A 56,159-nucleotide genomic window follows, 5' to 3' on the forward strand; every position below is an offset into this window, starting at 1 on the left:
TGTCGAGGCCTACACGCGCAAGGTCGAGGACGGCTATCGCCAGTTCTGGCGCGACTATTGTGCCGCTGGCTGACGGTCCTGCGTTCGCGTTCACTGTCCTCTCCCTGTTCACGCGTCCCATTGTTCGAGTGAGTGCTAATGCGTCACCCCCTGGAGGCCACTCGTGGCAAGCAATGTCGGTTCGCGCGCCTTTCAGACCGCGCGGCTGCTGAAGAAGCATCGCAAGCAGGTCGATGATCTCCTGCCGCGCGCGGTCGCGGCCTATCGCGCCGGCCGGCGGGCCGAAGCGCAGACAATCTGCGGCCAGATCCTGGCGCTGCTGCCCGACCATTTCGACGCGCTGCATCTGCTCGGCGTCGTCGCGCTCGACAGCGGCGAGATTGATCTAGCCGAGCAGGCGCTCACGAAGGCGGTCGAGATCGAGCCGCGTCATGCCGAAGCGCTGTCCAATCTCGGGCTGGCGCTGTTCAACCGCAAGCGCTTCGAGGACGCCCGCAAATGCCAGGAGCGGGCGATCGCGCTGAAGCCGAATCTGCTGGTCGCGCTGACCGGGCTCGGCAACACGCTGATGCGTCTTGGACGTCCTGACGAGGCCATCGCCGCGCATGACCGCGCCATCGCGCTGAAGCCGGACTATGCCGACGCCTATTGCAATCGCGGCATGGCGCTGCTGCCGCTCAACCGCAACGCCGAGGCGATCCAGAGCTTCGACCGTGCGCTGTCGCTGAATCCGCGTCACATGGAGGCGCTGTTCGGCAAGGGGCTGCTCAGCCTCGAGCAGCGCCATCTGGCGGAGGCGCTCGCTTGCTTCGATGCCGCGCTCGCGATCAGGCCGGGTGCGCCGCTGGTGCTCGCGCAGCGTGGCCGCCTGCATCAGATGGCTGGGCGCTTCGACCTCGCCAAGGCGGACTACGTGGCGGCGCTGGCGCGCGATCCGATGCTGGAGATTGCGCTGCTCGGCAAGGCGCAGCTCGACCACTTCACCGACATCGCCCAGGCCGTCGATGGCTGCCGCAAGGTGCTGGAGCAGAATCCGCGCTCCGAAGATGCCTGGCTGTGGCTCGGCATCTGTTTCGGCAAGCAGGGTGAGCTGGACGCCGCCATTGCGCATTTCGATCGCGCGCTGGAGATCAGGCCCGACTTTCCGGAGGCCATGACTGCGAAGATCTTCACGCTCGAATTCCTGCCCGATGCGGATTTCGAGCTGCATCAGGCGGTCAGGCGCGAATGGTGGCAGCGCATCGGCAGCCACATCGCGCGCCGAGCGCCGCCGCCGCGCGACCGCGATCCGGAGCGGCGGCTGACGATCGGCTACGTCTCGTCGGACTTCCGCAATCACTCCGCGGCGCTGACCTATCTGCCGGTTCTGAAGCATGCCGACCGGCAGGCGTTCCGCATCTGCTGCTACGCCTGCTCTCCCGTGAATGACGCCGTGACTTCGCAGTTCCGCGCCTGTGCCGACGTCTGGATCGATGCCTCGCAATTTTCCGACGATGAGCTCGCCGATCAGATCGAGGCTGACGGCGTCGATATCCTGGTCGATTGCTCCGGTCACTCGGCCGGCAACCGGCTGCCGTTGTTCGCCCGCAAGCCCGCGCCGGTTCAGGTGACGGCCTGGGGCAGCGGCACCGGCACGGGGATGCCGACCATCGACTACTTCTTCGCCGATCCCGTGACGGTGCCGGAGGCCGTGCGCCCTCTGTTCGCCGAGCAGGTCTACGATCTGCCCGCCGTGATCACCACCGAAGCCTTGCCCGGCCTCGTGCCGACGCCGCTGCCGATGCTGCGCAACGGCCATGTGAGTTTCGGCGTGTTCAATCGCCTCGACAAGGTCTCCGATCCCGCGCTCAGTGTCTGGACGCGGATCATGCAGGCGCTGCCGGACTCGCGGATCGTGATGAAGAGCAGCTCGCTGGACGATCCCTTGTTGCGCGACCGCCTGCTGGCGCGCTTCGCGGCCCATGGTGTGGCGCCCGAGCGCGTGGTCTGCCTCGGCCGGTCGACGCGCGAGCAGCAGATCGCGCAGTTTGCCCTGGTCGACATCTCGCTCGATCCGTTCCCGCAGAATGGCGGCGTCAGCACCTGGGAATCGCTGCAGGCCGGCGTGCCCGTGATCGCCAAGCTCGGTCGAAGCGCGGCGTCGCGCGCCGCGGCCGGGATCGTCTCGGCGGTCGGGCTCGGCGCATTCGTCGCCAGGGATGACGATGCCTATGTTGCGCTCGCCGTGAGCTGGGCCTCCAGGGCGGAGGAGCTGGCCAAGCTGCGCGCCGAGCTGCCGGCGATGGTGGCGAACTCGGCTGCCGGCAATGTCGCGACCTACACGCACAAGGTCGAGGAGGGCTACCGCCTGTTCTGGCGTCGCTATTGCGCAGGCGCCGGAGAGTGAAACAAGCGGTGGCCTCGGACGAGGCCACGCAAATGTTCGTCGCGTTCTCAGGATCTGCATACTGCCTCGGGGGGCAAGTCTTTGGCTAGCAATGTCGGGTCTCGCGCCTTTCAGAACGCGCGGCTCCAGAAGAAGCACCGCAAGCAGGCCGACGAGCTGATGCCGCGCGCCGTCGCCGCCTATCGGTCCGGCCGTCACGCCGAGGCGCAGGCGATCTGCGGTGAGATCCTGGCGCTGCTGCCGGATCATGTCGATGCGCTGCATCTGCGTGGCGTCACAGCGCTCGACGGCGGCCAGTTCGAGCTGGCCGAGCAGGCGCTGACCAGGGTGGTCGAGATCGAGCCGCGCCATGCCGAGGCACTGTCCAATCTCGGCCTCGCGCTGTTCAACCGCAAGCGGTTCGAGGAGGCGCGCAAATGCCAGGAGCGTGCGATCGCGCTGAAGCCCAATTTGCTCGTCGCGCTCACCGGCCTCGGCAACACCCTGATGCGGCTGGGGCGGCCGGAAGAGGCGATAGCAGCGCATGACCGCGCGATCGTGCTGAAGCCCGACTACGCCGATGCCTATTGTAATCGCGGCATGGCGCTGTTGCCGCTGGCCCGCAATGCGGAGGCCAATCAGAGCTTCGAGCGGGCGCTGTCGCTCAATCCGCGCCACATGGAGGCGATGTTCGGCAAGGGGCTCGCGAGCATTGCGCTCCGCCATTCCGACGAAGCGCTGGCGGCCTTCGATGCCGCGCTCGCAATCAAGCCGAACGCCGCGCAGGTGCTGGCGCAGCGCGGCCGGCTGCATCAGCAGGCCGGACGCTTCGACAAGGCGATGCCCGATTTCGAGGCCGCGCTCGCGCTCGATCCGCGCCACGAGGTGGCGCTGCTCGGCTTCGCGCAGCTCAGCGTCGTCAGGGACAACATCGCCCCCGCAATGGATGCCTGCCGCAAGGTGCTCGAGCTCAATCCGACTTCCGAGGTCGCCTGGACCTGGCTCGGCGAATGCTTCTGCAAGCAGGGCGATCTCGCGACCGGGCTTGCGCATTTCGATCGCGCGCTCGATCTCAATCCGGCCTTTGGCGATGCCATCACTGCGAAGATCTTCCTGCTCGATTTCATGCCGGACACCGGCTTCGCCCAGCATCAGGCGATCAGGCGCGAATGGTGGACCCGGATCGGCGCCGCGATCGAACGCCGTCCGCCGCCCGTGCGTGATCGCGATCCGGAGCGGCGGCTGACCATCGGCTATGTCTCGTCCGATTTCCGCAGCCATTCGGCGGCGCTGACTTTCCTGCCGGTGCTGCGCCATCACGACCACGCCGCGTTCAAGGTCGTCTGCTACTCCTGCTCGCCGCTGCGCGACGCGATGACCGAGCGGTGCCGCGCGGCGGCCGACCTCTGGGTCGACGCCTGGCAGATGTCGGACGAGGAACTCGCCGATCGGATCGACGCCGATCAGGTCGACATCCTCGTCGATCTCTCCGGCCATTCCGCCGGCAACCGGCTGCCGGTGTTCGCCCGCAAGCCGGCGCCGATCCAGGTCACCGCCTGGGGCAGCGGCACCGGCACGGGACTGCCGACCATCGACTATTTCTTCGCCGACCCGGTCACCATCCCGGAGCCGGTGCGTCCGCTGTTCGCCGAGCAGGTCTACGACCTGCCGGCCGTGATCACCACCGACCCGCTGCAGGGCTGGCAGCCGACGCCGCTTCCGATGCTGCGCAACGGCTTCGTCACCTTCGGCGTCTTCAACCGCATCGACAAGATCTCCGATCCCGCGCTGGCGCTGTGGGCGCGGATTATGGGCGCGCTGCCGGAGGCGAGGATCGTCATCAAGAACGGCGCGCTCGACGATGCGCTGGTGCGCAACGCGCTGATCGCCCGCTTCGTCAACAATGGCATCGCGCAGGAGCGCGTCACCTGCCTCGGCCTGTCGACGCGCGACCAGCACATCGCCCAGTTCGCGAACATCGACATGTCGCTCGATCCGTTCCCGCAGAATGGCGGCGTCAGCACCTGGGAGTCGCTGCAGGCCGGCGTGCCGGTCATCGCCAAGCTCGGGCAGGGCGCCGCCGCGCGCGCGGCCGCGGCGATCAACGTCGCGGTTGGTCTCGATGACTTCGTGGCGAGCGATGACGACAGCTATCTCGCCATCGCCCTCAAACATGCCGCGGCGCCCGGGGAACTCGCGAAGCTGCGCGCGGCGCTGCCGGCGATGGCGGCCAATTCCGCGGCCGGCAACGTCGAGACCTACACCCGCGAGGTCGAGGAGGGCTATCGTCAGTTCTGGCGCAGTTTCTGCTCCTCCTCCTGACCTCGGGCTACAACCGCGCAGCGCCGACGATGCGTCCGTCCGGCGCTTCGAGCAGGACGGCGGCATCCTCGCCCTCCGGCATCGACTCGGTGAGGCGCAGCGCCGCTCCGCTCCACTCGCCGAGCGAGCGCACCGACCGCACGACGTTCAGCTCCTCCAGCGTGCGGCCGCCATTCTCGCCGCGGCGGATCGGCGTTTCGTGGCGGCGGTCGAAGCCGACCAGCAGCACGCGGCCGCGTCCTTCACCGCCACCGACATCGACCGTGAGCTTGTCACCGTTGCGCGCGAGCCTGACGCTCGCCGCCGTCGTGCTCGCGCCCTTGGCGCGGTCGATCGCTGGCCCGATCTCGGCCCTGTTGGAGCCGATATGGCTGGTCACCCCGTCGATCACGATCTCCGGCGTGTAGGAGCCGTCGCCGAAGCGGCTGCCATAGCGGGCCTGGCGATCGGTCGCCGCCTGCAGTGAGAACGGGTCCTTCCAGCCCAGGCGATCCCAGTAGGTAACGTGGAAGGCCAGCGGTAGCACGTCGCGTCGCTGCCGCACCATCTCGTTGAGATACGCATTGGCCGGCGGACAGGAGGAGCAGCCCTGCGAGGTGAACAGCTCGATCACCACCGGCCGCTCCGCCGCGGCAGCGGCCGACGGTGCCCAGGGCGCGAACGACGCCAGCAGCAGGGCGAGGTGCCAAGCGTGGCGAAACGAGGCGAGGCGGATGGTCATGGGCTTTCTCCCGCGATGTGACATGGCTCTGTCTTCGCCGGGGCGATCCATCGCGTTACCTCGGTACGCGGCCTACACGCAGGCGTGAACGCGTTCATCCCATGTCTGCGCGGCCTGTCGCGATCGTTGAGCAAGACCACTGCCACACGCGAAGGGCCCGCTGCAGGCCCTTCAAACTGCTCCGCTTTTCGTTCTCCTCCGATGTAACTTTCTGAATCAAATCGTGTCCTGAAAAGGCTTTCGGCATTCGCCTCGCCGGAAGCGCCATGCTAGGAGAGCTTCGTCCGGCTGATTTGCAGTTCATTAACTGTTATGGCCATTCCGTGACATCGATGGGGTCGAGAGACATGAGTTCCAAGGGGGCGGGCCACAAGGCCGATCTGAGACAGGCGCTGCGCGTTGGCGTCATCGGAGCCGGCGTGATGGGCAGCAACCATGCCCGCGTGCTCGCAGGTCTCCCCGATGTCCATCTCGTCGGCGTGGTCGATCCGCTGCCGGCGCATCGCGATCGCGTCACCCAGCTTGCGAACTGTCCGACCTTCGAGAGCCTCGATCAGCTCGCCGCCGAGGGCGTCGACGCGGTCACCATCGCCGCCCCAACTCACCTGCACCATGAGCTCGCGCTCGCCTGCATCGCCCGTAAGGTTCATCTGCTCGTCGAGAAGCCGATCGCCTCGACGGTCGAAGAGGGCAAGGAGATCGTCTCGGCCGCGCATCGCGCCGGCGTCACCCTGATGATCGGCCATGTCGAGCGCTTCAACCCGGCGGTGGCCGCGATCAAGAAGGCGATCGCCGGCGAGGACATCCTGTCGATCGCCATCACCCGCGTCGGCCCGTTCCCGCCTCGCATGTCCAATGTCGGCGTCGTCATCGACCTCGCCGTGCACGACATCGACCTGATCCGCTGGTTCACCGAGTCTGATATCGTCGAGGTGCAGCCGCAGCTGTCGAGCGCGGTGGCCGAGCGCGAGGACATCGCGCTGCTGCAGTTCCGCACCGCCTCCGGCGTGCTCGCCCACATCAACACCAACTGGCTGACGCCGTTCAAGGCGCGCAACGTCACGGTCGCGACGCGCGGCAAGTACATCATGGGCGACCTGCTGACCCGCCAGGTCACCGAATGCTTCGGCTTCAAGCCGGACGGCAGCTACTCGATGCGGCATCTGCCGGTCGGCCATGACGAGCCGCTGCGCGCCGAGCTGATCGCCTTCCTGCACGCGGTGCGCTCCGGCACCTCGCCGGCCGTCACCGGCGACGAGGGCGTCGCCAGCCTCGCGATCGCCACGCAGTGCCTGGAGACCTCCAGCCATCGTCCGGCCGAGGCCGCCAAGCTCCGCGCGGCCGGCTAGGCGCGCGTCCGCTCCACCCCTTTCCAATTTCGCAACGTTGTAGAGCTCATGAACCAGCATTTGCGTCATCAGCCCATTCCGTTCATCGACACCGCCGCGCAGCGCCAGCGGCTCGGCCAATCGCTCGATGACGCGGTCGCCCGCGTGCTCGCGCATTGCCAGTTTCTCGGCGGCCCCGAGGTCATCCAGCTCGAGAAGGAGCTCGCTGAGTTCTGCGGCGCCAAATATGCCGTGAGCTGCTCCAGCGGCACCGACGCGCTCTTGATGGTGCTGATGGCCCAGGGCATCGGCCCGGGCGATGCCGTGCTGTGCCCGTCCTTCACCTTCTGCGCCACCGGCGAGTCGGTGGCGCTGACCGGCGCCACGCCGGTGTTCGTCGACGTGCTGGAAGACACCTTCAACATCGATCCGGCCTCGCTCCGCCGCGGCATCGCCACCGCGAAGCGGCTCGGCCTGAAGCCGAAGGCGGTCATCCCGGTCGATCTGTTCGGCCAAGCCGCCGATCATGACTCCGTCGCCGCGATCGCCGCGGACGAAGGCATGTTCGTGCTCGACGACGCTGCCCAAGGCTTTGGCGCCAGCTACAAGGGCCGCCGCATCGGCACCTTCGGTCTCGCCACCGCCACCAGCTTCTATCCGGCCAAGCCGCTCGGCTGCTTCGGCGACGGCGGCGCCATCCTCACCGACGATGCCGGCCTGCTGGAGCGCCTGCGCAGCGTGCGCGCCCATGGCGGCGGCAGCGACAAATACGACAACGTCCGCCTCGGCCTCACCGCGCGGCTCGACACCATCCAGGCCGCAATCCTGATCGAGAAGCTCAGGATCTTCGAGGACGAGATCACGGCCCGCAACAAGGTGGCCGAGCGCTACAAGGTGGCGCTGGCCGATGTCGTCAAGGTGCCGCGCCTCGTCGAGGGCTGCACCTCGGTCTGGGCGCAATACACCATCCGCCTGCCCAAGGGCGTCGACCGCGACACCTTCGCCGCCGCGCTGAAGGCGCAGGGCATCCCGACCATGGTGTACTATCCGAAGTCGATGCACCAGCAGACCGCGTACCGCATCTTCCCGAGCGCCGACGGCGGCCTGCCGGTCAGCGAACAGCTCTCGGCCGATGTCATCAGCCTGCCGATGCACGCCTATCTGGACGAGGCGACGCAAGCCCGCATCATCGACGTCGTGCGCGGCGCGCTGGCCTGAGACCGCACGCGCTGAACTGATCTGCCCCCTACCGGCAGCCCCACACACCAGTGTCGTCCCGGCCTAGTGCGCAATTGCGCACGCGGCGCCGGGACCCATACCCCCAGGAAGCGGTTTGAGGCAGGCTGGTCATCGGCCTTTTTCTCAACACGTCTGCCACGGCGTATGGATCCCGGATCGGCGCCCGCCGCCGCTTCGCGCCGGCAGGCTTGTCCGGGATGACGACGGTGGGTGAGGGGGGCGTCCGGGCTTCTTACCGGTATCATTCGTGCGGACGTAGGATCGGCATATTCGCCGTCATTGCGAGCGCAGCGAAGCAATCCAGGGCCGCGCGCGTGACTCTGGATTGCTTCGCTGCGCTCGCAATGACGCTGGTGAGACATGTGGCCTCATCTCGCGTCCGAGTCCGCAGGGTGGGCAAAGGCGCGCCCATCTATGTGCTTGTTTCGCTGAACTCTAGCGCGCCGTGCCCACGATTCTCACCACCGATGCCGATGCACGGTGGGCACGCGGCCGCCCTGCGGGCGGCTGCTTTGCCCATCCTACGGCCGTGTGGCTCGTAGTCTGATTTACATCTCAAACAGCGAACGACATGACGGCGCGTTCTCGCGGCACATCATGCCCGAGGTCTGCGATCAACTCGCCCTCGCACGAGTGCAGAGGGCGCAGGGAATGCCGGGTGAAGGCCTCACCCATGGCCCGCCTGCGAAAAAGAATGCAGGCGGCAGGTACCACAGGTGCAGCCGACATTCCGGCATTCCCTGCGCGATGGGCTTCCGGCTGCTTCGCGATCTCCCCGGTGCCCGGCTCGTTGGCCACCGTCATCAGCGCCGTGCTGTCAGCACCAGCGCGAACTTGACCTCAGCTTCGGGAGGCCAGGACCACGCGACTTGACCGTCCGTGAGCGCCCGTTCGTCCGCACGCCCCGGAGGACATGCTGCGAGCTCCCACGGCCATCGCCTCCCCACCTCGCGTGTCGTGACGATCGCGCGCAACGCCCCTCTGCGATGAGGCGGGATGGCGGGAGATAATCATGATTTCCACAAAAGCGCAATAGATTTATTTTTATCGGAATTCTATTCCGCTGCCGTCAATCTGGATTGGTGACGCCGGCATCAGCCCCACGTGCCGATCTATATCAAATCATCCACCGTGATCCGCAATGCATCGGCGATCTTTTTCAGCGTCGCGGCGGTGCCCGGCTTTTGTCCCGCTTCGATTTCGGAAAGGAAGCCTTGCGCAACGCCTGTGGCTTTGGCGAGTGCGGCCTGAGTCAGGCCGCGCTTCTTGCGCCAGAAGGCGAGGGGGGACTTCGCGGCCAACATCTCCGTCACCTCGCCGTGGGTTAGCAACTCCTCTGTGCCGGCCTCGATCTCGCGGCGCGAGCGCTCCGCGATCTCGCTGTCTCGCAGATCCTCCGCCGCTTCGATCAGCCGCTCATATTCGGCGACCGACATCAGCACCATCTCCTCGCCGTTCGGCGACGTAATCTTCTGCACCTTGGTCATGGTGTCGCCTCTCAATCGTAGATGCCGCCGCGCGGCCCGATGTCGTGGATCGTGATGGTGTCCTTGGTCTCCGAAAAGACGACCCGGAAATCTCCGACGCGCAACCGATAGTCGAGACATCCCCTGAGCTTCTTGACGTTGTTCGCCTGCGTTTCTGGCGCAGCCGCATATTGCTCGATCTTCGCCAAGATCAACTCGGCGCGATTCGCATGCCCGCGAAGGGCCCGTCTCGCGGCGGCGGTGTAGACGATCGCTTTCATGACGAATATCTCATATTGAGATATCGATCAACTCATTTGAGATGATCGTAGCAGCCGATCATGTCTTCGAGGCTCGTTTCCAGCAATGCTCGATGATGGCTGACGAGCCGCCGGCTCCTCGCGCGTTGGAGAGTTGGTGCAGCGAACGCCACATCTGGGCCGCAAGTGGGAGCGCGGACGTCCCGCTTCAAACTCCGCCCCCGATCCTCTACAAGCCCCCCATGCTTGGACGTATCTTCACCGTCGGCGGCTATACGCTGCTGTCGCGACTCACCGGCTTTGCCCGCGACATCATGCTGGCGGCGATTCTTGGCGCCGGGCCGGTCGCCGACGCGTTCTTCATTGCGTTCCGGCTGCCGAACCATTTCCGGGCGATCTTCGCCGAAGGCGCGTTCAACGCCGCCTTTGTTCCCGCCTATGCGCATGTTCATGGCGAGAAGGGGCCGGCGTCGGCGAGCCTGTTTGCCGACCGGATATTCACCTTGCTGTTGGCCTCGCAGGTGGTGCTGCTGATCCTCGCCTGGGTGTTCATGCCGCAGGCGATGACGATCCTGGCGCCGGGCTTCACCGACGATCCCGCGCAGCGCGAGATGGCGATCACGCTGACGCGGATCACCTTTCCGTACCTGCTGCTGATCACCCTGGTGACGCTGTATGGCGGCATGCTCAACGTCATGCAGCGCTTTGCCAGCGCTGCGGCGGCATCGATCTTCCTCAATCTCGCGATGATGCTGACCTTGGCGCTGGCGGCGTTCTTTCCGAACGCGGGCCATGCGGCAGCCTGGGGCGTGCTGATCTCCGGCTTCCTGCAATATTTTCTCTTGGCCGGCGATCTCGCGCGCCATGGCGGGCTGCCGCGGTTTGCGCCGCTCAAGCTCGATGACGACATCCGCGCCTTCTTCAAGGCGCTGGGGCCGGCGACCCTGGGATCGATGGGCACGCAGGTCGCGATGTTCGCCGACACCATCATCGCGACGTTCCTGCCGGCAGGCGCGATCTCGGCGCTGTATTACGCCGACCGTCTCAACCAACTGCCGATCGGGGTGATCGGCATCGCCATCGGCACGGTGCTGCTGCCGGAAATGTCGCGGCGGCTGACGGCGGGTGATCACCAGGGCGCGATGGAGCAGCAGCGCCGCGCCTTCGAGTTCACGCTGTTGTTCTCGGTGCCGTTCGTCGCCGCCTTCCTCGCCGTGCCCGACGTCATCACGCGCGCGATGTTCGCGCGCGGCGCCTTCACCAAGGGGGATGCCGCGGCGGCCGGCGCGACGCTCGCCGCCTACGCCGTCGGGCTCATTCCCTTCGTGATGATCCGCAGCGCGGTCTCGACGTTCTACGCGCGCAAGGATACGGCGACGCCCGTCAAGGCTTCGCTCACCGGACTGACGGTCAACGTCGTGCTGAAGGTGCTGCTGATGGGCTCGCTGGCCCAGGTCGGCCTGGCGCTGGCCACCGCCGTTGGCGCCTGGATCAATCTGCTGCTGGTGCTCGGCTTCGCCGTACACAAGCGCTATCTCGTGGTCGATCGCCGTCTCAGCGCGTCGCTGCTGAAATTTGCGGCCACCGGCGTCCTGCTTGCGGCGGCATTGTGGCTGACGGTTGTCCTGGCAACGCCGCATCTGACTTTCCTCGGCCGCGTGCAGGACGAGGCCATGCTGGGCCTGCTGATCGCGGTCGGCGCCGTGATCTATGCCGCCGCCATTCTCGGGCTGTTCGGCCTGCGCTGGCTCAAGGCGCTGGTGCGCCGCTGAGGCCTGCGCGCAGCATGAGACGCGTGCGCGCGAACTGATGAGATCGTGCGCGCATCTGTTATGCCTTGCGCCACTGCGGCCCCGCGAATATTGTCGCGCACGGGGAGATCATTCGTGACGCGACGGCGAGGCACTGCACATTGGGCGAGGAGGACGGTCGGCATTCTGGCCGCCTATCTCATCGCGTTGCAGATGGTGCTCGCCGGCGCGATGTCGGCGCAGATGGCGGCCGCTGCCGCCAACGATCTCGGCGTGATCTGCACCGACATCGATGGGACCGTCCACGGCACCAGCGCGCCGGACTCGGCCGTCCTGCATAAGGACTTCTGCGCGGTCTGCGCCTTCGCCGCCCACGCCGCGCCGGTGCCGACACCGGTCGCCGCGCTGCTTCTGCGCAGCGCCCGCGAGCTGAGGCTTGCCAGCTTCGCCGCCTGGGCTGCGCGCGATTCCCGCCTCCGTGAACCCCGTTTGTCGCAAGGACCTCCCGCGAACGCCTGATCGCCGTTTGTCGTCAGGTTTCGTTCGTCCAGAGGTTCATCATGTCCCGTTCCGTAACCGCGCTTTGCGCGGCGACGTGCCTCGTCACGTTGTCATCTCCCTGTTTCTCGCAAGCCCGCGAGCCAAGCAATCTGCCGACGGTCAATGTCGACCCGGCCAGGCCCGCAGCGTCGCGTCCGGCGAGGCCCGCCGGCAATGATCCGTCCACGCGGAGAGCGCGCGCGCCGCGATCAGCCGCCGCACCGCAGACGGCCGCGGCGGCTCCCGCCGGTCCGGCGCCGAGTCGGACTTCGCCGAACACGCAAACGGCAACCCAGCGTATCCAGCAGACGCCGGGTGCGGTGGCCGTCGTGCCCGATACCGCGTTCAAGACTGGCGCGGCGCAGACCATCAAGGACGTGCTCGACTACGTGCCCGGCGTGTTCGCTCAGCCGAAATGGGGTGACGACACGAGGCTGTCGATTCGCGGCTCCGGCCTGTCGCGCAACTTCCATCTGCGCGGCACGCAACTCTATCTCGACGGCATCCCGATCAACACCGCCGACGGCTACGGCGATTTCCAGGAGATCGATCCGACCGCCTATCGCTATGTCGAGGTCTACAAGGGCGCCAATGCGCTGCGCTACGGCGCCAATTCGCTCGGCGGCGCCGTGAACTTCGTCACGCCGACCGGGCGCGACGCCTCGGCGTTCGAGAGCCGACTCGATGGCGGCGCGTTCGGCTTCCTGCGCGGCCAAGCCTCCACTGGAGGCGTGTATGGCGCGGCCGATTATTTCGTGACCGGCTCGGCGTCGCGCGTCGACGGCTATCGCGACCACAGCTGGGGCACGTCCGAGCGCGGCAGCGCCAATCTCGGCTACCAGGTCTCGCCCGATTTCGAGACACGCTTCTATCTCAACGCCAACTCGGTGCGGCAGCGTATCCCGGGCGAGGTGAGCAAGACCAGCGCGCTCAACTCGCCGCAGACGGCCGCGGCCAACAATGTGCTCAACGACTGGCAGCGCAACATCGACACGGTGCGCGTCGCCAACAAGTCGACGATCCATCTCGACAACACCGATGTCGAGTTCGGCGTGTTCGCCGTCGACCGGCATCTGATGCATCCGATCTTCCAGTGGCTCGACTATCGCTATCACGACTATGGCGGCTTCGTGCGCGCGGTGGACGATCGCGAGATCGGCGGCCATCGCAACCGCTTCACGGTCGGGCTGAACATCCAGAACGGCACCACGGATGCCAACCAGTTCGTCAACACCGGCGGCAACAAGGGCATGCAGATGTCCTCGTTGACCCAGAATCCGGAGAACTACACGCTGTATGCCGAGAATGCCTGGTACGCGCTGCCGAGCGTCTCGCTGATCGCCGGTGCGCAGTTCCTGCATGCCGTCCGCAGCCAGCAGGTCAATTTCACGCTCAACGGCGACGCCGCGGGCCGCGCCAGCTATGACCTCGCCAGCCCCAAGATCGGCGTGCTCTGGGACATCGATCCGAATTGGCAGGTGTTCGCCAACATCTCGCGCAGCGGCGAGGCGCCGAGCTTCGGCGAGGGCAGGGGCGCGCTGGTGCGCTTCTACGACATCAAGGCGCAGACCGCGACGACCTATGAGATCGGCACGCGCGGCCGGCGGCCCGACGTCACCTGGGATTTTGCGCTCTACCACGCCGATATCCAGAACGAGCTGCAATGCTTCTATTCGTCGTTCGGCAATTGCAACGTCACCAATGCCGACAAGACGATGCATCAGGGCATCGAGGCCGGGCTCGGCCTCAGCCTTCTGAAGGGGCTCGCGGTAAAGAGCGATGCGCCCGACCGCGTCTGGCTCAACCTCGCCTACACCTATAACGACTTCCGCTACAGCAACGACGCGACCTGGGGCAACAACCGCCTGCCGGGCGCGCCGCCGCACTTCCTGCGCGCGGAGCTGCTGTACAAGCATCCGGCGGGCTTCGCCTTCGGGCCGAACATCGAGTGGGTGCCGCAATCCTATTTCGTCGACAGCGCCAACACCCTCTCCACGGACCCCTATCTGCAGTGGGGCCTGAAGGCGACCTATGACGACGGCAAGAATTTCTCCGCCTATCTCGAGGGGCGCAACCTCGCCAACAAGGCGTATATCGCGACCACCAGCATCATCGATCGCGCCACGCCGACGTCGACGCTGTTCAACCCCGGCAATGGCCGCGGCGTCTATGCCGGCCTCCGCTACAAATTGTGAGGAGCTGCAGCATGCGCGATCACACCACACCTTCGCAAAGGACCACTCTCGTGAAATCGATCCTGGTCGGCCTCGCCGCTCTCTCCGCTACGATCGGCAGCGTCCCGGCGCAGGCGCATGTCGTGCTCGACAAGCCGGAGGCGCGCATCGGCAAGACGTTCAAGGCCGTGCTCGCCGTGCCGCATGGCTGCGAGGGCGCAGCGACCGTGCGGCTGACCGTGCAGGTGCCGGAAGGCCTGATCGCGATCAAGCCGATGCCGAAGCCGGGCTGGACCATCGAGGTCAAGAAGGGCGCTTACGCGCGAGCCTACAGTTTCTTCCACGGCGCGCAGCTCAGCGAAGGGGTCAAGGAGATCAGCTGGAGCGGCCGGCTGGAGGACGGCTACTACGACGAGTTCACCTTCACGGGATTCGTGGCCGACACGTTCAAGCCCGGTGATGTCCTGCCCATCGCTGCGGTCCAGGACTGCGAGAAGGGCACGGCGAAATGGGTCGAGCTCGCCGCGCCCGGCCAGGATCCGCATGCGCTGAAATATCCCGCGCCACTGTTGCGGCTGACGTCGGCCGAGCCGCCGCCGCGCGGTGTCGCCAAGGGCGACATCATCGTGTCGTCCGGCTGGAGCCGCGCCACGCCAGGGGGCGCCAAGGTCGGCGCCGGCTATCTCTCGCTCACCAATACGGGCCGTGAGCCGGATCGCCTGATCGCGGCCAGTGCCGACATCGCCGACAGCGTCGAGATCCATGAGATGTCGACGCGCGACGGCGTCATGGTGATGCGGCCGATCGAGGGCGGCCTGCCGATCCCCGCAGGGCAGACGGTCACGCTCACGTCAGGCGGCATTCATCTGATGCTCACCGGCCTGAAGGCGCCGCTGGTCGAGGGCAAGTCTGTTCCTGTGACCTTGCAGTTCGAGCGCGCCGGCAAGATGGCGGTGCTGCTCGACGTGCTCGGCGTCGGCGCCCAGGCGCCCGGTGGTCAGCAGGACGGCGCCAAGGCGGAGCACGCGCATCATTGATGGCCCGATAGGGCAGGGGCTCCGGCGCCGGACCGTGCGCTGGAGCGTCCATTGCAATGCAATATCACGTGATCCGGTGCGAGCCGGGCGTCGACCCGACGAGAGTTGACCGTTCGTGGTCCCCTGCGGCCGATATGCCGTTTGCGCGGGCTCGCGTTCCGCTGCAATATGGCGCCAACATCGCCAAAACGAAGCGGGACGAGAAACCAGATGGCAGCTCCAATCAAGTTCGGTATGGGACAAAGCGTTCTCCGCAAAGAGGATGACGCGCTGATTCGCGGCAAGGGCCGCTATACCGACGATCTCGCGCCATCCGCCGCCCTGCATGCGCTGGTGCTGCGCTCGCCGCAGGCGCATGCCAAGTTCACGATCGACGTCGCCGCGGCGCGGCTGCTGCCGGGCGTGGCGCTGATTCTGACCGCCGAGGACACCGCGGAACTCGGCGGCCTGCCGTGCCTGTTCAACCTCGAGACCGATCCGTTCACCGCGCCGCCTTATCCGATCCTCGCCAAGGACGAGGTGCGTCATGTCGGTGATGCCGTGGCCTTCGTCGTCGCCGATACGCTCGATCACGCGCGCGACGCGCTCGAGGCGATCAAGGTCGAGTGGACGACGCTTCCAGCGGTCACTGGCGTCGTCAACGCGATCAAGCCGGGCGCGCCGCAGGTGTGGGCCGATCACAAGAACAACGTGCTGTTCGACGTCTCGATCGGCGACAAGTCGGCGACCGAGGCGGCGTTCGCGAAGGCGCATGCGGTGGCCGAGATCCGCATCGTCAATCCGCGCGTGGTCGCGAGCTTCATGGAGACGCGCGCCGCGGTCTGCGAATACGACACCAAGCGCGATCACCTCACCTTGACGGCGGGCAGCCAGGGCAGCCACCGGCTGCGCGACATTCTCTGCCAGAACGTGCTGAAGATCCCGACCGAGAAGATGCGGGTGATCTGCCCGGATGTCGGCGGCGGCTTCGGCACAAAGCTGTTTCCGTACCGGGAATATGCGCTGGTCGCGGTCGCCGCGCAGCGGCTGCGCAAGTCGGTGCGCTGGGCCGCCGACCGCTCCGAGCATTTCATGGGCGACGCGCAGGGCCGCGACAACGTCACCACCGCGAAGATGGCGCTGGCCGAGGACGGCAAGTTCCTCGCGATGGACGTCGATCTGATGGGCGACATGGGCGCCTATCTCTCGACCTTCGCGCCCTACATCCCGCACGGCGGCGCCGGCATGCTGCCGGGCCTCTACGACATCCAGGCCTTCCATTGCCGCGTGCGCACGATCTTCACCCACACCGTGCCGGTCGATGCCTATCGCGGCGCCGGCCGACCCGAGGCGGCCTATGTCGTCGAGCGCCTGGTCGATGCCTGCGCGCGCAAGCTCGACATGTCGGTCGATGCTATCAGGCGCAAGAACTTCATCCCGCCGCGCGCGCTGCCCTACAAGACCGCGACCGGCAAGGTTTACGACTCCGGCGACTTCAACGCGCATCTCAAGCGCGCGATGGAGATCGCGGAGTGGAAGGATTTTTCCAAGCGCGCCAAGGCGGCCAAGAAGAATGGTCTTGTCCGCGGCATCGGGCTCGCGAGCTATGTCGAGGTGTGCGGCACGATGGGCGAGGAGACCGCCCATGTGAAGCTCGACCCGAACGGCGACGTGACGATCCTGATCGGCACGCAGTCGAGCGGGCAGGGGCATCAGACCGCCTACGCGCAGATCGTCGCCGAGCAGTTCGGCCTGCCGCCGGAGCGCGTCCACATCCACCAGGGCGACACCGCGCAGGTTCCGACGGGCCTCGGCACCGGCGGCTCAGCGTCCATCCCGTCGGGCGGCGTCAGCGTGCAGCGTGCCACGCATGAGCTTGGTGACAAGCTCAAGCAGATCGCGGCCGAAGCGCTCGAAGCGGGCTTGGGCGACCTCGAGATTGCCGATGGCGTGATCCGCGTCGCAGGCACCGACCGGTCGATCTCCTTCGCCGATCTCGCCAAGCGTCCGGGCGTCGATCCAGCCAAGCTCGCCGGCAGTGCCACCTTCGCCAGCGCCGACGGCACCTATCCAAACGGCACCCATGTCGCGGAGATCGAACTGGATCCGGCGACCGGCATCATCAGAATCGTCAACTACGTCATCGTCGACGATTTCGGTGTGACGCTGAACCCGCTGCTGCTCGCCGGCCAGGTGCATGGCGGCGCGGTGCAGGGCATCGGGCAGGCGCTGATGGAGCAGGTGGTCTACAGCAACTCGGATGCGCAGCTCGTCACCGGCAGCTACATGGACTACGCGCTGCCGCGCGCGGCTGATGCGCCGACCTTCACCTTCGAGACGCACAACGTGCCCTGCAAGACCAACCCGATGGGCGTCAAGGGCGCGGGTGAGGCGGGGGCGATCGGCTCGTGCCCGGCGGTGGTCAACGCGATCGTCGAAGCGCTGTGGCGCGAGTACAAGATCGACCATATCGACATGCCGGCGACGCCCGAGCGGGTCTGGATCGCGATCCGGGAGCAGCATCGCCGTCACAGTCTCTGAGTACCCTCTCCCAGTGGACCTCTCCGATATCCGCCTCAATTCCGGAATAACCCGCCGAGGCAGGGGTTGACCAAACAGGCGCGACCCGTCCGGGTGGGCTGGACGGGATTGTGACAACAAAGGAGCGAATTGATGAAGCGGACTGTCGTGGTGGCAGCAGCAGCGTTGCTGCTCGGGGCCGGCGCCGTGATGGCACAGGACAACCTGGTCAAGCAGAGCCAGGACATCATGAAGGCGAACGCCAAGAACCTCGGCGGTGTGCTGATCGCGATGGTCAAGGGCGAGAAGCCGTATGACCAGGCCGCCGTCAATGCCGCTCTGGCCGTGCTCGAAGATACCGCCAAGAAGCTGCCGACGATGTATCCGGCCAGCCTGAAGGGCGCGAAGTTCGAGGGTGATTACGCCCCGTCGCCGAAGATCTGGGAAGACAAGGCCGGCTTCGACGCCAAGATCGAGAGCTTCGCCAAGGTCGTCACCGAGGCCAAGGCCAAGATCAAGGATCTCGACAGCCTCAAGGCGACCGCGCCGGCGATCGGTAAGGAATGCGGCGGCTGCCACGAGACCTTCCGTCTCAAGAACAGCTGATCTGACGCAAGTTCGAGGGGGCGGACGCGGCGACGCGTTCGCCCCCGTTTGTTTGTCCGTGACAGGCGTCTTATTCTCGCGGGCGTATCCGCAAGCCGCCGGATCGATCGCCATCCTCCCCGCAGTGACGGAGCCACCATGTACCGACGCCTCCTGCTTGCCTTGTGTGTGCTCGGCGTCGCCGGTCTTGCGGTATTCTGGTGGCTCACCCGGCCGTCGATGATCGCGCTTGCGGCCGCGACGCGCGCGCCGGATCTGGCCAACGGCCAGGAGATGTTCAACATCGGCGGCTGCGCGTCCTGTCACGCCGTGCCCAACCAGCCCGACCGTTTGAAGCTCGGCGGCGGCCTGCCGCTGGAATCGCCGTTCGGCACCTTCTATGCGCCCAACATCTCGCCCGACCCGAACGACGGCATCGGGCGCTGGAGCGAGGTAGACTTCGTCAACGCGGTCGTGCGCGGCGTGTCGCCGGGCGGCAGCCACTATTATCCGGCGTTCCCCTATACCTCTTATGCGGCGGCGAAGGTCGACGACGTCAGGGACCTGTTCGCCTACATGAAGACGCTGCCGCCGGTCAGCGGCGCCTCGCGGCCGCACGAGCTGCCATTCCCGTTCAACATCCGCCGCACCGTCGGCGTGTGGAAGCTCCTGTTCTTCGACGACAAGCCGTTTGTCGCGGACGCCTCGCGCTCGGCGGAATGGAATCGCGGCGCCTACCTGGTCAATACCTTCGGCCATTGCGCCGAGTGTCACAGCCCGCGCAACCCGCTCGGCGGCATCAAGACGGCGCAGCGACTCGCCGGCGGCCCCGATCCGGAAGGCCGGGGCTTCGTGCCGAACATCACCCAGAAGGGCCTGTCGGACTGGAGCGAGAGCGATATCAGCTATTTCCTGGAGACCGGGCAATTGCCCAATGGCGACAGCGCCGGCGGATCGATGGCCCGCGTGATCCGCAACACCTCGCAGCTCACGCCCGAGGATCGCAAGGCGATGGCGGTCTATCTCAAATCGCTGCCGCCGGTCGAAGGCCCGCCGAAGCCCAAGAAATCTACGAACTGAACCTGCGAACTGAGCCTGCGAGCTGACGGTTCGCGGGCTCAGATCGGCTTGAAGCTGCCGTCGCCCTGGATCACGGTCAGCGACACCTGCGGCGGATTGTCCTTGCGGGCGTTGCCGAAGCTGACGACGAGGCCGCTGATGTCGAACTGGCCGACATCGTTGATGATCCGCAGCAGCTCCGCCCGGGTCGGGTTCGGCCCGGTCATCGCAAGCGCGCGCGCCACCAGGCGGCCGGTGATGTAGCCCTCCAGCCCGATGAAATCGGGCGTCTGGCTCGGGTCGAGCGTCTTCATAGCCGCCTGGTAGTCGGCGACGACGCGCCGGTCGGTGTCCCACGGGAACGGTACTACTTCGGAGACGATAACGCCGCGCCCTTCAGGGCCGAGCTCCTTGGCGAGCGCATTGCCGCCGACGAAGGAGACGGCGGCAAAGGTCGGGTTGAAGCCCGAGCGATGCGCCATCTTGATGAACTCGGCGCAGGGGCCGTAGGTGCCGACCAGGATCACCGCCTCCGGCTCGGCGCGCCGGATGACCTTGAGCGCGGCGCCGACGGCGCGCGTATTGCGTTCAAAGGTGCCCTCGGCCGCGAGTTCGAGACCGCGTTTGTCGAGATGGGTCTTGACGCCGGCCAGCACGTCACGGCCGAACGCGTCGTCCTGATAGAAGATCGCGATCCGGGTGAGACGGAGATCCTCGGTCAGATGCTTGATCGAGGCCTCGGCCTCCGCCGCGTAGCTGGCGCGAATGTTGACGATGTTCTGGAATTCCGGCGCGCGCAGGAATTCGGCGCCGGACACCGGGCCGATGAAGGGCACGTCGTTGGAGGCCGCGATCGGCGCGGTCGCCATCGCGGTCGGCGTGCCCACGGCGCCGATCAGCGCGAACACCTTGTCCTCATAGATCAGCTTGATGGTCTCCACCACCGACCGGTCCGGGTCGTAGCCGTCGTTGCGGCTCGCGAGCTTCAGCCTGCGGCCGTAGACGCCGCCCTTGGCATTGAGCTCGCTGAAGGCCGCCAGCAGGCCCTGGCGGGCCGCCTGGCCCAGCGCGGCCGACGGGCCTTCCAGCGCCGCCACCTGGCCGAACAGGATCGAGTCATTGGTGACGCCGAGCTCGTCGGCGCGCGCAGACCCCAGGGGCAGCGCGGCGGCGAGCAGCACGAGAGCGATGGACGTCTTGAAGGTTGAAAGCCAGTTCATTGCGATCTTCGATGCACGGGTGGCCACATGACACCTCATCCTAAGCGCGTTTGAATGAAGACCTCGCTAAGGATGCATCCGCGCTTGATCGCGTTTTGACCGTGCATCGACAGTCAGCCGTTAACCAAGCCCTGGTTTCTGGTACTCCGCAACTGATCATCTTTGACCGTCCTTAACTTCAGGCAGCGAGCATGAGCGTCATGTCCCTCGTGTGAGTGAGGGGCAGCCGTCAGGCGGGGGCCATATTGCAGGTTGAAGAGTACAGCGCACCGACGCTGCAACGACGTGATGATGCTCGCAACGGTAGCGGGCGTGAAAGGCTACGCGCGTCGTTATCAAAATACCGGCTCTATCGTCCCGCCATCATCGCCGCGTGCATCGGCGTGGTGCTGTCAGTTGTCGGCACGGTGGCCGTCGGCCGCTGGGAGAACCGGCTGGCGCGGACCGACTTCGAAGGTGTCGCCGAAGCCCAGGCGATCCTGGTGCAGAACGGCGTCAACGAATATGTCAGCCGGCTGACCGCGCTGCGCACCCGCTTCGAATCCGCCAACGACGACATCACCCGCAGCGAGTATCAGACCTTCAGCGCGCGTCTGTTCGAAGCCCATCGCGGCATGCTGCGCCTCGCCTGGCTGCCGCGCATCAAGCGCAAGGAGCGCGGCGAATATGAAGCCGCCGCGATCACCGACGGCGTCCCGGCCTTCCGCATCAAGTCCTATCCGGATGGCACGGTCGCGCCGGAAAGTGACGAATACTTCCCGGTCTATTTCTCCACCGAGGCCAAGACCTCGCCCGTCTACGGCCTGGACTATTGGAGCATCCCCGATCATCGCGCCGTGCTGGAGCAGTCGCGCGACTACGACGTGATCGGCGCGCTGCGCACGCGGCAGAATCTCATCAATCAGAACGAGCGCAACAACGCGGTGATGATCGGCATCCCCGTCTATGCCAAGGGCACGTCGCGCACCACGGTGGCCGACCGCCGCCGCAATCTCTCCGGCTTCATCGTCGGCGTGTTCGATCTGCCGATGCTGCTGCAGTCGGTGCGTGCGAACAATCCGAACAGCCCGGCACTGCAGATCAACCTGCTGCCGCCCGAGCGCGTCATCAATGCCTCCGGCGTCGATCCGCAGCGCTGGCCGGCCGATCCGAGCATCTGGTCCACCACCTTGCGCATCGGCGATGCCGATTGGGTGTTCCAGGCCGCGCCTGCCGGCGGCGGCCTGGTCGTGAGCCACAACAGGGCGCTTGCGCTGTATGCGGCCGGGCTGGCGACGACCATCTTCCTCGCGGTCTATCTCGCGCTGTCGAGCCGGAACGCGCAGCAGCTCGCGCTCGCCAACCGCCGCGTGCTCGAGCTCGCGCAGACCGACGCGCTGACCGGGCTGTCGAACCGCGCCTTCTTCCTCGAGGAGATGGAGCGCATCAACGACGAGAGGAACGGCCGCTTCACCGTCTTCCTGCTCGACCTCGACCGCTTCAAGAACGTCAACGACTCGCTCGGCCATGGCGCCGGCGACGAGCTGCTGGTGCAGGTGGCACAGCGGCTGCGCTCGCAGCTTCGTTCCAAGGACGTGCTGGCCCGCCTCGGCGGCGACGAGTTCGCGCTGATCCAGGCCGGTGCCGGCGACCAGCGCCTGGCCGCGACCGAGCTCGCCCAGCGCATCACCAGGCTGATCGCCGAGCCGTTCCAGATCAGCGGACAGCGCGTCGAGATCGGCACCAGCATCGGCATCTCGCTGGCCCCGGAGCACGGCCACGACCAGGAGCATCTGCTCAAGAAGGCAGACCTCGCGCTGTACCGCTCGAAGTCCGCCGGCCGCAGCTGCTACACGCTCTATGACGACGCGATGTCCGCCGAGCTCGAGGCGCGCAACACGCTCGAAGGCGACCTGCGCGACGCCATCGCGCAATGTCAGTTCGAGGTGCACTACCAGCCGTTCTACGACGCCGACACGCGCGAGCGCCGCGGCGTCGAGGCGCTGGTGCGCTGGCGTCACCCGGTCAAGGGATTGGTGCCTCCGGACAAGTTCATTCCGCTGGCGGAATCGACCGGACTGATCGTGCCGCTCGGCGAGTGGATCATCGGTCGCGCCTGCGACGACGCCACCGCCTGGCCCGATGATCTCAAGGTCGCGGTCAATCTGTCACCGGTCCAGTTCAAGCAGGCGGAACTGTTCGACGTCATCCAGTCGGCGCTCGCACGCTCCGGCCTCGATCCGAAGCGCCTGGAGATCGAGATCACCGAGTCGGTGCTGCTGGAGCGCGCCGCTGAAAACGAGAGCTTCATCGACCGGCTCAAGAGCCTCGGCATTTCGCTGGCGCTCGACGATTTCGGCACCGGCTATTCGTCGCTGCGCTCGCTGACCGCGTTCCCCTTCAACAAGATCAAGATCGACAAATCGTTCGTCGCCAATCTCAGCGTTCGCGACGAAAGCGCGGCCGTGATCTCCTCGGTCGTCACGCTGGCGCGCGGCCTCGGCATCCAGATCACTGCGGAAGGCGTCGAGACCGAGGAGCAATTGAAGCAGTTGCGCGAGCTCGGCGTCAACTTCGCGCAAGGCTATCTGCTGGGCCGGCCGATGCCGGTCGAGCAGCTCGAGAAGCACCTGGAGATCGCGCGCGTCGGCACCGACCAGGACGACGCGCAGGAGACCGAGGTGGCTGCGGAGGAGGGCGATCCGCGCCCGGCGGCCGTGGTCGCGCTCATTCCCCGGTCCGGGGCGCTGCTATCCCTCGCATCCAACGGCTGAGCGGCGAGGCCGGCTCAGCCTCCGCGTCGGCCTGCGGCCGTGGCAGGCCCAGAATGGCCGCCTCGCGCGCGGCGCTCGGCGTGATGCCATAGGCGGTCTTGAACAGCCGGGTGAAATGCGCGTCGGTGCCGAGCTGCCAGCGCCGCGCCACCTCGCTGATGCGCACCTGGCGCGATCCGGTGCCGGCGAGATCGAAGAAGGCGCGATGCAGCCGCCGGCTGCGGATATAGTCGGCGATGCCACCGATCGGCGCAAACAGCCGGTACAGCGAGGCGCGCGACAGACCGAAATGCAGCGCGATGGCGTCGGCGCTCAGCTCGGGGCTCGCCAGCTGGGACTCGATGTATTGCCGGATGCGCAGCAGCGAGGCGTCGGCCGTCACGCTGCGGTCGACATCGCGCCGCTCGAGCTCGCCGCGCAGGCAGGCCGAGATGAGCGCGATCGTGCCGTCGACCACGGCGTGGCACTCGTCGAAGCTCATCCGCGGGGCGCATTCGAGCAGTGCGCCGAAATGCCGCGCCAGCAGCGGCGCCATGGCGCCGTCACGCGGCAGCACCAGCCCGTGCAGATCCTCGACCTGCAGCAGACGGGCGTCGAACATGGGGCGCGGGACCACCATGGTCAGGTTCTCGAAACGCGTCGCACGCGTTTCGAGTGTCTGGGCGAGATCGAGAACGCAGAGATCGCCGGCTTCGACCTTGATGGCGCGTTGACCCGCGACGCCGGTGTAGCCGCCTCTGACGTAGAGCTGCACGATGACATGATCGACGCCGCTGCGTACGATCGTCTCCGCCGAGCGCCGGAAGCGCTGGCTGCTGGCGCGAGCCGATCCGAGCAGGATGGAGCCCAGCGCGTAGGACAAGACATCGGCCCTGAAGGGCTCGGCTTCGCCGTAGGCGAGCTCGTCGACGTCGAAGAACGTCGAGACGGCCTCGCGCCAGGCTGCAATGTTGGTCTCGGTGTCCATCTGCGCGGCTGAGAAGCCGTAACTCGGCAGCAGGGACGAAACGGCTGTCATCTCACTCTTCACACGACGTCGCAGACTGTCTTGAGCGTTCGTCTCAATGTCTTGATCGTTTGTCTCGGACGGCTCGCTCGCCTTGACCCGGTCCGCCGGGCACCCGTTATAGGACGCCTATCGCCAAGTTGCGGAAAAGGAAAGCCGGACTGTTCGACGGTCCCCCCGTTGCCCCTCGCGGTCGAAGGGTCCCGGCTTTCCGCCCCGCCAAGATCATCTGGCGCGAGGCCGGGATCGGCCACCATCGTCTTTCATGACGAAACCATGCTTGACCCATTTTGAGGACTTCGGCGCCCGTCGGTGACGACGGGCGCCTTTGTCGCGGTCAGCGTCGAACGGCCGGCGTTAGCTGGCGCCAAAGGCCTTGAACGTGATGATGGTATGGGTGTCCTGGATGCCCGGCAGCACCTGCACCTTCTCGTTCACGAAGTGGCCGATGTCGGTGGCGTTGTCGACATAGAACTTCACCAGCAGGTCGTAATTGCCCGCCGTCGAATAGATCTCCGAGGCGATTTCGGCCTCTGCCAGCGCATTGGCCACGACGTAGGACTGGCCGAGCTTGCACTTGATCTGGACGAAGAAGGGAACCATTGCAGACGGTCTCCGGAAGGCGTTTCAAGCCTCAATATAGCGTTTTCCGGCGAAGTCGATACGGTTTCTCCGGCGACCGGGCCTGCTTGCCGGGCGCGACCGGCCCGCGCTAGGAGAGGAGCATGAGCACCCCTGTCGCACTCACCATTGCCGGCTCCGACTCCTCGGGCGGAGCGGGTATCCAGGCCGACCTGAAGACCTTTGCCGCGCTGTCGGTCTACGGCGCCTCGGTGCTCACGGCGCTGACCGCCCAGAACACGACCGGCGTGACCGGGGTGCACTTGGTGCCGCCCGATTTCGTCGCGGCCCAGATCGACGCCGTGTTCAACGATCTCGCGGTCTGCGCGGTCAAGATCGGCATGGTGGCGCAGGCGCCGATCGCCGAGGCGATCGCGGCGAGCCTCGACCGCTGGACGCCCAGGCATGTGGTGCTCGATCCCGTGATGGTGGCGACGTCAGGCGCCCGGCTGCTGCCGGAGGACGCCATCGACGCGCTGCGCCGCCGGCTGATCCCCCAGGCGACGCTGATCACGCCCAACCTGCCGGAAGCGGCGGCGCTCCTCGACGAGGCGGTCGCGACCTCCGAGGAGGCGATTGCCGCGCAGGGCCGGCGCCTGCTCGCGCTCGGCTGCCCGGCGGTGCTGATCAAGGGCGGCCACGGGCAGGGCGCAGAGAGCACGGACTATCTCGTCACGGCCGAGCAGACCATTGCCCTGCCGTCGCCGCGGGTCGCCACGCAGAACACGCACGGCACCGGCTGCTCGCTGTCATCGGCGGTCGCCGCCGGATTGGCAAAGGGCGAAAGCCTTGAGACGGCTGTGCGCAACGCCAAGGCCTTCATCTCCGGCGCGATCGCGGCAGCCGATCGATTCACGGTCGGTCATGGCCACGGGCCGGTGCATCATCTCTACCGGTTCTACTGAGGTCACACGGTTTTGAGACCGCAATCTGCGGTCCATCCGCGTGATGGCGATCGATCATGCTACGTGGAGACGGGCCGTCGATCATCACGGACGGTGCTTGGTATCAGGGGATGATTGTATGAGGACAGGAATCGTCGCGGCGCTGGCTGTTGCGCTTGCCGGTATCGTTGCGACGCCCGCGCTGGCGGAGCGCGCCTATTCGGCCGACGAGGAGCGCAACAAGCAGATCGTGCTCGACTTCTATGAGCAGGGGCTGAACCGCAAGGATTTCGCGGCCGCCTCGAAATATCTCGGCAGATACATCCAGCACAATCCGAGCGCCGAGGATGGCCCGGAAGGCTTTCGCAAGTTCATCGAATTCCTGAAGGCGAAGTATCCGCAATCCCGCAGCGAGATCACCAAGGTGCTGGTCGACGGCGATTTCGTCATCCTGCGCGTGCATGCCGTCCGCGAGCCCGGCACGCGCGGCAATGCGATCGTCGATATCTTCCGCCTGAAGGACGGCAAGATCGAAGAGCACTGGGATTCGGTGCAGCCGATCCCCGAGCAGTCGGCCAACACCAACGGCATGTTCTAGCGCCGCGGCGCGGCCGCTCACTTCTGCTGGGCGGCCTCGATCTCGCGCGAATGCCCGTTGCTGATGCGTGCCCGATACTCGCCCGGCGATTCACCAAACCAGCGGTTGGAAGCGCGGAAGAACGTGCTCTGATCGGCATAGCCGAGCAGATAGCCGATGTCGGTCAGCGACAGGCGCTGATCGGCGAGATGGCGCTGGGCAAGCTCCCGCCTGGTCTCGTCGACGAGATCGCTGAACGAGAGGCCCTCGTCGGCGAGCCTGCGCTGGAAGGTCCGATCGCTCAAGCCAAGCGCAGCCGCGATGGCCGAGCGCAACGGGCTGCCGTCCGGAAGCAGTCTGGCGATCGCGACGCGCGCGCGATACGCGGTGTCGGTCTTGACCAGCCGCTCCAGCGCCTCGTCGGCGATGCGGTCGTGGATCGGCATCAATTCGGGCGCCGAGGTCGTCAGCTTGCAGGCGAGATCCTCATCCGACACCAGGAAGCCGTTGAACGGGGCATCGAATTCGAGCGGTGACTGGAACGCCCTGTTGTAGGCCGCGATCGACAGCGGCACTTCATGCGTGAAGCGTGCCGCGAGCGGCGTCAGCGGACGGTCGAGCATCCAGCGGCACAGATTGAGCAGATTGATGATGCCGTAGTCGTAGCGCTGCCGCGGGATCGGGCATTCGCCGCCATAGACGTCGGTGCGCACCCAGCGGCCGCCCTGGCCGTCCTCAAGCGTGATCGCGACGGCATCGCTGACCAGGCACATGTAGCGGATCAGGCGCGTCAGGCCGGTCTGCAGGTCCGGGCTCGACATCATCGCATAGCCCGCGACGCCATAATTGTGCGGGCGTGGGGCTGCGACATTGACGAGGCCGATATCGGGATTGCCCGAGCGTTCAGCCGCCAGCACCCACAACCGGCTCAAGGCCTCCGTGGGCCAGCGGCGATCGCAATCCTCGAGATCCGCGATCGACAGGCCGGCCTCGGCGAACAGCGCGGCCGCATCGAGGCCTTGCTCATTGAACGTGCTGGCGACGCCACGCATCCAGGCTGACGATGTGGATCGAAGCTGCGCCATCCCCTCGGTTACCCCATGGCTTCTGGAGCCAGTGCTTTGGCGTCCTCGGATCATTGTGCAGGTGCACATGAGACTGCATAGCACCTGGAATTGGCGATCGCGATACGAAATTCGTCGGAGCGATCGTGCGGCTGGCGCAGGAGACAAACCATGCCCGTTCTCAAAACCAACGACGGTACAGAGATTTACTACAAAGACTGGGGTACCGGTCAGCCGATCGTGTTCAGCCATGGCTGGCCGCTGTCGTCCGACGATTGGGACGCGCAGATGATGTTCTTCCTCAATCATGGCTTCCGCGTCATCGCCCATGATCGCCGCGGCCACGGCCGCTCGGCCCAGGTCTCCGACGGCCACGACATGGACCACTACGCCGACGACCTGGCGGAACTGACCGCGCATCTCGACCTCAAGAACGCCATCCATGTTGGCCATTCGACCGGCGGCGGCGAGGTCGTGCATTATCTCGCGCGTCACGGCGAGAGCCGCGCGGCCAAGGCCGCGATCATCGCCGCCGTGCCGCCGTTGATGGTGCAGACCGCGGCCAATCCGGGCGGCTTGCCGAAGTCGGTGTTCGACGATTTCCAGACCCAGACCGCGACCCGGCGTTCGGAGTTCTACCGCGAGGTCGCCGCCGGCCCGTTCTACGGCTTCAACAGACCGGGCGCGAAGCCGTCCGAGGCTGTCATCCAGAACTGGTGGCGGCAGGGCATGATGGGCAGCGCCAAGGCGCATTATGACGGCGTCGTCGCGTTCTCGCAGACCGACTTCACCGAGGATCTCAAGAAGATCACGCTGCCGGTGCTGGTGATGCACAGCGAGGACGACCAGATCGTGCCCTATGCCGACTCCGCGCCGCTCTCGGCCAAGCTGCTCAAGAACGGCACGCTGAAGACCTACAAGGGTTTTCCGCACGGCATGCCGACCACCGAAGCCGCGACCATCAACGCCGACCTTTTGGCCTTCATCAAGGGCTGACGCCCGCTGCATCACACGTCTGTCACGGAGATCTTCATGTCCAAGCTCGAAATGCTCACGCCGCAGAACTGCGCCGTCGCCCTCATCGACTATCAGCCGGCGATGTATCAGGGCGTGCAGTCGCACGACCGTCTCGGCGTGTTCAACAACATCCAGATCGTCGCCAAGGCGGCCAAGCTGTTCAAGCTGCCGACGGTGATCACCACGGTCGCCAAGGATTCGTTCTCCGGCCCGTTCATGCCGGAGATCGCCGATCTGTTTCCCGAGCACGATATCGTCGACCGCACGGCGATGAACTCCTGGCTCGACGCCGGCTTCCGCAAGCAGGTCGCAGCGACCGGCCGCAAGAAGTTCATCATTGCGGGACTCTGGACCGAGGCCTGCGTACTGTTCCCGACCTTGGACATGCTGCGCGAGGGCTACGAGATCTACATCCCGGCCGATGCCTGCGGCGATCTCTCTCTTGAGGCGCATAACAGGGCGATGGATCGCGCGGTGCAGGCCGGCGCGGTGCCGATCACCTCGTGCCAGTTCGCGTTCGAGCTGCAGCAGGATTGGGCGCGCGCCGAGACCTATGACGGCATGATGGAAATCCTGAAGGCGCATTCGCCCTACGGCATCCAGATCCGCTTCTCGAAATGGGCGCTTGGCGAGCACGCCTCCGAAGGCGGCGCGAAGTAGCGCTGAGGCATCCCATGAAGATCTATCTGTTCTCGCTCGGGGCAGGGCTGCTGGTCGGCGTGATCTACAGCCTGCTTCAGGTCCGCTCGCCGGCGCCGCCTCTGGTGGCGCTGGTCGGCCTGCTCGGCATCCTCGTCGGAGAGCAGGTGATCCCCGTGGGCCGGCAGCTCCTCGATGGCAGCAGCATTGCTGCGGCCTGGCAGAAGGCGGCCTGCGCCACGCACATCTTCGGCCTGCTGCCCGGCCATCACGGCCGGGCGGAGACCACGACCACTCCTGCGCCAGACGAGAAGGCCTCATGAGCGACCATCCCGATCTCATCCTGCATCGCGGCCTGTTCACGACGCTCGACCGCTCCAACCCGCAGGCCAATGCGGTCGCGATCAAGGACGGCGTGTTCACGGCGGTCGGCCACGAGCAGGACGTCATGAAGCTCGCCGGCCCCGCGACGAAGCTGATCGATCTCAAGGGCCGCCGCGTGCTGCCGGGCCTGATCGACAATCACCTCCACATCATCCGCGGCGGGCTCAACTTCAACATGGAGCTGCGCTGGGACGGCGTGCGCTCGCTCGCTGACGCCATGGCGATGCTGAAGGCGCAGGTCGCGATCACGCCGCCGCCGCAATGGGTGCGCGTTGTCGGCGGCTTTACCGAGCATCAGTTCGTCGAGAAGCGCCTGCCGACGATCGACGAGCTCAATGCGGTCGCGCCGGATACGCCGGTGTTCCTGCTGCATCTGTATGATCGTGCGATCCTGAACGGCGCCGCGCTGCGCGCCGTCGGCTATGACAAGGACACGCCGCAGCCGCCGGGCGGCGAGATCGTGCGCGACGCGCAAGGCAATCCCACGGGGCTGCTGCTGGCCAAGCCGAACGCGGCCATCCTCTACGCGACGCTGGCCAAGGGACCGAAGCTGCCGTTCGACTACCAGCTCAACTCCACGCGCCACTTCATGCGCGAGCTGAACCGGCTCGGCGTGACCGGCGCGATCGACGCCGGCGGTGGCTTCCAGAACTATCCCGACGACTATGCCGTGATCCAGAAGCTGTCCGATGACGGCCAGCTCACGATCCGGCTCGCCTACAATTTGTTCACGCAGAAGCCGAAGGGCGAGAAGGACGACTTCCTGCGCTGGACGCAAAGCTCGTCCTACAAGCAGGGCAACGACTATTTCCGCCACAACGGCGCGGGCGAGATGCTGGTCTTTTCGGCCGCCGACTTCGAGGATTTCCGCGTGCCGCGGCCGGACATGCCGGCCGAGATGGAAGGCGAGCTCGAGGAGGTCGTGCGCATTCTCGTGCAGAACAAGTGGCCGTGGCGGCTGCACGCGACCTATGACGAGACCATCTCGCGCGCGCTCGACGTGTTCGAAACGGTCAACCAGGACACGCCGCTCGACGGCATCAACTGGTTCTTCGACCACGCCGAGACCATCTCCGACCAGTCGATCGACCGCATCGCCGCGCTGGGCGGCGGCATCGCCGTGCAGCACCGCATGGCCTATCAGGGCGAGTACTTCGTCGAGCGCTACGGCCATGGCGCGGCGGAGGCGACGCCTCCGGTGAAGAAGATTTTGGACAAGGGCGTCAAGGTCTCCGCCGGCACCGACGCGACGCGGGTTGCGTCCTACAATCCCTGGGTCTCGCTGTCGTGGCTCGTGACGGGGCGCACGGTCGGCGGCCTGCGGCTGTATCCGCAACGCAACTGTCTCGATCGCGAGACGGCGCTGCGGATGTGGACCGAGAACGTCACCTGGTTCTCCAATGAAGAGGGCAAGAAGGGCCGCATCGAGGTCGGTCAGTTCGCCGATCTGATCGTGCCGGATCGGGACTTCTTCGCCTGCGCCGAGGCCGAGATCGCCGACATCACCAGCGACCTCACCATGGTCGGCGGCCGTGTGGTCTACGCGGCATCGGACTTCAAGACGCTCGACGACGCGGTGCCGCCGCCTGCGATGCCGGATTGGTCGCCGGTGCGCCGCTTCGGCGGCTACGGCGCGTGGCTCGCGAAGGACGACACCGGCGCGGTGCGCGCCCAGGCGATGCAGATGTGCGGCTGCGCCAATAGCTGCGGCCTGCACGGCCACGACCATGCACGCTCATGGTCGAGCCGATTGCCGGTCGCTGATCTCAAGAGCTTCTGGGGCGCGCTCGGCTGCGCCTGCTGGGCGGTGTAATGGCCGCAATGTCTGATACGCCGCGGCCGATCGCCGGGATGCTCGATTGGCCGTGGCTGTGGCCGGCGGCCCGGCTCGCGCTGGTCTCGGCCTATCTGATCGGTGGCGTCCAGAAGCTGATGGACTTCCCCGGTGCCATCGCCGAGCAGGCCCATTTCGGCCTGCGGCCGGCGGCGCTGTGGGCGGTCGCCGCGATCGCCGTCGAGCTGATCGGCTCGCTGCTCGTCGTGGTCAACCGGTTCGTCTGGCTCGGTGCCGGAGCGCTCGGCGTGCTCACCTTCGTCGCGATGCTCACCGCCAACGACTTCTGGCACATGGAGGGCCATGACCGCTTCATGGCGCTCAATTCCTTCTTCGAGCATCTCGGCCTGATCGCAGGCCTGGTGCTCGTGTCCATCATGTCCTGGCGTGCCCGCCGCGCCTGATCCGGTTTCTATTTGTCTGAGGTTGTCATGCTCCGCTCCCGTCATCTGCTCGGCGCATTCGTCGCCACCACGCTGCTCGCCGCTCCCGCGCTCGCCAAGGACGCTGCGCCCCTCATCGGCGTCGGCGCGCAATACGACACGACGCATGTCTATGTCGCGCCCGACGATGTCGAAAAGTTCGTCACCAGCTTCCTGGCCACCTTCGGCGGCCAGAGCACCAAGCAGGTCGTCGCGACGGTGACGCCGACGCCGAGCAGCACGACCTCGCAGCTGTTGCAGACGCCGGTCGGCACGGTGTCGCTGTTCGGCTTCAAGACTCCGATCCCATATCCGTTCGGCGCCGAGCGCACCGGCTATCTCGTCACCGACATGGACGCCGCCATCAAGGCGGCCAAGGCCGCCGGCGCCGACGTCGTGGTCTCGCCGTTTCCCGATCCGATCGGCCGCGATGCCGTGATCCAGTGGCCGGGCGGCGTCAACATGCAGCTCTACTGGCACACGACCAAGCCGTCCTATGCGGCGTTCGAGACGGTTCCGGAGAACCGCGTCTATGTCTCGGCTGATCGCGCCGAAGCCTTCACGCGCGCCTTCCTGCGCTTTGCGAAAGGCAAGGTCGTTTCCGACGAGGCCAAGGCGCCCGGCGTCGAGATCGGCCGTCCCAACGATCGTTACCGGCGCATCCGCATCGAGTCGGTGTTCGGCCGCATGACCGTACTCGTCACCGACGGCCATCTGCCATATCCGTTCGGCCGCGAGATGACCGGCTATGAGGTCGCCGATCTCAAGGCCACGCTCGACAAGGCCAAGGCGTCGGGCGCGACCGTGCTGGTCGAGCCCTTCACCGCCGACAAACGCGAGCAGGCGCTGGTGCAGTTTCCCGGCGGCTATGTCGCGGAGATCCACGCGCTGGTAAAGTAACCCGACGGGGACACGCGTGGGGATGGGTCAGGCACTGACGAGGACGGCGGCCGCTGTTGCGATGATCGCAGCGTCGTGCGTCGTGGCCGTCGCCGATGACGCCCGTCCCGCCATCCGCACCAACCGCTGGCAGGAGGATTGGTCCGTTCTTGCCAATCCGGCGCTGCGCACGCAGCCGTTCGATCCGATCAAGTACATTCCGCTGCAGGCCGGCGTGCCGCAGAGCTACGTCTCGTTCGGCATGACCCTGCGCGAGCGGTTCGAGAGCCTGGACGCGGCGAGCTTCGGCATCGGCGGCGCCAAGCCCGATTCCCACGTCCTGCAACGGCTGCAGATCCATGCCGACGCGCATTTCGACGAGCACTGGCAGGCCTTCGTCCAGCTTGAGGACGCGAGAGCCTTCGGCAAGGCGAACATCACCTCGGTCGACCAGAACCCGCTCGACCTCCGGCTGGCTTTCCTCGCCTACGTCAACACGACGGAGCAGGGCACGTTCAAGGCCCGTGTCGGCCGGCAGGATTTCGACTTCGACCTGCAGCGCTTCGTCTCCTCGCGCGACGGGCCGAACGTGCGCCAGTCCTTCGATGCGCTGTGGGGCGACTGGGAGAGCGGTCCCTGGCGCTTCATCGGCTTCGTCAGCCAGCCGGTGCAGTACAATCTGGTGCGGCCGTTCGACGATACGTCCAACGGCAAGTTCCTGTTCCATACCTTTCGCGTCGAACGCCAGGTGCTCGGCACCAACGAGCTGTCGGCGTACTACTCCTACTACCAGCGCGATAATGCCCGCTTCCTCGACGCCGCGGGCCTCGAGCAGCGCCACGTGCTGGACCTCCGCTTCGCCGGCAAGCTCGCCGGCTTCGACTGGGATCTCGAAGCCATGGGGCAGGCGGGCTCGGTCGGCGCCAAGCAGATCCGCGCCTGGGGCGCCGGCGCGCGCGCCGGCTACACCTTCGCCGATGTCGCCTGGCAGCCGCGCATCGGCCTGCAGCTCGACGGCGCCTCCGGCGACCGCCGTCGCGGCGACGACAGGATCGAGACCTTCAATCCGCTGTTCCCGAACGGCTACTATTTCTCGCTCGCCGGTTTCACCGGCTACACCAACCTGATCCACCTCAAGCCGTCGCTGACGGTGAAGCCCACCGCCGCGCTGTCGTTCATGGCCGCGGTGGGCCTGCAATGGCGCGCGACGGCGGCGGACGCGATCTACGTCCAGCCCAATGTCGCGGTCACCGGCACCGCCGGGCAGGGCAGTCTGTGGTCCGGCGCCTATGCGCAGCTGCGCGCCGACTACCGCTTCAATGCCAACCTCACCGGCGCGATCGAAGCCGTGCACTACGACATCGGCGATACGCTCCGCCGCGCCGGCGGCCACGATTCCGACTACATCGGCGTCGAGCTGAAATACGCGCTCTGACGAAGGAAGGCAGAAACACCATGGCAACCACCGACTCGCGCATCGTCCCGCTGCTGCTCAGCGTCAATGCCGGCTATGTCGACACCGCCGGCTTCCTGGCGCTGCAGGGCCTGTTCACGGCGCATGTCACCGGCAACTTCGTCACCTTCGGCGCGGCGCTGGCGCTGGGCACGTCGGGCGCGATCGCAAAGCTGCTGGCGCTGCCGGTGTTCTGCGTCGTCGTGATCGCGACGCGGCTCACGGGCACGCTGCTGTCGCGCCGATGGTCGCGCGCCTTCGAGATCCTGATCGCCGTCAAGCTTGTGTTACTCGTGCTCGGGGCCGCGCTCGCCATCCATTTCGGCCCGTTCCACAACGGCGACAGCCACGAGGCGATCCTCACCGGCATGGTGCTGGTGGCGGCGATGGCGATCCAGAACGCCGTGCACCGGATCCATCTGCCGACCTCGCCGCCCTCCACCCTGATGACCGGCACCACCACGCAGGTGATGATCGACATCGCCGACAAGATCTATGTCGGCGACAAGGGCCAGGCGCCGCCGCCCGCGCGGCTGGTGCAGATGGCGGTCAATGTCGCGGCTTTCGCGCTCGGCTGCGGCGCGGCCGCGCTGCTGTTTGTCAGGCTCGGCAGCTGGTGCTTCGTGATCCCGCCTGTTGTCGCTGCGCTGACGCTCGTCGCGCGCATGGCTGGTCCGCCGCCGGCGCGCTGAACTCCAGCTCGTCATCGCGGCCAGCCGATCCGATCGTGCCTATGATTGGATGACGGAAATTTTAGGGTCTGCTCACGAAAAGTTATCGATCCAGAAGCGGGGCTCCGGGCTTGCCTGTTGAGATCCGTTCTCTATTTTAGAACGGAACAGTTTCGTTCTTTTCGGAGCGCCGCAATGGCCGTCCAGTCGTCCACCACCGAGTCCACGCCGCCCTCCAAGCCTTCCGATCCGGCCATCCCGGCGCGCGAGCGCGCGTTGAAGCAATGGCGCGGCGATGCCGTCAAGGAGCTCCGCCGCGAGGCCGATCGGGAAACGCATCAGCCGGATGAGACTGCTCCCGCCCCGGAGGGGCAGAGCGAGCAGGCCGACAAGCCGCGCCGTGGCGTGCTGCGGCGGCATCCGGTGGGGGCGGCGCTGGGGCTCGTTCTGCTGCTGGCCGCCGCGACCGGAGGCTACGTCTATTACGACGCGACGGGCCATTTCGAGAGCACCGACGACGCCTTCATCGCGGCCCGCCAGTTCTCGATCGCGCCGAAGGTCTCAGGCTACATCACTGCGGTTCCGGTCACCGACAACCAGCACGTCAAGGACGGCGATGTGATCGCCCGCATCGATGACCGCGACTACAGGACGGCGCTGGCGCAGGCCGAGGCGCAGGTGCGATCGGCGGAGGCCGCGATCCACAACATCGACGCGCAGATCGCGGTTCAGCAGGCGCAGATCACCGCGGGCCAGGCCCAGGTCGAGCAGTCGCAGGCCGGGCTGACCTTCGCCCAGCAGCAGGCTGACCGCTACCAGCAGCTCGCCCGCACCGGCTCCGGCACCGTGCAGAGCGAGCAGCAATATACCTCGCAGCTTCAGCAGGCGAAGGCCGGACTGACCTCGGCGCAGGCCAACCTGCAGGTCGCGCAGCGGCAGCTCGAGTCGCTGAAGGCGCAGCGCGAGAGCGCCGATGCCAATCTCGCCCAGGCGCAGGCGCAGCGCGACCAGGCGCAGCTCAATCTGTCCTACACCACGGTGACCGCGGCGCAGCCGGGCCGTGTCGTCAACCTCAGCGCCGCCGACGGCCAGTTCGCCGCCCAAGGCACGGCGCTGTCGATGTTCGTGCCCGACGAGGTCTGGGTCACCGCCAATTTCAAAGAGACTCAGCTCGACCAGATGCGTCCCGGCCAGCCGGTGACCCTCGAGATCGACGCCTATCCGGAGCGCGAGATCCGCGGCCATGTCGCCAGCGTGCAGTCCGGTTCGGGCCCGGCGTTCTCGCTGCTGCCGCCGCAGAACGCGACTGGCAACTACGTCAAGATCGTGCAGCGCGTGCCGGTGAAGATCGACATGGACGATCCGCCGACCGATGTCGCGCTCGGCCCAGGCATGTCGGTGGTGCCGACCGTGCGGGTCGATCCCAAGCCCTCGCTCTATGAGCGGCTGAAGGCCGTGCTGTAAGAGGTTCGCCATGAGTGAGGCTGCTGCTCCCTCCGCGCCGCGCGCCGGCAGTCCGTGGATCATCGCGGTGCTGGTTGCGCTCGCGACCTTCATGGAGGTGCTCGACACCACCATCGCCAACGTCGCGCTGCCCTATATCGCGGGCGGCATGGGCGTCAGCCAGGACGAATCCTCCTGGGTAGTGACGACCTATCTCGTCTCCAACGCGATCATCCTGACCGCGTCGAGCTATCTCGCCAAGCGCCTGGGCCGCAAGACCTTCTTCATCATGTGCCTCGGCCTGTTCACCCTGAGCTCGGTGCTGTGCGGCTTCGCCTGGAACCTCGAGGTGCTCTTGCTGTTCCGGATCCTGCAGGGGCTCGGCGGCGGCGGCATGGTGCCGGTGGCGCAATCGATCCTCGCCGATTCCTTTCCGCCTGAGAAGCGTGGCCAGGCGTTCGCGCTGTTCGGCGTCGCCGTTGTCGTCGCGCCTGTGGTCGGTCCGACGCTCGGCGGCTATCTCTCGGACAATGCCTCCTGGCACTGGTGCTTCCTGATCAACGGTCCCGTCGGCGTCGCCGCGATGGTGCTGATCGGGCTGATCCTCAAGGAGCCGCAGGAGGTCACCGAGGAGCGGCGCAAGCAGGCGCATGGCTTCGACGTCGTCGGCTTCATCCTGGTCGCGACCTTCCTTGGCGCGCTCGAACTGATGCTCGATCGCGGCCTGGAGGACGACTGGTTCGACTCGCGCTTCATCGTGATCACTGCCGCGGTCTGCGTCACCGCCTTCATCGCCATGATCCCGTGGGAGATGAACCAGAAGAACCCGACGGTCGACGTGCGCATGCTGGCCTCGCGCCAGTTCGGCGCCTGCTTCCTGGTGATGCTCGCGACCGGCGCCATCCTGCTCGGCACCACGCAGATGCTGCCGCAGATGGTGCAGCAGGATTTCGGCTATACCGCCACCTGGGCCGGCCTCGTGCTGTCGCCCGGCGGCCTGGTCACCATGGCCATGATGTTCGCGGTCGGGCGGCTTTCCGGCAAGGTACAGCCGAAATACATGATCATGACCGGCGCCGCCGTCGTGGCGTTCGCGATGTATGACCTGACGCGGGTCTACGCCAATGTCGACTTCTGGTTCTTCGCGGAGTCCCGCATGCTGATCGGCATCGGCCTGCCGCTGATCTTCCTGTCGATCACGACCGCGTCCTACAACGGCATTCCCCCTGAACGAACCGACCAGGCCTCGGCGCTGATCAACGCCGCGCGTAACACCGGCGGCTCGATCGGCGTGTCTCTCGCCGCCAATATCCTCGCGCATCGCGGCCAGTTCCACCAAAACCGTCTCGTCGAGGGCACGATCCCGTCGAACCCGGCCTATCAGGACACGCTGAACCAGGTGACCAACTACTTCGCCGCCCATGGCAGCTCGATGGTGCTGGCGAAGCAGCAGGCGCTGGCCTGGATCGGCCAGACCGTGCAGATGCAGTCCTCGCTGCTGGCCTATGTGGATGTGTATTGGGCGCTGATGCTGATCTCACTTTCGGCGATTCCGCTGGCGCTGACCTTGCGCAAGGTGAAGCTCGGCGGCGGCCCGGCGATGGCGCATTGAGAGGGAATTGGGATCTCGGCTGTCATTCCGGGGCGATGCGCAAGCATCGAACTACGTTGCGCAGTTGCGCACCTGAGAATCTCGAGGTTCCGGGTTCAGCCCTGGCGGGCTGCCCCGGAATGACGATGGCCTCCTGACTCTCGCTCCCGCTTCCCGTCATTCCGGGGCATTCGCGCGCAAAATGGCGAAGCCATTTTGAGGCAGCGCGAATGAGCCCGGAATCCATACCCACAGGCCGTTATGTTGGGCGAGAGCGGCAGTGGTCGGAATGTCGGTACGCCATTGATAGTCGTGGTGATGGATTCCGGGCTCGCGCTACGCGCGCCCCGGAATGACGGAGGAGAGCGTTCGATGGTAGGGTGGGCAAAGGCGCTGCCGTGCGCTCTCCACCAACGCCGGCGACAAAGGCGCCGTGCACACCGTTTGCTGATGAGTTCGCCGATGCACGGTAGACACGCTGCCGCCTTCGGCGGCTGCTTTGCCCACCCTACAAGGCGAGCTCACACCGCTTCGTCCGCGATCCCGTTCCGCAGCAGCCCGATCTTGTCGATCTCGACCTCCACCACATCGCCCGGCTTCATCCACAGCGGGGGCGTGCGGCGGGAGCCGACGCCGCCGGGGGTGCCGGTGGCGATGACGTCGCCGGGCTCGAGCCGGGTGAAGGACGAGCAATATTCGATTTGGCGCGGGATATCGAAGATCATCTGGCTGATCGTCGCCTCCTGCACCACCTCGCCGTTGAGCCGCGTCTGCAGCCTGAGCGGGCCGAGATCGTCGATTTCATCTGCTGTGACGAGCCACGGGCCGAACGCGCCGGTGTCGGGGAAATTCTTGCCCGGCGTGAACTGATGCGTGTGGCGCTGGAAGTCGCGCACGCTGCCCTCGTTGTAGCAGGCATAGCCTATGATGTGCTGGAACGCCTCGGCGCGCGGGATGTAGCGGCCGGGCTTGCCGATGATCACGGCGAGCTCGCCCTCGAAATCGAGATCGGTCGAGACGCGCGGCCGGATGATGTTCGACAGATGCCCGGTCTGGCTGTTGGCGAAGCGGCCGAACACGGTGGGGTTCTCGACCTCGGAGCGGCCGGTCTCCTTGCGGTGGGTCTCGTAGTTCAGGCCGATGCACAGGATCTTGTCGGGGTTCGGGATCACCGGCAGGAAGGTGATGGCCGAGAGCGGATGCCGGCTGGCGCCGGAGGCCGCCGCAGCGACCTCCTTCAGCGCATCGGCGGCGATGGCCGATTTCAAGTCGGGAAAGCGATCGCGCAAGAGGACGCCGAGATCGGCGATCTCATCGCCTTCCACCAGTCCCCAGGACGGCGTGTTGTTGATGGTGAAGCTTGCGAATTTCATGGGATGTCCTCTGGTCAGGTCGAGACCGCCGCGATGGCGGAGGGGGAGGCTGGTTCCTGCGCCGTCCGCGCGAAGCGCGCGATGGTGCGCTCCGGGAAGATCAGGGCGAAGGCGGAGATGGCGCCGACGATGAGCACGCCGGCGGTGAAGGTCATGGCATGGGCGTAGCCGAGCGGCGCGTTGGGGCCGGCCTCACCGACGATCCAGCCGGTGAGCGCATTCGAGATCAGTGCGGAGGCGGCGTTGCCGGAATAGATCACGACGATCAGGCGGCCGCGCTGCACGGCCGGCGCGATGGCGCCGAGCGCGACCGGGCCGAAGATCGTGGTGAGGCTGGGGGCGGCGAAGGCAATCGCAACGCAGGCGAGCTGCAGCGGACCCGACGTGACGATGCTGAGCAGCAGCGCGCAGCCGGCGGCGAGCAGCGCAAGGCCCGAGGCATGGCCGAGGCAGGCGCGCAGGCTGAAGCCGCGCCGCTGCAAATATTGCGTGAGCCAGGAGCCGCCGAGCAGCAGGGGCGACTGGAACAGATAGATGCCCGAAATGATCCAGCCGACATCGACCTGCTTGTAGCCGAGCCCGAGCTGCAGATATGGCGGCAGCCAGGTCGCGGACATGCCGACGATCCAGTACGACGCGGTCGACATGATGATGACGCCGATCACCGTCGCATCGCCCCACAGCACGCGCGCGGGCAGCGCCTTGTCCTTTGCAGTCGCAGCCTCCGGCGCGTGGGCCGAGTAGGGGCCCTCGCCGCCGACGAAGAACCAGCCGACCATCCAGGCGAGCCCGAGCAGGCCGCAGAACAGGAAGCCGGTGCGCCAGCCATAGTTGACGATGACATAGGTCAGGATCGGACCGCCCGCCAACAGACCGACGCTGATGCCCTGCAGCACCACCGCGCTCGGCACGCTGCGCTTATCCGCTGGAAACCAGTTGTAGCAGGCATGCAGCGCGGTCGGCAGGCCCGGGCCTTCGCCGGCGCCGAGGATGATGCGGCAGATCACCAGCACGGCGATCGAGCTGGAGAAGAAGATCGGAAGCTGCGTCGCCGACCAGATGCCGGCCATGATCAGCAGCAGCCATTTCACCGGGAAGCGCCCGACCACGAACATGCCGACCGCCATGCCCGACAGCGAGAACAGCAGGAAGAAGCTGCTGCCGATCAGGCCGAAATCCTTCGGGCTCAGGCCCAGCTCCTTCATCATCGGCACGGCCGACAGGCCGAACACCAGCTTGTCGAAGAAATTCAAGGTCTGGAACAGGAACAGCATGATGAGGACGGCGATGGCGCGTCCTCCTGCCGATCCGGTCGTGGCTCCCGTTGGTGTCGTCATGGCGCTTCCCCGTGTGATGTTGTTGTTTTGATTAGTTCAGTCGGTCGTTCAGCTCGCTCAGTAGCGCGGCAAGTTCCGGAGCGTCCTTGGCGACGCCGTAGACGTAGTGGTCGGGCCGCACCAGCGCGGCGTGGCAGCCGTGGCGCTCGAACCAGCGTTCGACCACGCCGCTTTCCTCCCGCAGGCCGCCGCCGCCGATGGCGATCGCCCTGATGTCGGACGGCAGGGCCGGAGCGTTCAGCGCGCGGCCGTCGAGCACGAGGCGCCAGCCGCTGCCAGCGACCGTGTCGAGCAGTGCGCGGCCGCCGTCGCCGACAATCCAGGGCTGCGGAAACAGCGTGCCGTTGGCGGCGTTCGGCTTCGAGGCCAGCAACCCCGTCGTGAGCGGCGGCACGATCTCCTGCCGGGTGATGGTGCGTGGCGCGCCGCCGCCTTCGGCGAGAATGCGTTCGTCGCGCGCTGCCGCGGCGACCGGATCCTGCTCGCAGATGACGCGGCCGATCGCCTTGATGCGCGTGGTGAGCTCGCGCACATGGGTGCTGCGTTCGGCCTCGTAGCTGTCGAGCAGCGTGTCCCGCGACTTGCCGCGCAGCACGCGGATCAGCTTCCAGCTGAGGTTCGCTGCATCGCGCAGGCCCTGGCACATGCCCTGGCCGATGAAGGGCGGCTGCTGATGCGCGGCGTCGCCGGCGAGCAGCACGCGGCCCTGCCGCCAGCGGCTCGCGACCAGCGCGTGGAAGCGATAGCTCGCCGCGCGCCACAGCTCGCCATCCTCGGGAGAGAGCCAGGGCGACAACAGGCGCCAGACCTGATCCGGCTGCTCCATTGCATGGCGGTCCTCGCCGGGGCGGAGCATGATCTCGAAGCGGCGGTGATTGCCGGGCCCGATGATGTAGGTCGTCGGCCGCGCCGGATTGCAGAACTGAGCGGCCGTCTTTGGCAGCTTGCCGGCGCCTGTCACGTTGACGCGCAGGTCCACCACCAGCCACGGCTCGTCGAAGTCGAGATCGTCGAAGCGGATGCCGAGTGTCTGGCGAACGGTGCTGGAGGCACCGTCGCAGGCGATGACGTAGTCGGCGCTGACCTCGCGCGTCGAGCCATCCTCTCGCTGCAGCACGACGGTTGCCGCGTTCGCATCCTGCCGGACGTCGATCAGCGTGGTGCCGAGTTCGACCGTCACCGAGGGACAGGCGGCGACGCGCTCGCGCATCACCTGCTCGACCGGCGGCTGGGTGAACACCATGCTCGGCGTGTAGCCGAGCGGGTAGGGCTCGCCGACCATGTCGATACGGCGGATCAGCTGCCCCTGCGCGCCGAAATGCTCCGAGGCGGGGAACGGCGCGACGTAGCGGCTGACCTCACCGGCGATGCCGAGATTGTCGAACAGCCGCATGATCTCGTGGTCGAGGGCGATCGCACGCGGCTTGTCGTAGATCTCGCGGGCGCGGTCGATCGCGAGCGTGGAGATGCCCGCGCGGCCGAGCAGGCTGGCTGCGACGGCGCCGGTCGGACCGAAGCCGATGATGACGACCTGATGATGTTCTGCTGACATGACGCTGGAAGCTCGTAGCTGGGACTGGGATCAGGCGGCGAAGCCGACCGCGAGCTGCGCGGCCTTGACGTGATCGGCCTTGGGCGGCGCGATGCCCCATTGATCGGTGCGGCCGGGCGGCCAGACCCAATGCTCCGGGCCGTGCACGACATAGTCGTCGTCGACCTGCAGCACCTCGGCGGTGTATTCGATGACGGTACCGACGGGATCGATGAAGTAGGCGAACACGTTGTCGCCGGGCCCGTGGCGGCCGACGCCCCAGGCGATCGGATAGCCGGCATCGATCATGCGGCCGGCGCCGCGCATCACGCCCTCCCAGGTCGGCATCAGGAAGGCGACGTGGTTGAGGCCGTCGACCTTGGCGTTCGCGATGACGACGGCATGGTGGTCGGAATTGCAGCGGACGAAGGCCATCGCCGCCGAGCGATCCGTCAGCTGGAAGCCGAGCGCCTTCTCGTAGAACGCGGCGGTGCGGTCGACATCTTTGCTGTTGAGATTGACGTGGGCGAGGCGCTCCGGCAGCTCCGGCAGCGTTGGCCTGGCCTCGTGCCTGATGTCGCCATGCACGAAGCGCAGCACGCAGCCCTCGGGGCTGCGCAGGCTCAGGATCACGCCGCCATCGGGCGCGGCGTTCGGTGCGGCGGCTGCGATCAAGGTCGCGCCCTGATCAAGCGCGTTGCGCGCGACGGCGTCGAAATCGCTGGCGTCGGCGACACGGAACGTCACCGCCTTCAGCTCGGTGCGGTCGCTCCGGTGCAGCGCGACGACGTGATGGTCGCTCCCGGTCGCGCGCAGATAGACGACGCCATCGGCCGTCGCGACCCGCTCCAGCCCCCAGACTTCGCGATAGAACGCCTCGGACCGGCCGAGATCGGACGTGCCGAGGTCGACGCTGCGCAGAGCCGTGACCGGAAATCGGGTCATGGACGAGTCCTCCGGCGCGATCCCTGGCAGGAGCGCGCGATGCTTTTTGCTTTCGGCCGGCGAGGCGGCTGAGCTCTTTTATTACATAAAAAATTGAAATCAATCATAATTTATAAATTTTATGTTTCGAGACCAAGCTCTATACATGAGCGGCGATTCCGAGGGAGATCGAAATTGGACGCGGTGATCGAGGCCGACGGGCAGGGCCCGTCGACCCAGGCAAGCCATGTGTATGACCGGCTGCGCGAGGACCTGCTGTCCGGGCGGCTGGCACCGTCGCGCAAGCTACAGATGCGCTTCCTGACCGAGACCTATCAGACCGGGCAGACGCCGCTGCGCGAGGCGCTCAACCGCCTCACCGCCGACGGGCTGGTCGAGGTGCGCGAGCAGCGCGGCTTCTACGTCAAGGACATCAGTCGCGCCGAGCTCGCCGAACTGACCAAGACGCGCTGCTGGGTCGAGGCGCTGGCGCTGCGGGAGTCGATGAAGGCGGCAACGCCGTCCTGGGAGGAACAACTGGTGCTGGCGCAGCATCGCCTCAGCCGCGCGCCGCGCTCGCTCAGCGCCACGACGTTCGAGGACAATCCGGAGTGGGAAAAGCTGCACCGGATCTATCATCGCGTTCTGATCGCAAATTGCGGCTCGCAGTCTCTGATCGGATTCTGCGAGCAGCTCGCCGACCAGCTCTATCGCTACCGCCGGCTCTCGATCCGCAAGGCGTTCCCGTCACGCGCCGTCGGCGACGAGCACGCCGCAATCGTGCAGGCGGTGCTGAACGCCGATGTCGAGGGCGCGGTCGCGCTATTGACCGCGCACTACCAGCGCACGGCCGACGTCATCCTGCAGGACGAGACGATCTTTCCGGAGCTGAAGGCGAGGGGCGGGGAGAAATAGGTGTTGCGGCATCTGCCGGAGTGCCAGCTCCAGCGCGACGCCTAGCGCATCTCCAACATCGTGAGTGATGTGCCGGCTCTCTCCCCTCGTCATTCCGGGGCGCGCGCAGCGCGAGCCCGGAATCCATAACCACGCCTGTCGGGCGTGGTCCACGCTTTCCGCCACGCGCATCTCGCACCTCATCGCAGCCTGTGGCTATGGATTCCGGGCTCGTTCGCGCTGCTCCAAAATGGCTGCGCCATTTTGCGCGCGAACGCCCCGGAATGACGGCGGCTGGGTGAGGGGCCGTTTACGTTCCGCGCGATCAGCTGGCGAAACTATCTACTTTTACGTCGCCGCCGACAGGAAAAAATCCACACGCCCTTCCACATAGGCCTGCGCTTCCTTCTTCAGCGCGCGCATGTCTTCGCCGAGCAGGGCGCGGAACAGCATCGAGAACACGACGAGATCGATGAAGATCTTCGCGGTCTCCCCGATCCTGTCGGCTGCGAAGGCGCCCTTGCCGTAAAGTCCTTCGGCGCGGGCCAATTCGGCGATCGCTTGGCCGACATTGCGCGTCGCGCGCTCGCGCGCCGAATCCTGGATCTCCAGCGTCAGTTCGGGGAAGCGCGGGTTCTCGGCGATCGCCGTGCGCATCAGGCCGATGGTCTCGCCGACGAAGGCGCGCTCGATCAGCGTCAGCGCTAGGTTGACGAGGCGCGCGCGGAAGCTGCGCCCCTGCGGCACCAAATTCTCATATTGCGTGTTGTTCGCCGCTTGGCGGGCGATCACCGCCGCGAACAGCGCCGCCTTGCTGGGGAAGCGCGCGTAGATTGTCGGCTTGCCGGCCCGCGCGGTCTGCGCGATTTCGTCGACGCTGGCGCCCTCGAAGCCGTGGGCGAGGAACACCGTCTTGGCGGCATCCAGGATGCGCTCCTCGACCTCGCCGGCACGTTCGAGCGAGGGCCGTCCGACCTTGCCGCGCGCCGTCTTGGAAGCAGCCATCCGTTCCGCCATCGCCTTCTGTCGTGCTCCTCGTGGGGGTCCGCCTGTTTGGCACAGCGGCCGCTTCTGATCAATCAAGCCGGCTGCCGCGGGTTCAGTACGGCTTGCGGAATATCGGCTTGCCTCGAGGGGTCTCACACTCCAGACTGCGGAAAACACCTGGGGGAAACCATGCATCGGACGTCTGGCTGGGCGCTGCTCGCCTTCTTGGCCGGCCTCGCGGCCGCGCCGCTCGCTCACGCCGACACCGTCGTCCTGAAATCGGAGCTGAAGGCCGCCAACGAGGTGCCGCCGAACGCGAGTACGGCCTCGGGCACCGCGGAGGCAACCTTCGACATCGCGACCAGGACGCTGACCTGGAAGATCACCTTCTCAGGTCTCAGCGGGCCGCCGATCGGCGCGCATTTCCACGGCCCGAGCGAGCCCGGCAAGACCGCCGGCATCGTGCTGCCGTTCAAGAGTCCGGAGCCGCCGATCACCGGCGCGGCGGCGCTCACCGAGGCGCAGGCCGCCGATCTGCTGGCCGGGAAGTGGTACGCCAACATCCACACCCAGGCCAACCCGGGCGGCGAGATCCGCGGCCAGATGATCAGGCAGTAGTTGGACGAGCGCGCTACGCCGCCAGCTCCGGCTTGGTCACGCGGCCGGCCGGAGCCGCGATGCGCCGCATCTCGAGGAACTGCTTGAAGCGGTCGAGCGACAGCGGCGGGGCGACCAGATAACCCTGGCCTTCCTCGACGCCGCAGGCGATCAGTGCGTCGACCTGCTCCTGATGCTCGATGCCCTCGGCCACGACGGACATGTCGAGCTCGCGCGCCAGCGCCACCAGCATCTGCACCACCACGACCGCCGACTGGTCGCGCGTGATCGCATCGACGAAGAACTTGTCGATCTTCAGGATGCGCGCGCCAAGCCGCTGGATGGTGGAGAGCCCGCTGTGGCCGATGCCGACGTCGTCGAGCGCGATGCGGAAGCCGAGCTCGCTGAGCTCCTTCACCACCGTCGTCGCCTTGGTGAGGTCGGCGAGTTCCTCGCGCTCGGTGACCTCGATCACGACCTGGCGGGTCGAGACCGAGGAGGAGGCGACAACCTTGCGCAGCTCCTCGATGAAGCCGTCGCCGAGCAGATGGCGCGGCGTGATGTTGACCGACATCTTGAACAGCTTGTCCTGCTTCATCTCCGGCTGCAGTTCGCGCAGCGCGGCCTTCAGGATCTGCCAGGTCAGCTTCTCGATGCGGCCGGTGTTCTCGGCGAGCGGGATGAAGCTCATCGGCTGGATCACCCGGCCGTCGGCTCGCTCCCAGCGCGCCAGGATCTCGCAGCCGACGATATCGCCGGTCCTCAACCGGAAGGTCGGCTGCAGATAAGGCTTGAACTCATGGGCCGCGAGCCCGCGGTCGAGTTCGGCGACCGGATCGACCGGCCGGTTCAGGTAGCTCGCGAGCAGCAGGCCGAACAGGCCTCCGAGCACGCCGGCGGCGAGCATGGTCAGGAGATAGGCTGTCTCCTGCCGCGCGCTCAGGCCGTGCGGCCGGACATGGATCGTGGCCTGCAGCGGATAGCGGTCGGATACGGTGGTGAAGGCCACGGATTGCGCCGACGGCCTCGCCGCTGCGCCTGGATGATAGCCGGCGACCTGCTCGCCGTCCGGCAAAGTGAGCGTAATGGTGCTCTCGCCGCGCAGACCGACCGGCATCACGTCGAGCAGATTGCCGTCGATGCGCAGGATCGCCGCCAGCGATGTCGAGGCGTCGATGTCGCGCATCACCGCGAACGCGGCGCCCGTGAACTGCTCGACCCGGAACAGCCGCAGCTCGCCGTCGGTCGACTTGAACATCTCCTCCTGCCGCGCCCAGCCATTGTCGAATTCGAGCGTCTCGGGATAGGCCGCGCACAGCACCGAGCCGTGCCGATCGACGGTGCGAATGTCCTTGACGATCGTTCCTTGATAGACGCTCAGGCGCAACGCCTGCAGCGCGAGGGCGCTGCAATCCATCGGCCCCTTGGCGATCAGGCGGTTGAGGATCGCGCCGGCGGAATCGATCGCGGCCTCGGAACGGCGCAGCGCCACCTTGCTGAGTTCGCTGAGCTGCCGTGTCGTCTGGCCGCCGATCAGTGCGGTCACGGCGAGATCGGCGCCGGCCAGGAAGATCCCGACACAGGCGGCCACGGCACCGACACGAAGCATGTGTTTGCGTTGCAACGCCATCGTGTCGTGAACGTCCCCCGTATGATCACGGGTTATCGTTTCGTCGAAGTTTCAACTTTCCGTATATGCGCGCCGTCCTGCCGGGCCGCGGCGCCCGACCGGTGCGGAAGCCCCGAAAGCTGGTTAAGAAAGTCTGAAGGACCGGCTCACGCCGCCTTGTCCGGCGCGCTGCCTGGCACCGCCGTTTCGGCGCGCTCGGCCGCGAGCAGCATCAGGGCTGTCAGCGCCGACAGGCTGAGGCTTGCCGAGACGATCAGCACGCCGCGGCCGAGCGCGTCGATCAGCAGGCCGAACAGCAGCGGCGCGAACGCCTGGCAGATCCGCGACGGCGCGCCGATCAGGCCGAGCCGGTAGGCGTAGTTGGCGGGGCCGAAGATCGCGAGCGGCAGCGTGCCGCGCGCGATCGTGAGAATGCCGTTGCCGGAGCCGTGCAGCAGCGCGAAGGCCGCCGCGGCGCCGCCGCCGAACAGGCCGATGGTCAGCGCGCCGAGCGGGTGGGTGACGCAGGCGAGCCGCGCCGAGGCCAGCGGATGGAAGCGGCTGAGAAAGCCGGCCTCGAACACCCGCGCGGCGACCTGCGCGGGACCGATCATCATGCCGGCGAACAGCGCCTGCGCCGGCGTCGCGCCGAACGATTCCATCAGCCGCGGCAGATGCACGGCCATCGCCGCGGTCACGGTCCAGGCCGCGGCCATCGCAAACGCGATCAGCACCATCGGACGGTCGAGCGGGATGTTCGGCTTGCCCGTGGGCAGGTCGCCGGGAGCGATCGCGGTGGCGCGCGGCAGCGACAGATTGAGCGGCAGGCCGATGACGAGATGCGCGATCGCCCAGGCGAAGCAGGTCTCGCGCCAGCCGATCGTGGCGAGTCCCCAGGTGCTGAGCGGCCAGCCCACAGTGGAGGCAAAGCCTGCGATCAGCGTGATGCCGGTGATCGCGCCGCGCGCGTCCTTGCCATAGATGCGCCCGAGCGCGCCGAACGCGGCGTCGTAGAGGCCGAGGCCCATGCCGACGCCGAGCCACAGCCAGGCGATCGCCATCACCCAGAGGGAATGCGACAGGCCGAGCAGCGTGAGCCCGATCGCCAGCACGATATTGGAGGCGCACAGCACCTGCCGGCCGCCGACGCGATCGATCTGCCGGCCGATGCGCGGGCCGAGCAGACCGGAGATGATCAGCGAGGCCGAGAAGGCGGCGAAGAACCAGTTGTCGGAGATGCCGAGATCGCGCGCGATCGGGTCGGCGAGGATCGCCGGCAGATAGTAGCTCGATCCCCAGGCCAAGGTCTGGGCGGTGCCGAGAGCGATGACCACGCCCAGCCGTCGTGCCTGCATTCTCTACAACCTCTCGTTCGCGCTTTCGTCAGGAGCAGCCGCAGCCGCTGCGGCCCGCCGCCTTGGCCTTGGCGTCATCAGCGCAGCAACTGTCTACCTCCGCCGGCGCCGGTCCGCCACAGCAGCCGGACAGGGCTGCAATGCTCTCCAGTCCGCCGCGCGTGCAGACGCCGGTCTCGGGCAGTTGCAGCTCGACGCGCGCGGCCGCGGCCTTGTCGCCGGCGATATCCGCGGTGATCGAGCGCACCTGCTCGTAGCCCGTCATCATCAGGAAGGTCGGCGCGCGGCCATAGCTCTTCATGCCGGCGAGATAGAGGCCGGGCTCGTCGGCCTGCGCCAGCTCGCGGGCGCCGTGCGGCCGCACCGTGCCGCAGGAATGCTCGTTCGGATCAATCAGCGGCGCCAGCGCGACCGGCGCCTCGATGGCGGGATCGAGCCGCAGCCGCAGCTCCGACAGCAGCGAGAGATCCGGGCGGAAGCCGGTGGCCACGATCAGTTCGTCGGCGTAGACGCTGCGATCGCCACTCGCGATGATCTGCAGCCGTCCATCGTCGCCGGCGATACGGCTGACGTGAAATCCGGCCTCGACGCGGATGCGCTCCGAGCGCACCAGCGCGGCGAAGGCCATGCCGAGCTTACCCCGCGCCGCGAGCTGGTCGGCGCTGCCGCCGCCGAACGATTTGGCGGGATCATCTGCCCGCAGCAGCCAGATCGCCTGCGTGCCCGGCGCCTCCTCGGCCAGGGCTGCGAGCTCGATCAGGGTGCCGATCGCGGAATGCCCGGCGCCGAGCACGGCCGTGGTCTTGCCGGCATAGCGGTGGCGCTGAGCGCCACTGACGTCGGGCATGCCATAGGCGATGCGCGATGCATGCTCGGTCTCGCCGAGCGCGGGCAGACCATTGCCGCCGGCGGGATTGGGCGAGAACCAGGTGCCGGAGACGTCGATCACCGCATCGGCCTGCATCGCCGCACAGCCTTTGCCGTTGCGATACCGCAGCTCGAACGGCGCGGTGCTGCGGCCCTTCGACTTGGCCTTGTCGAAGCCGACACGGCTGATCGCGGTGACGCGGTGCGAGGTCCTGATCACATCGCGCATCGCGCTGCGGGTCGCCAGCGGCGCCAGATAGCTCTCGATCAGTTCGCGGCCGGTCGGGTAGACCTCGGGATCCGGCGAATTCCACCCCGTACCCGCGAGCAGCCGCGCCGCCGCCGTATCGACATTGTACTTCCACGGCGAGAACAGCTGGACATGCTGCCACTGCCGCACGGCGTGCGCGGCCTCGGGACCGGCTTCCAGCACGACCGGCCGCAATCCGCGCTGCAGCGCATGGGCCGCCGCGGCGAGCCCGACCGGGCCCGCGCCGATGATGGCGACCGTCTTGGAGTCCGACATGACTGACCTCCCATATTTCTAGAATGATCGAATTATTCGACAAATCGTCAGGCGGCCGTGCTCGCGGCGCCGCAGCCGCGCTCCTCGACGCAGCATTCCGAGACGAGGAAGCCGAGCAGCGCGCGCATCACGTCGTATTCCGCATGACAGACCAGGGTGGTGCCCTCGCGCAGCTGCGAGATCAGCCCGACCGCGACCAGCGTCTTGACGTGATGCGACAGGGTGGACGCCGGGATCTTCAGCCGCTCCTGCAGCTTGCCCACGGGCATGCCGGCATGTCCGGCGCGCACCAGGGCGCGGTAGATCTTCAGGCGCGTGGTGTTGCCGAGGGCTTCCAGGCGGGCGGCGGCGTCATCGAGCTTCATGATCGCAGGATGCGGCAGAGCAGCGCCGGGAGTCAAACGATATTTCTAGAATATTGGAAATAAGCTATGACCGGTTGCCGGGTCCGCCGACCTGCCGGCTTGACGCCCCCGCAATATATCGATAATTCTGGATATATGGAAAACGAACAAGCCGTTCTGGCGCTGGCCGCGCTGGCGCAACCGACGCGGCTGCAGGCCTTCCGCACCCTGGTGCAGCACGAGCCCGAGGGGCTGCCGGCGGGCGAGCTCGCGCGCCTGCTCGAGGTGCCGCAGAATACGCTGTCGTCGCACCTTTCGGTGCTGGCGCGGGCCGGCCTCGTCGGCTCGACCCGGCACAGCCGCTCGATCGTCTACCGCGCCGATCTCGCGGCGTTTCAGCAGGTCGCGCTGTTCCTGCTCAAGGATTGCTGCGGCGGCCGCCCCGACATCTGCGCACCCGTGATCGAGAGCCTCACGCCGTGCTGTCCGCCGAAGCGGAAGGAGAAGAGCCGTGCCTGATCGCATCTACAATGTTCTGTTTCTCTGCACCGGAAACTCCGCGCGCTCGGTGCTCGCCGAATCGATCCTGCGCAAGGACGGCGCCGGCCGCTTCCGGTCGTTCTCGGCCGGCAGCACGCCGAAGGGCGCGGTGCATCCGCTGGCGCTCGAACTGCTCGCGCGCATGGATTATCCGACCGAGGGCATGCGCTCGAAGAGCTGGAGCGAGTTCGCCGCCGCCGGCGCGCCGGCGATGGATTTCGTCTTCACCGTCTGCGACAACGCCGCCGGCGAGGCCTGCCCGCTGTGGCCGGGGCAGCCGATGACCGCGCATTGGGGCATCGAGGATCCCGCGGCCTTCGAAGGCTCGGAGCTGGAGAAGCTCGCGGCGTTCACCACCGCCTTCCGCTATCTGAAGAACCGCATCGGTGCCTTCATCAACCTGCCGCTCGATCGCATCGACCAGCTCTCGCTCGCGACGCGGCTGCGCGAGATCGGGGCCGGCGAGGGCGCCACCTCGTCCCGCTCCGACGTGGCCTGATCCGATGACGACATTCGAACGCTATCTCTCGATCTGGGTGCTGCTGTGCATCGGCGTCGGCATTGCGCTCGGCCATCTGCTGCCGGGCGTGTTCGCGGCGGTGGCCGCGGCCGAGATCGCGCGGGTCAATCTGCCGGTCGCCGTCCTGATCTGGCTGATGATCATCCCGATGCTGCTGAAGATCGACTTCGCCGCGCTCGGCGGCGTCAGAGAGCATTGGCGCGGCATCGGCGTCACGCTGCTGGTGAACTGGGCGATCAAGCCGTTCTCGATGGCGCTGCTCGGCAGCATCTTCATCGGCCACGTCTTCGCGCCGATGCTGCCGGCGGGACAGGTCTCGTCCTACATCGCCGGCCTGATCCTGCTCGCGGCGGCGCCGTGCACGGCGATGGTGTTCGTGTGGTCCAATCTCTGCGAGGGCGAGCCGCATTACACGCTGAGCCAGGTCGCGCTCAACGACGTCATCATGGTGTTCCTGTTCGCGCCGCTCGTCGGCCTCCTGCTCGGCGTCGCCTCGATCTCGGTGCCGTGGACGACGCTGCTCTTGTCGGTGCTGCTCTACATCGTGGTGCCGGTGATCGTCTCGCAGCTGTGGCGGCGCGCGTTGCTGCGCAGCAAGGACGGCGCGTTCGAGCGCACGCTGGGGCTGCTGCAGCCGGTCTCGCTGCTGGCGCTGCTGGCCACGCTGGTGCTGCTGTTCGGCTTCCAGGGCGAACAGATCCTGAAACAGCCGGGGGTGATCGCGATCCTTGCCGTGCCGATCCTGATCCAGGTTTATCTGAACGCCGGCATCGCCTATTGGCTGAGCCGCCGGCTCGGCGTCGCCTGGTGCGTGGCCGCACCCGCCGCGCTGATCGGCGCGAGCAACTTCTTCGAGCTCGCGGTGGCCGCGGCGATCAGCCTGTTCGGGCTCGACTCGGGCGCGGCGCTGGCGACTGTCGTGGGCGTTCTCGTCGAAGTCCCGGTGATGCTGTCGGTCGTGCGCATCGTCAAGGCGAGCCGGGACTGGTACGAAGCCGGGCTGACGGCTTAGGGCCGTCAGCGGCGCGGCTCGTCCTGATCGTCGTCGTCGCCTTCGCGCTCCCGGCGGGCGGGCTCGTAGCTCAGCGTGCGGTCGTCGTGCCCGGCCTCGCGCCCGGCAAGCTGCGCCAACGCGCTACCATCGGCGCGCACCACCGGCACCAGCTCCGGCGCCGTCTCCTGACGGGCCTGCGCCACCGCAACCAGGCCACCGAACGCCGCCAGCACGATTGCCGACGCCAACGTGATACGCATGCTCACTCTCCGCACTTCACCGAGCCCGGCATACGCCGGGCTGAAGGGGAGCGTGTCGCAGCCGCGCTGACGGCAACCTGTCGCGGGACGTCAGCGAATTGTCAGCTGGCCTCGGGCAGGGTGGCCCACGGGTGCGAGTCTCCACCCTCGCACCGGTCTGGGGCGTAATTCCGACACCGGAACTTCACACTAAAAGCCATGCGACCTCCCTAGCATCTGCGAATGCCAGGCATCGCGGCCTGCTCCGGGACCATCATGCATTTGCCTCAAATTGGACGGTTCATGCGCATCACGATACTGGCGATGCTGATCTCGACCGCGGCGTCGGCGGCAACCGATGCGCGAGAGGACGATCGCGAGCGCCGCGATGCGGTGCGGCACGCGGTGGAAGCGGGGGACGTCCTGCCGCTGTCGCAGATCCTGCCGCGGGTGCGCGGCCGGATCGCGGGTGACGTGACGGGGATCGACATCGAGCGCCAGCGCGGCCGCTGGCGCTACGAATTTCGGGTGATCGGCCGCGACGGGCGCGTGCGCGAGGTCTATGTCGACGCACGCAGCGGGGAGATCGAGCGGGTCGAGGAAAAGTAGATGCGTGTGCTGCTGGTCGAGGATGATCCGCGGCTGTCGTCCGACCTGTCGCGGACGCTGCAGGCGGCCGGCTATGTGGTGGAGACCACGGGGGATGGCGAGCAGGCCTGGTTTCTCGGCGACACCGAGGACTATGGCGCCGTCGTGCTCGATCTCGGTCTGCCGGGCATGGACGGCCTGTCGGTGCTGAAGCGCTGGCGCGGCGCGGGCCGCCACATGCCGGTGCTGATCCTGACCGCGCGGGCGAGCTGGGCGGAGCGGGTCGACGGCATCGATGCGGGCGCCGACGACTATCTGCCCAAGCCGTTTCGCAACGAGGAGCTGCTGGCGCGGCTGCGCGCGATCGTGCGCCGCTCCGCCGGCCACGCGGCCCCGGTGCTGTCGTCAGGCGATCTCACGCTCGACGAACGCCAGATGAAGGTCAGCCTCTCCGGTGTGCCGGTGGCGCTGTCGCAGCTCGAATATCGGCTGATCGCCTATCTGCTGCGGCACAGCGGCCGCGTCGTGCCGCAGCACGAGCTCGAGGAGAATGTCTACGGCCTCGGCCATGACCACGATTCCAATGCGCTCGAAGTGCTGATCAGGCGCGTCCGCAAGAAGTTAGGCGCCGACATCATCGAGACCCGCCGCGGCTTCGGCTACATGATCCCGGAAACCGTCTGATGAGGCTGGGTTCGCTGCGGCTGCGGCTGGTGGCGGCGGGCACCATCGCCATTCTGGTCGCGCTCGGAGTCGCCGGCTTCGGCATGGTCGTGCTGTTCAAGCGCCACGTCGCGCGCACGCTCGCCTCCGATCTCGACATTCACCTGCGCCAATTGCTCAACGGTCTTGAGGTCGACGGCGACGGGCGCATCATGGTGGCGCGGCCGCCGGCCGATCCACGTTTCACGGTGCCGTTGTCCGGCCTGTACTGGCAGATTTCCGACGATCACGGCCAGTTGCTGCGCTCGCGTTCGCTGTGGGACACGATCATGCCGCTGCCGATCGACGAGCCCGGGCCGAGCGACGTGCATCAGCACGAGCTGATCGGTCCCGTCGGCGCGCGCGTGCTGGTCGCCGAGCGTGGCATCGTGATGAATCCGGACAAGCAGACCCGCGTCCGGGCAGCGGTCGCCTACGATCTCGACGGCGCCACCAGCGCCGTGCGCGCGTTTGCGAAGGACCTGTCGATCGCGCTCGCCGTGCTCGCTGCGATCCTCGCGGTCGGCACTTCCGTCCAGGTCAGCCTCGGCCTGCGGCCGCTGATGGTGCTGCGCGAGGGCGTTGCTGAAATCCGCAGCGGCCGCCGTCGGTATCTTCCGGTCGCGGTGCCCAGCGAGGTGGCGCCCCTGGTCGAGGAGGTCAATGCGCTGCTCGATGCGCAGAGCCGCGAGATCATGCGCTCGCGCAGCCGCGCGGCCGATCTCGCGCACGGCTTCAAGACGCCGCTGGCGGCGCTCGCGGCGGATGCCGCGCGGCTGAAGGAGCTCGGCCAGTCGGAGCTCGCGCGCAATGTCGAGGATGTCGCGGAAGCGATGAGCCGCCAGGTCGATCGCGAGCTGGCGCTGGCGCGGCTGCGCGGCAAGGTGCGCGGCGAGCCGGCGGCGGCGACCGAATTGCGGCCGCTGGTGGATGCGCTGCTCGGCACGCTGGCGCGCACGCCGGCGGCCGCGCATGTCAGTTTCGACGGCGAGGTGCCCGAGTCCATGCGCGTGGCGATGGATCGCACCGATCTGGCGGAGGTGCTCGGCAATCTCCTGGAGAACGCCGCGCGCCACGCGACGAGCACGGTGCGCATCGTCGCCAGCGCAAGTCCGCTGATCGTGGCGGTCGAGGACGACGGGCCGGGCATCCCGGACGCGCAGATCGGCCGCGTGCTGGAGCGCGGCGGCCGGCTGGACGAGCAGGGGCCGGGCAGCGGCCTCGGCCTTGCGATCGTGCAGGACGTGCTGGAGGCCTATGGCTGGCGGCTGCAGATCGGCCGCTCCGAGCTCGGCGGCGCCCGGATCACGATCGCGCCCGCGGTCGTGTCGGCGCCAGCCGTGTCGCCGCCGCGTGCGCCGGCGCCTCACGCGGGTCAATCCATCCTGACAGCGGGCTGACATCGCGCGTCAGCCCCGCGACCCCCTTGCCCGGCTATTCCGCAGGTCATGCCATCCGCGCTCCGGCTGTTCCGGACGCGCGGTGCCCCCCTGCTGAAGGAAGCTGATCATGCGTCTTCGAAACTCCGCCAAGGCCTATGGCTCAGTCGCCATCGGGCTGCACTGGATCGTCGCGGTGCTGGTGCCCGCGGCCTGGATCTCAGGTCATCTCGGCGACATGCTGCCGCGCGCGTCTCACGAGATCGGGCTGTTCACGCACGCCACCCTCGGACTGTCGATGCTCGGCTGCGCGCTGGCGCGCTTCGCCTGGCGCCTCGCCGATCCGCCGCCGGCGCCGGTGGCGACCAAGTTCGGATCCTGGACCGTTCACGCCGGCGAGATCGCGCATCTCCTGATCTACGGCATCATGTTCGCCATTCCGGTCCTCGGCGTCCTCATCCAGTTCGCCCGCGGCGAGGCGCTGCCGGTGCTCGGCCTGTTCCACATCGCCTCGCCCTGGGCCGGCGACCGCGGCTTCGCCCACGACATGAAGGAGATGCACGAGGCGCTCGCCAACGGCCTGATGATCCTGATCGGCGCCCATGTCGCCGCCGCGCTGCTGCATCACTACTGGCTGCACGACCGGACCCTGAGGCGCATGGTGCCGGGCTTGCGGTGACGTGTCGCGATCCCGGCATGATGTGCGCTGTCCCCGTGGGATCAGGAAGCGGACGCGTCGGGATCGTAGCCCTGAAGCCGGTCGACCAGCCGGATGATGGCCCGCACCACGATCATCGCGAGCGACAACATGCTGAGAAAGATCAGGGCCACACCCGGCGAGTCCCACTTCGGGAAGCGCTCGAAGACGCCGATCTCCCGGTACAGAATGAGCCCGTCGATGTTCATCTTCAGGATCAGGAGCAGCAGCGTGGTCAGCAGGATCGCGACCGGCGCGGAGCGGCGGAACACGTACAGAGCGAAGCTGGGGGCCAGGAGGGGGATGCCGAAGAGAAGAACTAACCAAACGCCCGCATAGATCCCATGATCGA

At 66.9% G+C, this 56,159-nt stretch carries 53 protein-coding genes (2 of these 53 cut by a window edge); 34 read left to right on the top strand and 19 right to left on the bottom strand.

The window, feature by feature from the left end:
- The 3 genes from ACQR1Y_RS29060 to ACQR1Y_RS29070 all read left to right on the top strand — a co-directional run.
- Positions 1-73 carry the 3' end of a tetratricopeptide repeat protein gene (locus ACQR1Y_RS29060; protein ID WP_434879081.1) on the top strand. Its footprint begins 2,147 nt before the window's first position, so 73 of the gene's 2,220 nt are visible here — the last part of the coding sequence; its start codon lies off the left edge, out of view; its stop codon occupies positions 71-73.
- A gap of 90 nt (positions 74-163) precedes the next feature.
- The gene (locus ACQR1Y_RS29065) at positions 164-2,386 is read left to right on the top strand and encodes a tetratricopeptide repeat protein (protein WP_434879082.1); all 2,223 of its coding nucleotides are present in this window, start codon (positions 164-166) and stop codon (positions 2,384-2,386) included.
- An 81-nt stretch (positions 2,387-2,467) separates the two neighbouring features.
- The gene (locus ACQR1Y_RS29070) at positions 2,468-4,687 is read left to right on the top strand and encodes a tetratricopeptide repeat protein (RefSeq protein WP_434879083.1); all 2,220 of its coding nucleotides are present in this window, start codon (positions 2,468-2,470) and stop codon (positions 4,685-4,687) included.
- Between the two features lie 7 nt (positions 4,688-4,694).
- On the opposite strand, the gene ACQR1Y_RS29075 is transcribed toward ACQR1Y_RS29070, so the two are convergent.
- On the bottom strand, positions 4,695-5,408 hold the full coding sequence (locus ACQR1Y_RS29075) for a DUF1223 domain-containing protein (protein ID WP_434879084.1): 714 nt from the start codon (positions 5,406-5,408) through the stop codon (positions 4,695-4,697).
- 347 nt (positions 5,409-5,755) lie between these two features.
- Here ACQR1Y_RS29075 and ACQR1Y_RS29080 point away from each other — a divergent pair, with 347 nt between their 5' ends.
- Together ACQR1Y_RS29080 and ACQR1Y_RS29085 are read left to right on the top strand one after the other, a co-directional pair.
- Entirely contained in the window at positions 5,756-6,757 is a 1,002-nt protein-coding gene (locus ACQR1Y_RS29080) for a Gfo/Idh/MocA family protein (protein WP_434879085.1), read from the top strand.
- A gap of 48 nt (positions 6,758-6,805) precedes the next feature.
- Positions 6,806-7,954: a DegT/DnrJ/EryC1/StrS family aminotransferase gene (locus ACQR1Y_RS29085; RefSeq protein WP_434879086.1), complete on the top strand. Its 1,149-nt coding sequence runs from the start codon at positions 6,806-6,808 to the stop codon at positions 7,952-7,954.
- 576 nt (positions 7,955-8,530) lie between these two features.
- Here the strand turns inward: ACQR1Y_RS29085 and ACQR1Y_RS29090 are convergent.
- From ACQR1Y_RS29090 to ACQR1Y_RS29100, 3 genes are all read right to left on the bottom strand, one after another.
- The gene (locus ACQR1Y_RS29090) at positions 8,531-8,779 is read right to left on the bottom strand and encodes a hypothetical protein (protein WP_434879087.1); all 249 of its coding nucleotides are present in this window, start codon (positions 8,777-8,779) and stop codon (positions 8,531-8,533) included.
- A 308-nt stretch (positions 8,780-9,087) separates the two neighbouring features.
- Positions 9,088-9,462 (bottom strand): helix-turn-helix domain-containing protein, encoded by a 375-nt coding sequence (locus ACQR1Y_RS29095; protein ID WP_434879088.1) that lies wholly within the window; start codon positions 9,460-9,462, stop codon positions 9,088-9,090.
- Between the two features lie 11 nt (positions 9,463-9,473).
- The gene (locus ACQR1Y_RS29100; RefSeq protein ID WP_434879089.1) at positions 9,474-9,722 is read right to left on the bottom strand and encodes a type II toxin-antitoxin system RelE family toxin; all 249 of its coding nucleotides are present in this window, start codon (positions 9,720-9,722) and stop codon (positions 9,474-9,476) included.
- Between the two features lie 221 nt (positions 9,723-9,943).
- Between ACQR1Y_RS29100 and murJ the strand changes: the two genes are divergently transcribed.
- The 7 genes from murJ (at position 9,944) to ACQR1Y_RS29135 (ending at position 19,367) form a co-directional block, all read left to right on the top strand.
- Positions 9,944-11,473, top strand: coding sequence for a murein biosynthesis integral membrane protein MurJ (gene murJ / locus ACQR1Y_RS29105; protein WP_434879090.1), 1,530 nt, complete (start codon positions 9,944-9,946; stop codon positions 11,471-11,473).
- Between the two features lie 114 nt (positions 11,474-11,587).
- The gene (locus ACQR1Y_RS29110; RefSeq protein ID WP_434879091.1) at positions 11,588-11,971 is read left to right on the top strand and encodes a DUF2946 family protein; all 384 of its coding nucleotides are present in this window, start codon (positions 11,588-11,590) and stop codon (positions 11,969-11,971) included.
- Between the two features lie 41 nt (positions 11,972-12,012).
- Positions 12,013-14,187: a TonB-dependent receptor family protein gene (locus ACQR1Y_RS29115; RefSeq protein WP_434879092.1), complete on the top strand. Its 2,175-nt coding sequence runs from the start codon at positions 12,013-12,015 to the stop codon at positions 14,185-14,187.
- Positions 14,188-14,237: 50 nt separating this feature from the next.
- Entirely contained in the window at positions 14,238-15,203 is a 966-nt protein-coding gene (locus ACQR1Y_RS29120) for a DUF1775 domain-containing protein (protein ID WP_434879137.1), read from the top strand.
- Between the two features lie 210 nt (positions 15,204-15,413).
- Positions 15,414-17,723, top strand: a complete 2,310-nt coding sequence (locus ACQR1Y_RS29125; RefSeq protein WP_434879093.1) for a xanthine dehydrogenase family protein molybdopterin-binding subunit — start codon at positions 15,414-15,416, stop codon at positions 17,721-17,723.
- A gap of 132 nt (positions 17,724-17,855) precedes the next feature.
- Complete coding sequence (locus ACQR1Y_RS29130) at positions 17,856-18,308, top strand: c-type cytochrome (RefSeq protein ID WP_434859524.1); 453 nt, start codon at positions 17,856-17,858, stop codon at positions 18,306-18,308.
- Between the two features lie 138 nt (positions 18,309-18,446).
- Positions 18,447-19,367 (top strand): c-type cytochrome, encoded by a 921-nt coding sequence (locus ACQR1Y_RS29135; RefSeq protein WP_434879094.1) that lies wholly within the window; start codon positions 18,447-18,449, stop codon positions 19,365-19,367.
- A 38-nt stretch (positions 19,368-19,405) separates the two neighbouring features.
- Here ACQR1Y_RS29135 and ACQR1Y_RS29140 read toward each other — a convergent pair whose 3' ends face one another.
- Positions 19,406-20,566: an ABC transporter substrate-binding protein gene (locus ACQR1Y_RS29140; protein ID WP_434859526.1), complete on the bottom strand. Its 1,161-nt coding sequence runs from the start codon at positions 20,564-20,566 to the stop codon at positions 19,406-19,408.
- Between the two features lie 245 nt (positions 20,567-20,811).
- Between ACQR1Y_RS29140 and ACQR1Y_RS29145 the strand changes: the two genes are divergently transcribed.
- Entirely contained in the window at positions 20,812-23,319 is a 2,508-nt protein-coding gene (locus ACQR1Y_RS29145) for a bifunctional diguanylate cyclase/phosphodiesterase (RefSeq protein ID WP_434859527.1), read from the top strand.
- Here the strand turns inward: ACQR1Y_RS29145 and ACQR1Y_RS29150 are convergent.
- Positions 23,273-24,337, bottom strand: coding sequence for a helix-turn-helix domain-containing protein (locus ACQR1Y_RS29150; RefSeq protein WP_434879095.1), 1,065 nt, complete (start codon positions 24,335-24,337; stop codon positions 23,273-23,275). The two genes, ACQR1Y_RS29145 and ACQR1Y_RS29150, sit on opposite strands and share 47 nt — an antisense overlap.
- Before the next feature lie 345 nt (positions 24,338-24,682).
- Positions 24,683-24,928: an Lrp/AsnC ligand binding domain-containing protein gene (locus ACQR1Y_RS29155; protein WP_434859529.1), complete on the bottom strand. Its 246-nt coding sequence runs from the start codon at positions 24,926-24,928 to the stop codon at positions 24,683-24,685.
- A gap of 122 nt (positions 24,929-25,050) precedes the next feature.
- On the opposite strand from ACQR1Y_RS29155, the gene thiD reads away from it, so the two are divergent.
- Both thiD and ACQR1Y_RS29165 read left to right on the top strand, forming a co-directional pair.
- Complete coding sequence (thiD, locus tag ACQR1Y_RS29160; protein ID WP_434879096.1) at positions 25,051-25,851, top strand: bifunctional hydroxymethylpyrimidine kinase/phosphomethylpyrimidine kinase; 801 nt, start codon at positions 25,051-25,053, stop codon at positions 25,849-25,851.
- A gap of 118 nt (positions 25,852-25,969) precedes the next feature.
- Entirely contained in the window at positions 25,970-26,428 is a 459-nt protein-coding gene (locus ACQR1Y_RS29165) for a nuclear transport factor 2 family protein (protein ID WP_434859531.1), read from the top strand.
- 17 nt (positions 26,429-26,445) lie between these two features.
- Here the strand turns inward: ACQR1Y_RS29165 and ACQR1Y_RS29170 are convergent, their stop codons facing one another.
- Positions 26,446-27,492: an AraC family transcriptional regulator gene (locus ACQR1Y_RS29170; protein ID WP_434879097.1), complete on the bottom strand. Its 1,047-nt coding sequence runs from the start codon at positions 27,490-27,492 to the stop codon at positions 26,446-26,448.
- Between the two features lie 150 nt (positions 27,493-27,642).
- Between ACQR1Y_RS29170 and ACQR1Y_RS29175 the strand changes: the two genes are divergently transcribed.
- The 10 genes from ACQR1Y_RS29175 (at position 27,643) to ACQR1Y_RS29220 (ending at position 37,825) form a co-directional block, all read left to right on the top strand.
- Positions 27,643-28,467: an alpha/beta fold hydrolase gene (locus tag ACQR1Y_RS29175; protein ID WP_434879098.1), complete on the top strand. Its 825-nt coding sequence runs from the start codon at positions 27,643-27,645 to the stop codon at positions 28,465-28,467.
- Between the two features lie 36 nt (positions 28,468-28,503).
- Positions 28,504-29,148, top strand: coding sequence for a hydrolase (locus ACQR1Y_RS29180; RefSeq protein ID WP_434879099.1), 645 nt, complete (start codon positions 28,504-28,506; stop codon positions 29,146-29,148).
- Positions 29,149-29,162: 14 nt separating this feature from the next.
- Complete coding sequence (locus tag ACQR1Y_RS29185; RefSeq protein WP_434859536.1) at positions 29,163-29,450, top strand: XapX domain-containing protein; 288 nt, start codon at positions 29,163-29,165, stop codon at positions 29,448-29,450.
- A complete protein-coding gene (locus ACQR1Y_RS29190) occupies positions 29,447-31,324 on the top strand; it encodes an amidohydrolase (RefSeq protein ID WP_434879100.1) in 1,878 nt (625 codons plus the stop codon). The genes ACQR1Y_RS29185 and ACQR1Y_RS29190 overlap by 4 nt, the downstream gene beginning before the upstream one ends.
- Complete coding sequence (locus tag ACQR1Y_RS29195) at positions 31,324-31,749, top strand: DoxX family protein (protein WP_434879101.1); 426 nt, start codon at positions 31,324-31,326, stop codon at positions 31,747-31,749. The genes ACQR1Y_RS29190 and ACQR1Y_RS29195 overlap by 1 nt, the downstream gene beginning before the upstream one ends.
- A gap of 27 nt (positions 31,750-31,776) precedes the next feature.
- On the top strand, positions 31,777-32,667 hold the full coding sequence (locus ACQR1Y_RS29200) for a glyoxalase (RefSeq protein WP_434879102.1): 891 nt from the start codon (positions 31,777-31,779) through the stop codon (positions 32,665-32,667).
- Between the two features lie 22 nt (positions 32,668-32,689).
- Positions 32,690-34,081, top strand: coding sequence for an alginate export family protein (locus ACQR1Y_RS29205; RefSeq protein WP_434879103.1), 1,392 nt, complete (start codon positions 32,690-32,692; stop codon positions 34,079-34,081).
- Positions 34,082-34,101: 20 nt separating this feature from the next.
- Entirely contained in the window at positions 34,102-34,791 is a 690-nt protein-coding gene (locus ACQR1Y_RS29210) for a YoaK family protein (protein ID WP_315779560.1), read from the top strand.
- A 174-nt stretch (positions 34,792-34,965) separates the two neighbouring features.
- A complete protein-coding gene (locus ACQR1Y_RS29215; RefSeq protein ID WP_434879104.1) occupies positions 34,966-36,234 on the top strand; it encodes an HlyD family secretion protein in 1,269 nt (422 codons plus the stop codon).
- A gap of 10 nt (positions 36,235-36,244) precedes the next feature.
- Positions 36,245-37,825, top strand: coding sequence for a DHA2 family efflux MFS transporter permease subunit (locus ACQR1Y_RS29220; protein ID WP_434879105.1), 1,581 nt, complete (start codon positions 36,245-36,247; stop codon positions 37,823-37,825).
- A 500-nt stretch (positions 37,826-38,325) separates the two neighbouring features.
- Here the strand turns inward: ACQR1Y_RS29220 and ACQR1Y_RS29225 are convergent, their stop codons facing one another.
- The 4 genes from ACQR1Y_RS29225 to ACQR1Y_RS29240 are packed head-to-tail and all read right to left on the bottom strand — an operon-like array spanning position 38,326 to position 42,990.
- A complete protein-coding gene (locus ACQR1Y_RS29225; RefSeq protein ID WP_434879106.1) occupies positions 38,326-39,177 on the bottom strand; it encodes a fumarylacetoacetate hydrolase family protein in 852 nt (283 codons plus the stop codon).
- A 14-nt stretch (positions 39,178-39,191) separates the two neighbouring features.
- A complete protein-coding gene (locus tag ACQR1Y_RS29230) occupies positions 39,192-40,514 on the bottom strand; it encodes an MFS transporter (protein WP_434879107.1) in 1,323 nt (440 codons plus the stop codon).
- A 31-nt stretch (positions 40,515-40,545) separates the two neighbouring features.
- Positions 40,546-42,066 (bottom strand): bifunctional 3-(3-hydroxy-phenyl)propionate/3-hydroxycinnamic acid hydroxylase, encoded by a 1,521-nt coding sequence (locus ACQR1Y_RS29235; protein WP_434879108.1) that lies wholly within the window; start codon positions 42,064-42,066, stop codon positions 40,546-40,548.
- A gap of 30 nt (positions 42,067-42,096) precedes the next feature.
- Positions 42,097-42,990: a VOC family protein gene (locus ACQR1Y_RS29240; RefSeq protein ID WP_434879109.1), complete on the bottom strand. Its 894-nt coding sequence runs from the start codon at positions 42,988-42,990 to the stop codon at positions 42,097-42,099.
- A gap of 174 nt (positions 42,991-43,164) precedes the next feature.
- Between ACQR1Y_RS29240 and ACQR1Y_RS29245 the strand changes: the two genes are divergently transcribed.
- Positions 43,165-43,884, top strand: a complete 720-nt coding sequence (locus ACQR1Y_RS29245; protein ID WP_434879110.1) for a GntR family transcriptional regulator — start codon at positions 43,165-43,167, stop codon at positions 43,882-43,884.
- A 327-nt stretch (positions 43,885-44,211) separates the two neighbouring features.
- Here ACQR1Y_RS29245 and ACQR1Y_RS29250 read toward each other — a convergent pair whose 3' ends face one another.
- Positions 44,212-44,868, bottom strand: coding sequence for a TetR/AcrR family transcriptional regulator (locus tag ACQR1Y_RS29250; RefSeq protein WP_434859549.1), 657 nt, complete (start codon positions 44,866-44,868; stop codon positions 44,212-44,214).
- Positions 44,869-45,039: 171 nt separating this feature from the next.
- On the opposite strand from ACQR1Y_RS29250, the gene ACQR1Y_RS29255 reads away from it, so the two are divergent.
- A complete protein-coding gene (locus ACQR1Y_RS29255) occupies positions 45,040-45,468 on the top strand; it encodes a CHRD domain-containing protein (protein WP_434859550.1) in 429 nt (142 codons plus the stop codon).
- A gap of 13 nt (positions 45,469-45,481) precedes the next feature.
- Here ACQR1Y_RS29255 and ACQR1Y_RS29260 read toward each other — a convergent pair whose 3' ends face one another.
- From ACQR1Y_RS29260 to ACQR1Y_RS29275, 4 genes are all read right to left on the bottom strand, one after another.
- Positions 45,482-47,056: an EAL domain-containing protein gene (locus ACQR1Y_RS29260; RefSeq protein WP_434879111.1), complete on the bottom strand. Its 1,575-nt coding sequence runs from the start codon at positions 47,054-47,056 to the stop codon at positions 45,482-45,484.
- 167 nt (positions 47,057-47,223) lie between these two features.
- Positions 47,224-48,411 carry an MFS transporter gene (locus tag ACQR1Y_RS29265; protein ID WP_434879112.1) on the bottom strand — a complete coding sequence of 396 codons (1,188 nt, stop codon included), beginning with the start codon at positions 48,409-48,411 and terminating at the stop codon, positions 47,224-47,226.
- Between the two features lie 28 nt (positions 48,412-48,439).
- Entirely contained in the window at positions 48,440-49,804 is a 1,365-nt protein-coding gene (locus ACQR1Y_RS29270; protein WP_434879113.1) for an NAD(P)-binding domain-containing protein, read from the bottom strand.
- A 47-nt stretch (positions 49,805-49,851) separates the two neighbouring features.
- A complete protein-coding gene (locus tag ACQR1Y_RS29275; protein WP_434879114.1) occupies positions 49,852-50,169 on the bottom strand; it encodes an ArsR/SmtB family transcription factor in 318 nt (105 codons plus the stop codon).
- Between the two features lie 135 nt (positions 50,170-50,304).
- On the opposite strand from ACQR1Y_RS29275, the gene ACQR1Y_RS29280 reads away from it, so the two are divergent.
- Genes ACQR1Y_RS29280 through arsB form a run of 3 tightly spaced genes read left to right on the top strand, consistent with a single transcriptional unit; the run spans position 50,305 to position 52,220 of the window.
- Entirely contained in the window at positions 50,305-50,667 is a 363-nt protein-coding gene (locus ACQR1Y_RS29280; RefSeq protein WP_434859555.1) for an ArsR/SmtB family transcription factor, read from the top strand.
- Positions 50,660-51,187, top strand: a complete 528-nt coding sequence (locus ACQR1Y_RS29285; protein ID WP_434879115.1) for an arsenate reductase ArsC — start codon at positions 50,660-50,662, stop codon at positions 51,185-51,187. Before ACQR1Y_RS29280 ends, ACQR1Y_RS29285 begins: the two co-directional genes overlap by 8 nt.
- 4 nt (positions 51,188-51,191) lie before the next feature.
- Positions 51,192-52,220 (top strand): ACR3 family arsenite efflux transporter, encoded by a 1,029-nt coding sequence (gene arsB, locus ACQR1Y_RS29290; RefSeq protein ID WP_434859557.1) that lies wholly within the window; start codon positions 51,192-51,194, stop codon positions 52,218-52,220.
- A gap of 5 nt (positions 52,221-52,225) precedes the next feature.
- Here arsB and ACQR1Y_RS29295 read toward each other — a convergent pair whose 3' ends face one another.
- A complete protein-coding gene (locus ACQR1Y_RS29295) occupies positions 52,226-52,462 on the bottom strand; it encodes a hypothetical protein (protein ID WP_434859558.1) in 237 nt (78 codons plus the stop codon).
- A 282-nt stretch (positions 52,463-52,744) separates the two neighbouring features.
- Between ACQR1Y_RS29295 and ACQR1Y_RS29300 the strand changes: the two genes are divergently transcribed.
- From ACQR1Y_RS29300 to ACQR1Y_RS29315, 4 genes are all read left to right on the top strand, one after another.
- The gene (locus ACQR1Y_RS29300) at positions 52,745-53,050 is read left to right on the top strand and encodes a PepSY domain-containing protein (protein WP_434859559.1); all 306 of its coding nucleotides are present in this window, start codon (positions 52,745-52,747) and stop codon (positions 53,048-53,050) included.
- Complete coding sequence (locus tag ACQR1Y_RS29305; protein ID WP_434859560.1) at positions 53,051-53,713, top strand: response regulator transcription factor; 663 nt, start codon at positions 53,051-53,053, stop codon at positions 53,711-53,713.
- Positions 53,713-55,131 carry a sensor histidine kinase gene (locus ACQR1Y_RS29310; RefSeq protein ID WP_434879116.1) on the top strand — a complete coding sequence of 473 codons (1,419 nt, stop codon included), beginning with the start codon at positions 53,713-53,715 and terminating at the stop codon, positions 55,129-55,131. The genes ACQR1Y_RS29305 and ACQR1Y_RS29310 overlap by 1 nt, the downstream gene beginning before the upstream one ends.
- A gap of 109 nt (positions 55,132-55,240) precedes the next feature.
- A complete protein-coding gene (locus ACQR1Y_RS29315) occupies positions 55,241-55,789 on the top strand; it encodes a cytochrome b (RefSeq protein ID WP_434879117.1) in 549 nt (182 codons plus the stop codon).
- 41 nt (positions 55,790-55,830) lie between these two features.
- Here ACQR1Y_RS29315 and ACQR1Y_RS29320 read toward each other — a convergent pair whose 3' ends face one another.
- A protein-coding gene (locus ACQR1Y_RS29320) for a hypothetical protein (RefSeq protein ID WP_434879118.1) crosses the window boundary here: on the bottom strand, positions 55,831-56,159 show its 3' portion. The gene runs 235 nt beyond the window's last position; the window shows 329 of its 564 coding nt (coding positions 236-564); its start codon lies beyond the right edge, outside the window — the gene reads right to left on this strand; its stop codon occupies positions 55,831-55,833.

This window comes from Bradyrhizobium sp. HKCCYLRH3099 (assembly GCF_051167855.1).
Classification (GTDB): Bacteria; Pseudomonadota; Alphaproteobacteria; order Rhizobiales; family Xanthobacteraceae; genus Bradyrhizobium.

Bases quoted from the DNA above. Each gene is read 5' to 3' on its own strand.
- ACQR1Y_RS29075 (WP_434879084.1), bottom strand. From the start codon at position 5,408: ATGACCATCCGCCTCGCCTCGTTTCGCCACGCTTGGCACCTCGCCCTG.
- ACQR1Y_RS29080 (WP_434879085.1), top strand. From the start codon at position 5,756: ATGAGTTCCAAGGGGGCGGGCCACAAGGCCGATCTGAGACAGGCGCTG.
- ACQR1Y_RS29085 (WP_434879086.1), top strand. From the start codon at position 6,806: ATGAACCAGCATTTGCGTCATCAGCCCATTCCGTTCATCGACACCGCC.
- ACQR1Y_RS29090 (WP_434879087.1), bottom strand. From the start codon at position 8,779: ATGACGGTGGCCAACGAGCCGGGCACCGGGGAGATCGCGAAGCAGCCG.
- ACQR1Y_RS29095 (WP_434879088.1), bottom strand. From the start codon at position 9,462: ATGACCAAGGTGCAGAAGATTACGTCGCCGAACGGCGAGGAGATGGTG.
- ACQR1Y_RS29100 (WP_434879089.1), bottom strand. From the start codon at position 9,722: ATGAAAGCGATCGTCTACACCGCCGCCGCGAGACGGGCCCTTCGCGGG.
- murJ (WP_434879090.1), top strand. From the start codon at position 9,944: ATGCTTGGACGTATCTTCACCGTCGGCGGCTATACGCTGCTGTCGCGA.
- ACQR1Y_RS29115 (WP_434879092.1), top strand. From the start codon at position 12,013: ATGTCCCGTTCCGTAACCGCGCTTTGCGCGGCGACGTGCCTCGTCACG.
- ACQR1Y_RS29125 (WP_434879093.1), top strand. From the start codon at position 15,414: ATGGCAGCTCCAATCAAGTTCGGTATGGGACAAAGCGTTCTCCGCAAA.
- ACQR1Y_RS29130 (WP_434859524.1), top strand. From the start codon at position 17,856: ATGAAGCGGACTGTCGTGGTGGCAGCAGCAGCGTTGCTGCTCGGGGCC.
- ACQR1Y_RS29135 (WP_434879094.1), top strand. From the start codon at position 18,447: ATGTACCGACGCCTCCTGCTTGCCTTGTGTGTGCTCGGCGTCGCCGGT.
- ACQR1Y_RS29140 (WP_434859526.1), bottom strand. From the start codon at position 20,566: ATGAACTGGCTTTCAACCTTCAAGACGTCCATCGCTCTCGTGCTGCTC.
- ACQR1Y_RS29150 (WP_434879095.1), bottom strand. From the start codon at position 24,337: ATGACAGCCGTTTCGTCCCTGCTGCCGAGTTACGGCTTCTCAGCCGCG.
- ACQR1Y_RS29155 (WP_434859529.1), bottom strand. From the start codon at position 24,928: ATGGTTCCCTTCTTCGTCCAGATCAAGTGCAAGCTCGGCCAGTCCTAC.
- thiD (WP_434879096.1), top strand. From the start codon at position 25,051: ATGAGCACCCCTGTCGCACTCACCATTGCCGGCTCCGACTCCTCGGGC.
- ACQR1Y_RS29165 (WP_434859531.1), top strand. From the start codon at position 25,970: ATGAGGACAGGAATCGTCGCGGCGCTGGCTGTTGCGCTTGCCGGTATC.
- ACQR1Y_RS29170 (WP_434879097.1), bottom strand. From the start codon at position 27,492: ATGGCGCAGCTTCGATCCACATCGTCAGCCTGGATGCGTGGCGTCGCC.
- ACQR1Y_RS29175 (WP_434879098.1), top strand. From the start codon at position 27,643: ATGCCCGTTCTCAAAACCAACGACGGTACAGAGATTTACTACAAAGAC.
- ACQR1Y_RS29180 (WP_434879099.1), top strand. From the start codon at position 28,504: ATGTCCAAGCTCGAAATGCTCACGCCGCAGAACTGCGCCGTCGCCCTC.
- ACQR1Y_RS29185 (WP_434859536.1), top strand. From the start codon at position 29,163: ATGAAGATCTATCTGTTCTCGCTCGGGGCAGGGCTGCTGGTCGGCGTG.
- ACQR1Y_RS29190 (WP_434879100.1), top strand. From the start codon at position 29,447: ATGAGCGACCATCCCGATCTCATCCTGCATCGCGGCCTGTTCACGACG.
- ACQR1Y_RS29195 (WP_434879101.1), top strand. From the start codon at position 31,324: ATGGCCGCAATGTCTGATACGCCGCGGCCGATCGCCGGGATGCTCGAT.
- ACQR1Y_RS29200 (WP_434879102.1), top strand. From the start codon at position 31,777: ATGCTCCGCTCCCGTCATCTGCTCGGCGCATTCGTCGCCACCACGCTG.
- ACQR1Y_RS29205 (WP_434879103.1), top strand. From the start codon at position 32,690: ATGGGTCAGGCACTGACGAGGACGGCGGCCGCTGTTGCGATGATCGCA.
- ACQR1Y_RS29210 (WP_315779560.1), top strand. From the start codon at position 34,102: ATGGCAACCACCGACTCGCGCATCGTCCCGCTGCTGCTCAGCGTCAAT.
- ACQR1Y_RS29215 (WP_434879104.1), top strand. From the start codon at position 34,966: ATGGCCGTCCAGTCGTCCACCACCGAGTCCACGCCGCCCTCCAAGCCT.
- ACQR1Y_RS29220 (WP_434879105.1), top strand. From the start codon at position 36,245: ATGAGTGAGGCTGCTGCTCCCTCCGCGCCGCGCGCCGGCAGTCCGTGG.
- ACQR1Y_RS29225 (WP_434879106.1), bottom strand. From the start codon at position 39,177: ATGAAATTCGCAAGCTTCACCATCAACAACACGCCGTCCTGGGGACTG.
- ACQR1Y_RS29230 (WP_434879107.1), bottom strand. From the start codon at position 40,514: ATGACGACACCAACGGGAGCCACGACCGGATCGGCAGGAGGACGCGCC.
- ACQR1Y_RS29235 (WP_434879108.1), bottom strand. From the start codon at position 42,066: ATGTCAGCAGAACATCATCAGGTCGTCATCATCGGCTTCGGTCCGACC.
- ACQR1Y_RS29240 (WP_434879109.1), bottom strand. From the start codon at position 42,990: ATGACCCGATTTCCGGTCACGGCTCTGCGCAGCGTCGACCTCGGCACG.
- ACQR1Y_RS29250 (WP_434859549.1), bottom strand. From the start codon at position 44,868: ATGGCTGCTTCCAAGACGGCGCGCGGCAAGGTCGGACGGCCCTCGCTC.
- ACQR1Y_RS29255 (WP_434859550.1), top strand. From the start codon at position 45,040: ATGCATCGGACGTCTGGCTGGGCGCTGCTCGCCTTCTTGGCCGGCCTC.
- ACQR1Y_RS29260 (WP_434879111.1), bottom strand. From the start codon at position 47,056: ATGCTTCGTGTCGGTGCCGTGGCCGCCTGTGTCGGGATCTTCCTGGCC.
- ACQR1Y_RS29265 (WP_434879112.1), bottom strand. From the start codon at position 48,411: ATGCAGGCACGACGGCTGGGCGTGGTCATCGCTCTCGGCACCGCCCAG.
- ACQR1Y_RS29270 (WP_434879113.1), bottom strand. From the start codon at position 49,804: ATGTCGGACTCCAAGACGGTCGCCATCATCGGCGCGGGCCCGGTCGGG.
- ACQR1Y_RS29275 (WP_434879114.1), bottom strand. From the start codon at position 50,169: ATGAAGCTCGATGACGCCGCCGCCCGCCTGGAAGCCCTCGGCAACACC.
- ACQR1Y_RS29280 (WP_434859555.1), top strand. From the start codon at position 50,305: ATGGAAAACGAACAAGCCGTTCTGGCGCTGGCCGCGCTGGCGCAACCG.
- arsB (WP_434859557.1), top strand. From the start codon at position 51,192: ATGACGACATTCGAACGCTATCTCTCGATCTGGGTGCTGCTGTGCATC.
- ACQR1Y_RS29295 (WP_434859558.1), bottom strand. From the start codon at position 52,462: ATGCGTATCACGTTGGCGTCGGCAATCGTGCTGGCGGCGTTCGGTGGC.
- ACQR1Y_RS29300 (WP_434859559.1), top strand. From the start codon at position 52,745: ATGCGCATCACGATACTGGCGATGCTGATCTCGACCGCGGCGTCGGCG.
- ACQR1Y_RS29305 (WP_434859560.1), top strand. From the start codon at position 53,051: ATGCGTGTGCTGCTGGTCGAGGATGATCCGCGGCTGTCGTCCGACCTG.
- ACQR1Y_RS29310 (WP_434879116.1), top strand. From the start codon at position 53,713: ATGAGGCTGGGTTCGCTGCGGCTGCGGCTGGTGGCGGCGGGCACCATC.
- ACQR1Y_RS29315 (WP_434879117.1), top strand. From the start codon at position 55,241: ATGCGTCTTCGAAACTCCGCCAAGGCCTATGGCTCAGTCGCCATCGGG.